Annotated in this window: 59 protein-coding genes and 2 tRNA genes (1 of these 61 running past the window's edge); 33 read left to right on the top strand and 28 right to left on the bottom strand. The window is 32.9% G+C overall.

Annotated features, from left to right (window positions below):
• Nucleotides 1–87 precede the first annotated feature (87 nt).
• Nucleotides 88–306: a nucleotidyl transferase AbiEii/AbiGii toxin family protein gene (locus tag BUB42_RS16925; RefSeq protein ID WP_073019882.1), complete on the bottom strand. Its 219-nt coding sequence runs from the start codon at nucleotides 304–306 to the stop codon at nucleotides 88–90.
• Complete coding sequence (locus BUB42_RS10300) at nucleotides 296–559, bottom strand: hypothetical protein (protein WP_073019884.1); 264 nt, start codon at nucleotides 557–559, stop codon at nucleotides 296–298. The genes BUB42_RS16925 and BUB42_RS10300 overlap by 11 nt, the downstream gene beginning before the upstream one ends.
• A gap of 172 nt (nucleotides 560–731) precedes the next feature.
• Between BUB42_RS10300 and BUB42_RS10305 the strand changes: the two genes are divergently transcribed.
• Nucleotides 732–1682: an IS1595 family transposase gene (locus BUB42_RS10305; protein WP_073019886.1), complete on the top strand. Its 951-nt coding sequence runs from the start codon at nucleotides 732–734 to the stop codon at nucleotides 1680–1682.
• A 613-nt stretch (nucleotides 1683–2295) separates the two neighbouring features.
• Here BUB42_RS10305 and BUB42_RS10310 read toward each other — a convergent pair.
• The 7 genes from BUB42_RS10310 to alaS all read right to left on the bottom strand — a co-directional run bounded on the left by BUB42_RS10310 (nucleotide 2296) and on the right by alaS (nucleotide 9579).
• The gene (locus BUB42_RS10310) at nucleotides 2296–3339 is read right to left on the bottom strand and encodes a hypothetical protein (RefSeq protein ID WP_073019888.1); all 1044 of its coding nucleotides are present in this window, start codon (nucleotides 3337–3339) and stop codon (nucleotides 2296–2298) included.
• Between the two features lie 270 nt (nucleotides 3340–3609).
• A complete protein-coding gene (locus BUB42_RS10315; protein ID WP_396177828.1) occupies nucleotides 3610–4230 on the bottom strand; it encodes an REP-associated tyrosine transposase in 621 nt (206 codons plus the stop codon).
• A 268-nt stretch (nucleotides 4231–4498) separates the two neighbouring features.
• Complete coding sequence (locus BUB42_RS10320) at nucleotides 4499–4696, bottom strand: GSCFA domain-containing protein (RefSeq protein ID WP_084118324.1); 198 nt, start codon at nucleotides 4694–4696, stop codon at nucleotides 4499–4501.
• Nucleotides 4697–4699: 3 nt separating this feature from the next.
• On the bottom strand, nucleotides 4700–5311 hold the full coding sequence (locus BUB42_RS10325) for a nucleotidyl transferase AbiEii/AbiGii toxin family protein (protein ID WP_073019890.1): 612 nt from the start codon (nucleotides 5309–5311) through the stop codon (nucleotides 4700–4702).
• Nucleotides 5301–5564 (bottom strand): hypothetical protein, encoded by a 264-nt coding sequence (locus BUB42_RS10330; RefSeq protein WP_073019892.1) that lies wholly within the window; start codon nucleotides 5562–5564, stop codon nucleotides 5301–5303. Before BUB42_RS10330 ends, BUB42_RS10325 begins: the two co-directional genes overlap by 11 nt.
• 363 nt (nucleotides 5565–5927) lie before the next feature.
• The gene (locus BUB42_RS10335) at nucleotides 5928–6710 is read right to left on the bottom strand and encodes a hypothetical protein (protein ID WP_073020352.1); all 783 of its coding nucleotides are present in this window, start codon (nucleotides 6708–6710) and stop codon (nucleotides 5928–5930) included.
• Between the two features lie 214 nt (nucleotides 6711–6924).
• Nucleotides 6925–9579: an alanine--tRNA ligase gene (gene alaS / locus BUB42_RS10340; RefSeq protein ID WP_073019894.1), complete on the bottom strand. Its 2655-nt coding sequence runs from the start codon at nucleotides 9577–9579 to the stop codon at nucleotides 6925–6927.
• Nucleotides 9580–9916: 337 nt separating this feature from the next.
• Between alaS and BUB42_RS10345 the strand changes: the two genes are divergently transcribed.
• From BUB42_RS10345 to BUB42_RS10370, 6 genes are all read left to right on the top strand, one after another.
• The gene (locus tag BUB42_RS10345) at nucleotides 9917–10894 is read left to right on the top strand and encodes a M23 family metallopeptidase (RefSeq protein ID WP_073019896.1); all 978 of its coding nucleotides are present in this window, start codon (nucleotides 9917–9919) and stop codon (nucleotides 10892–10894) included.
• 70 nt (nucleotides 10895–10964) lie between these two features.
• The gene (locus BUB42_RS10350) at nucleotides 10965–11297 is read left to right on the top strand and encodes a MerR family transcriptional regulator (RefSeq protein WP_073019898.1); all 333 of its coding nucleotides are present in this window, start codon (nucleotides 10965–10967) and stop codon (nucleotides 11295–11297) included.
• Between the two features lie 60 nt (nucleotides 11298–11357).
• Nucleotides 11358–11945: a LemA family protein gene (locus BUB42_RS10355; RefSeq protein WP_073019899.1), complete on the top strand. Its 588-nt coding sequence runs from the start codon at nucleotides 11358–11360 to the stop codon at nucleotides 11943–11945.
• Nucleotides 11946–12039: 94 nt separating this feature from the next.
• The gene (locus tag BUB42_RS10360; protein ID WP_073019901.1) at nucleotides 12040–12477 is read left to right on the top strand and encodes a TPM domain-containing protein; all 438 of its coding nucleotides are present in this window, start codon (nucleotides 12040–12042) and stop codon (nucleotides 12475–12477) included.
• Nucleotides 12477–13289 (top strand): TPM domain-containing protein, encoded by an 813-nt coding sequence (locus BUB42_RS10365; RefSeq protein ID WP_073019903.1) that lies wholly within the window; start codon nucleotides 12477–12479, stop codon nucleotides 13287–13289. The genes BUB42_RS10360 and BUB42_RS10365 overlap by 1 nt, the downstream gene beginning before the upstream one ends.
• 76 nt (nucleotides 13290–13365) lie before the next feature.
• Nucleotides 13366–14109, top strand: a complete 744-nt coding sequence (locus BUB42_RS10370; RefSeq protein WP_073019905.1) for a DUF2490 domain-containing protein — start codon at nucleotides 13366–13368, stop codon at nucleotides 14107–14109.
• A 34-nt stretch (nucleotides 14110–14143) separates the two neighbouring features.
• Here the strand turns inward: BUB42_RS10370 and der are convergent, their stop codons facing one another.
• Entirely contained in the window at nucleotides 14144–15454 is a 1311-nt protein-coding gene (der, locus tag BUB42_RS10375; protein ID WP_073019907.1) for a ribosome biogenesis GTPase Der, read from the bottom strand.
• 108 nt (nucleotides 15455–15562) lie between these two features.
• Between der and BUB42_RS10380 the strand changes: the two genes are divergently transcribed.
• The gene (locus tag BUB42_RS10380) at nucleotides 15563–16060 is read left to right on the top strand and encodes a hypothetical protein (RefSeq protein WP_139257349.1); all 498 of its coding nucleotides are present in this window, start codon (nucleotides 15563–15565) and stop codon (nucleotides 16058–16060) included.
• Between the two features lie 263 nt (nucleotides 16061–16323).
• On the opposite strand, the gene era is transcribed toward BUB42_RS10380, so the two are convergent.
• Nucleotides 16324–17205 (bottom strand): GTPase Era, encoded by an 882-nt coding sequence (era, locus tag BUB42_RS10385; RefSeq protein WP_073019908.1) that lies wholly within the window; start codon nucleotides 17203–17205, stop codon nucleotides 16324–16326.
• A gap of 149 nt (nucleotides 17206–17354) precedes the next feature.
• Here era and BUB42_RS10390 point away from each other — a divergent pair.
• Together BUB42_RS10390 and BUB42_RS10395 are read left to right on the top strand one after the other, a co-directional pair.
• Nucleotides 17355–17427 (top strand) — tRNA-Met (locus tag BUB42_RS10390).
• A 34-nt stretch (nucleotides 17428–17461) separates the two neighbouring features.
• Nucleotides 17462–17534: transfer RNA gene (locus tag BUB42_RS10395), tRNA-Met, on the top strand.
• Between the two features lie 703 nt (nucleotides 17535–18237).
• On the opposite strand, the gene BUB42_RS10400 is transcribed toward BUB42_RS10395, so the two are convergent.
• Both BUB42_RS10400 and BUB42_RS10405 read right to left on the bottom strand, forming a co-directional pair.
• Entirely contained in the window at nucleotides 18238–19092 is an 855-nt protein-coding gene (locus BUB42_RS10400; RefSeq protein WP_073020356.1) for a leucine-rich repeat domain-containing protein, read from the bottom strand.
• Between the two features lie 293 nt (nucleotides 19093–19385).
• The gene (locus tag BUB42_RS10405) at nucleotides 19386–19664 is read right to left on the bottom strand and encodes a 4a-hydroxytetrahydrobiopterin dehydratase (RefSeq protein ID WP_073019910.1); all 279 of its coding nucleotides are present in this window, start codon (nucleotides 19662–19664) and stop codon (nucleotides 19386–19388) included.
• An 87-nt stretch (nucleotides 19665–19751) separates the two neighbouring features.
• Between BUB42_RS10405 and BUB42_RS10410 the strand changes: the two genes are divergently transcribed.
• Nucleotides 19752–20900 carry an 8-amino-7-oxononanoate synthase gene (locus tag BUB42_RS10410; protein WP_073020358.1) on the top strand — a complete coding sequence of 383 codons (1149 nt, stop codon included), beginning with the start codon at nucleotides 19752–19754 and terminating at the stop codon, nucleotides 20898–20900.
• Here BUB42_RS10410 and BUB42_RS10415 read toward each other — a convergent pair.
• On the bottom strand, nucleotides 20893–21783 hold the full coding sequence (locus BUB42_RS10415; protein WP_073019912.1) for a diacylglycerol/lipid kinase family protein: 891 nt from the start codon (nucleotides 21781–21783) through the stop codon (nucleotides 20893–20895). The genes BUB42_RS10410 and BUB42_RS10415 overlap by 8 nt on opposite strands.
• A gap of 64 nt (nucleotides 21784–21847) precedes the next feature.
• Here BUB42_RS10415 and BUB42_RS10420 point away from each other — a divergent pair, with 64 nt between their 5' ends.
• Nucleotides 21848–22816 carry an App1 family protein gene (locus tag BUB42_RS10420; protein WP_073019914.1) on the top strand — a complete coding sequence of 323 codons (969 nt, stop codon included), beginning with the start codon at nucleotides 21848–21850 and terminating at the stop codon, nucleotides 22814–22816.
• 31 nt (nucleotides 22817–22847) lie between these two features.
• On the opposite strand, the gene BUB42_RS10425 is transcribed toward BUB42_RS10420, so the two are convergent.
• A complete protein-coding gene (locus BUB42_RS10425; RefSeq protein ID WP_073019916.1) occupies nucleotides 22848–24755 on the bottom strand; it encodes an ABC transporter ATP-binding protein in 1908 nt (635 codons plus the stop codon).
• Between the two features lie 65 nt (nucleotides 24756–24820).
• Between BUB42_RS10425 and BUB42_RS10430 the strand changes: the two genes are divergently transcribed.
• Nucleotides 24821–25204, top strand: a complete 384-nt coding sequence (locus tag BUB42_RS10430) for a DUF983 domain-containing protein (RefSeq protein WP_073019918.1) — start codon at nucleotides 24821–24823, stop codon at nucleotides 25202–25204.
• Nucleotides 25205–25212: 8 nt separating this feature from the next.
• Here the strand turns inward: BUB42_RS10430 and BUB42_RS10435 are convergent, their stop codons facing one another.
• The 7 genes from BUB42_RS10435 to topA form a co-directional block, all read right to left on the bottom strand.
• Nucleotides 25213–26259, bottom strand: coding sequence for an NAD(P)/FAD-dependent oxidoreductase (locus BUB42_RS10435; protein ID WP_073019920.1), 1047 nt, complete (start codon nucleotides 26257–26259; stop codon nucleotides 25213–25215).
• 94 nt (nucleotides 26260–26353) lie between these two features.
• On the bottom strand, nucleotides 26354–27244 hold the full coding sequence (gene porN / locus BUB42_RS10440) for a type IX secretion system ring subunit PorN/GldN (protein ID WP_073019922.1): 891 nt from the start codon (nucleotides 27242–27244) through the stop codon (nucleotides 26354–26356).
• Nucleotides 27245–27288: 44 nt separating this feature from the next.
• Nucleotides 27289–28830, bottom strand: a complete 1542-nt coding sequence (gene porM, locus BUB42_RS10445; protein ID WP_073019924.1) for a type IX secretion system motor protein PorM/GldM — start codon at nucleotides 28828–28830, stop codon at nucleotides 27289–27291.
• Between the two features lie 45 nt (nucleotides 28831–28875).
• On the bottom strand, nucleotides 28876–29523 hold the full coding sequence (porL, locus tag BUB42_RS10450; protein ID WP_073019926.1) for a type IX secretion system motor protein PorL/GldL: 648 nt from the start codon (nucleotides 29521–29523) through the stop codon (nucleotides 28876–28878).
• A gap of 40 nt (nucleotides 29524–29563) precedes the next feature.
• Nucleotides 29564–30964 carry a T9SS ring complex lipoprotein PorK/GldK gene (porK, locus tag BUB42_RS10455; RefSeq protein WP_073019928.1) on the bottom strand — a complete coding sequence of 467 codons (1401 nt, stop codon included), beginning with the start codon at nucleotides 30962–30964 and terminating at the stop codon, nucleotides 29564–29566.
• Between the two features lie 128 nt (nucleotides 30965–31092).
• Nucleotides 31093–32244 (bottom strand): formimidoylglutamase, encoded by a 1152-nt coding sequence (locus tag BUB42_RS10460; RefSeq protein WP_073019930.1) that lies wholly within the window; start codon nucleotides 32242–32244, stop codon nucleotides 31093–31095.
• 102 nt (nucleotides 32245–32346) lie between these two features.
• Nucleotides 32347–34878: a type I DNA topoisomerase gene (topA, locus tag BUB42_RS10465; protein ID WP_073019932.1), complete on the bottom strand. Its 2532-nt coding sequence runs from the start codon at nucleotides 34876–34878 to the stop codon at nucleotides 32347–32349.
• A gap of 576 nt (nucleotides 34879–35454) precedes the next feature.
• Here topA and BUB42_RS16930 point away from each other — a divergent pair.
• The 9 genes from BUB42_RS16930 (at nucleotide 35455) to groL (ending at nucleotide 43367) form a co-directional block, all read left to right on the top strand.
• Nucleotides 35455–35556 carry a hypothetical protein gene (locus BUB42_RS16930; RefSeq protein ID WP_396177836.1) on the top strand — a complete coding sequence of 34 codons (102 nt, stop codon included), beginning with the start codon at nucleotides 35455–35457 and terminating at the stop codon, nucleotides 35554–35556.
• 609 nt (nucleotides 35557–36165) lie between these two features.
• Nucleotides 36166–37611, top strand: a complete 1446-nt coding sequence (miaB, locus tag BUB42_RS10470; protein ID WP_073019934.1) for a tRNA (N6-isopentenyl adenosine(37)-C2)-methylthiotransferase MiaB — start codon at nucleotides 36166–36168, stop codon at nucleotides 37609–37611.
• 57 nt (nucleotides 37612–37668) lie between these two features.
• A complete protein-coding gene (locus BUB42_RS10475) occupies nucleotides 37669–38058 on the top strand; it encodes a GxxExxY protein (protein WP_073019936.1) in 390 nt (129 codons plus the stop codon).
• Nucleotides 38059–38152: 94 nt separating this feature from the next.
• Nucleotides 38153–39409: a sigma 54-interacting transcriptional regulator gene (locus BUB42_RS10480; protein WP_073019938.1), complete on the top strand. Its 1257-nt coding sequence runs from the start codon at nucleotides 38153–38155 to the stop codon at nucleotides 39407–39409.
• 63 nt (nucleotides 39410–39472) lie between these two features.
• Nucleotides 39473–39976, top strand: a complete 504-nt coding sequence (locus tag BUB42_RS10485) for an LptE family protein (protein WP_073019940.1) — start codon at nucleotides 39473–39475, stop codon at nucleotides 39974–39976.
• An 88-nt stretch (nucleotides 39977–40064) separates the two neighbouring features.
• Complete coding sequence (locus BUB42_RS10490; protein ID WP_073019942.1) at nucleotides 40065–40919, top strand: tetratricopeptide repeat protein; 855 nt, start codon at nucleotides 40065–40067, stop codon at nucleotides 40917–40919.
• Between the two features lie 3 nt (nucleotides 40920–40922).
• Nucleotides 40923–41252 (top strand): preprotein translocase subunit SecG, encoded by a 330-nt coding sequence (secG, locus tag BUB42_RS10495; RefSeq protein ID WP_073019943.1) that lies wholly within the window; start codon nucleotides 40923–40925, stop codon nucleotides 41250–41252.
• A gap of 139 nt (nucleotides 41253–41391) precedes the next feature.
• The gene (locus tag BUB42_RS10500; RefSeq protein ID WP_073019945.1) at nucleotides 41392–41667 is read left to right on the top strand and encodes a co-chaperone GroES; all 276 of its coding nucleotides are present in this window, start codon (nucleotides 41392–41394) and stop codon (nucleotides 41665–41667) included.
• A gap of 71 nt (nucleotides 41668–41738) precedes the next feature.
• Nucleotides 41739–43367 carry a chaperonin GroEL gene (gene groL / locus BUB42_RS10505; RefSeq protein WP_073019947.1) on the top strand — a complete coding sequence of 543 codons (1629 nt, stop codon included), beginning with the start codon at nucleotides 41739–41741 and terminating at the stop codon, nucleotides 43365–43367.
• A 136-nt stretch (nucleotides 43368–43503) separates the two neighbouring features.
• Here groL and BUB42_RS10510 read toward each other — a convergent pair whose 3' ends face one another.
• The 6 genes from BUB42_RS10510 to xrtF all read right to left on the bottom strand — a co-directional run bounded on the left by BUB42_RS10510 (nucleotide 43504) and on the right by xrtF (nucleotide 48310).
• Nucleotides 43504–44184, bottom strand: coding sequence for a DedA family protein (locus BUB42_RS10510; RefSeq protein WP_073019949.1), 681 nt, complete (start codon nucleotides 44182–44184; stop codon nucleotides 43504–43506).
• Between the two features lie 139 nt (nucleotides 44185–44323).
• Nucleotides 44324–44665, bottom strand: a complete 342-nt coding sequence (locus BUB42_RS10515; RefSeq protein ID WP_073019951.1) for a heavy-metal-associated domain-containing protein — start codon at nucleotides 44663–44665, stop codon at nucleotides 44324–44326.
• Nucleotides 44666–44690: 25 nt separating this feature from the next.
• Nucleotides 44691–46715 (bottom strand): TonB-dependent receptor plug domain-containing protein, encoded by a 2025-nt coding sequence (locus BUB42_RS10520; protein WP_073019953.1) that lies wholly within the window; start codon nucleotides 46713–46715, stop codon nucleotides 44691–44693.
• A 73-nt stretch (nucleotides 46716–46788) separates the two neighbouring features.
• Nucleotides 46789–47193: an HYC_CC_PP family protein gene (locus BUB42_RS16935; protein ID WP_396177841.1), complete on the bottom strand. Its 405-nt coding sequence runs from the start codon at nucleotides 47191–47193 to the stop codon at nucleotides 46789–46791.
• Between the two features lie 147 nt (nucleotides 47194–47340).
• On the bottom strand, nucleotides 47341–47784 hold the full coding sequence (locus tag BUB42_RS10530) for an exosortase F system-associated membrane protein (RefSeq protein WP_073019957.1): 444 nt from the start codon (nucleotides 47782–47784) through the stop codon (nucleotides 47341–47343).
• Nucleotides 47762–48310, bottom strand: a complete 549-nt coding sequence (gene xrtF, locus BUB42_RS10535) for an exosortase family protein XrtF (protein WP_073019958.1) — start codon at nucleotides 48308–48310, stop codon at nucleotides 47762–47764. Before xrtF ends, BUB42_RS10530 begins: the two co-directional genes overlap by 23 nt.
• A 75-nt stretch (nucleotides 48311–48385) precedes the next feature.
• Between xrtF and BUB42_RS10540 the strand changes: the two genes are divergently transcribed.
• The 11 genes from BUB42_RS10540 to BUB42_RS10595 all read left to right on the top strand — a co-directional run.
• A complete protein-coding gene (locus tag BUB42_RS10540; RefSeq protein WP_073019960.1) occupies nucleotides 48386–48841 on the top strand; it encodes a GAF domain-containing protein in 456 nt (151 codons plus the stop codon).
• Nucleotides 48842–48875: 34 nt separating this feature from the next.
• Nucleotides 48876–49136: a hypothetical protein gene (locus BUB42_RS10545; RefSeq protein WP_073019962.1), complete on the top strand. Its 261-nt coding sequence runs from the start codon at nucleotides 48876–48878 to the stop codon at nucleotides 49134–49136.
• A 477-nt stretch (nucleotides 49137–49613) separates the two neighbouring features.
• Nucleotides 49614–49808, top strand: a complete 195-nt coding sequence (locus tag BUB42_RS16940; protein WP_084118329.1) for an energy transducer TonB — start codon at nucleotides 49614–49616, stop codon at nucleotides 49806–49808.
• A gap of 123 nt (nucleotides 49809–49931) precedes the next feature.
• The gene (rpsO, locus tag BUB42_RS10555) at nucleotides 49932–50198 is read left to right on the top strand and encodes a 30S ribosomal protein S15 (protein WP_066079886.1); all 267 of its coding nucleotides are present in this window, start codon (nucleotides 49932–49934) and stop codon (nucleotides 50196–50198) included.
• A 235-nt stretch (nucleotides 50199–50433) separates the two neighbouring features.
• Complete coding sequence (locus tag BUB42_RS10560; RefSeq protein WP_073019964.1) at nucleotides 50434–52575, top strand: polyribonucleotide nucleotidyltransferase; 2142 nt, start codon at nucleotides 50434–50436, stop codon at nucleotides 52573–52575.
• Nucleotides 52576–52749: 174 nt separating this feature from the next.
• Nucleotides 52750–53376, top strand: a complete 627-nt coding sequence (locus tag BUB42_RS10565) for a hypothetical protein (RefSeq protein ID WP_073019966.1) — start codon at nucleotides 52750–52752, stop codon at nucleotides 53374–53376.
• A gap of 303 nt (nucleotides 53377–53679) precedes the next feature.
• Complete coding sequence (locus BUB42_RS10570; RefSeq protein ID WP_007137700.1) at nucleotides 53680–54543, top strand: sigma-70 family RNA polymerase sigma factor; 864 nt, start codon at nucleotides 53680–53682, stop codon at nucleotides 54541–54543.
• A 460-nt stretch (nucleotides 54544–55003) separates the two neighbouring features.
• Entirely contained in the window at nucleotides 55004–55666 is a 663-nt protein-coding gene (rpe, locus tag BUB42_RS10580) for a ribulose-phosphate 3-epimerase (RefSeq protein ID WP_073019970.1), read from the top strand.
• A 600-nt stretch (nucleotides 55667–56266) separates the two neighbouring features.
• Entirely contained in the window at nucleotides 56267–57166 is a 900-nt protein-coding gene (locus tag BUB42_RS10585; protein ID WP_073019972.1) for a helix-turn-helix transcriptional regulator, read from the top strand.
• Nucleotides 57167–57640 (top strand): 3'-5' exonuclease, encoded by a 474-nt coding sequence (locus tag BUB42_RS10590; RefSeq protein WP_073019973.1) that lies wholly within the window; start codon nucleotides 57167–57169, stop codon nucleotides 57638–57640.
• 5 nt (nucleotides 57641–57645) lie between these two features.
• Nucleotides 57646–57671: the beginning of a PDDEXK-like family protein gene (locus BUB42_RS10595; protein WP_170857217.1), read on the top strand. It continues 1135 nt past the right edge of the window; the window shows 26 of its 1161 coding nt (coding positions 1–26); the start codon lies at nucleotides 57646–57648; its stop codon lies off the right edge, out of view.

Consider the following 57671-nt stretch of genomic DNA (forward strand, 5'->3'; position numbering starts at 1 on the left):
TAGCTTCTCCTCTATAGTAAATTTTCGCTTTTCCATCGTACAAAATTATAGTTTTTGATTTATAATTGTGTCCGATTATTTAAGGGGCTAATACACAAAAGTATAGTTGATTTTTGATTTTGCGATTTTTTTATAAATATCATTTTTTCTTAAATAACTCAGCTTAAATAAATCAAAATCAATTGATTCGCGATGCCCAATATGCAAAGCGATAGCTGTACCTCCGACCAAATAATACTCCCTTTTAAATTGGCTAATAAAGGGCAATAGATCTTTCTGATTTTGATTTAAAATTTCAAGGTGCATACTTCTTTACTATTAATTCTAAATAATTATAAATTTCTGGCATATAATTACCAATTTTCCTGCCAGTTGTGGCATCATAAACAAGTTTTAATTCCTGAAACCCTATAATTTTAATCAACTGCTTTACGTCTTCTAAAGTACCGTAATTAAAAATAAATTCTACCAAAACTTCGTTCCCAATGTCTTGAATTTTATCTTTCTTTATGTACCAAAAAAGATGTTTATTTTTTTCTATAAATTCGGCTCGTGTCATGCTTTAAATATACGAAAATAAGATAATTCTCCACCGAAATTTAGATAAATTTTTAAATTAAAAAAACTGGCTCTAGTCTAAACAATATATTGACTATCTTTACTTTATGAAAAACAGTATTTTAAGCCAGATATCCGAGTTAAACTAGGAAGACAAATCACGATTATACAAAGTGATAGAAGGCTTTCTATATGATAATGAAATAGATATAACTAAAGAACAGAATAAGGAAAAAGGATCTATTGCCAATAATTGTCCCCATTGTGAATCTACAAAGACAAGAAAGAATGGTCATCAATATGGTGTTCAACGTTTTGTTTGCAATGATTGCAAAAAGAATTTCCGAGTAAGTACAGGTTCTGTAACTGCACATTTAAAGAAAAAGGAACTTTTAAAAGTTTACATTCCCAATATGTTGGCAGGCTATAGTCTTGAAAAATGTGCAAAACTAACTGGAATCAGTAAACAAACATCATTTGATTGGAGACATAAAATACTTTCTGCTTTAGGCAAATTCCAAAAGGAACAAATGCTGTCAGGGATATGTGAAAGTGATGATGTTTTTATAGAATTTTCAGAAAAAGGTAGTCAAAACTTGAAGCGTGAGCCGCGAAAAAGGGGCAAAAGCGTTTTTATAAAAAAGAAAAGAGGCATAAATAATGACAAAGTCGCCATCCTAATTAGTTGTGACAGAAAAGGAAATAAACACTTACAAGTAGCAACTAGAGGAAGAATATCAGCAGCAGATATAAACAATATTTTAAAAGACAAATTAGAGCCAAAAACAGTTCTATGTACAGATGGTCATCGGAGCTTTGAAGCCTTTGCTAAAGAAAACAAATTAGAACATCAAACTATAAAAGTATCTGCCAAAGAGTATGTAAAAAAAGGGATTTATCATGTGCAACACGTCAATCAAACAGCACAAGACCTAAAAAAATGGCTGGAAACATTTAATGGTGTGTCAACAAAATATTTGCAAAATTACTTAAACTGGTATGCTTTAAAATCAATTATAAATGAGAATCAAAGTCCAATAAAGAAAACATTAGCAATAATGGTAACTTCTTTTTCCGCTTGGTATGAATTTAAAGGTATCGTTAATTTAGCATATATAAATTAGACTAAAGCCATTGAATTTTATTTTATTGATCTAGCTGTGTTAAGATGTGTGCGAAGAATTAAGTATTTTTATTTTCAAATATATAAACTAATAGCGAAAATACTGACGCTATAAAATTTAGTTTTAAATATTTTCTAAAAATGACCATCGCTCCGCAAAGTCTCCTGACTTTGCGGAGTTGGTTATATTGTAATTTGTTTAATCAAATATGTTAATTAATACCGAAAATAATGGTATGTTAAGTTTTGGTTTTGAATCTTTTATTAAATATAACTACTTTTAATTCAGTGATTTAGTAAATTACCATAAACATTCTTTTGAAACTAAAATGTCTTAGCCCAGTCCGCAAAATCTCCTGACTATGCGTAGCTGGCGGTGGTCTTAAAAAAGTTTATGGAAAAAGTCAGGAGACTTTTATTGTCTTTGCGTTTTTTAAGAAGGTTTAAAAAAAAAACGCAAAGCCGGGAGACTTTGCGGAGCTGGTTACTGATTTATATTGCTTGCTTTACTTTGCGTACACGGATTGCAAATCCGCGCTATCGGGTTTATATAAATTGCATCTTCTTTAAACGATTGTCTTAATAATTTTGAAGAATTTCCAGAGACAAAGTTTCTACGATTTGTATTTAGTCGGAAGGTATTTATTCTTTAAATTCAAATCCATATAATAAGTTAAATTGTCTTCATAAATTCTAACGTAAATTGTTGCCTTACTTCTTCCTTCACTTTCATTGGAATTTAATACTTCTTTTGACGTATAATCGAGCCATCTTATCTTTATTTTAGTTTGAGGCTTAATGATCCATTTTATGTTTGTTACATCGAATACGCCGGTAAATGTAAGGCAATTTGAAGCATTTGCATCTAACCCAAAGCAATCGCCGATACCAGGATAATCTGCTAATTCGCCTTTAATTTTTACCTCACCATTCATATTCATATAAAAACTTTGCTCAAGTAGTTTCTCGCAGGATTTACTATCCTCCGCATTTATGGCAAACCAAAAATCATCTTCAGTACTTGCCATATAGTTCTGGTAAATTTTATCATAAATAAAATCGAAATGTGGCATTGTATTTCCATCCGTATCAATAATACCATATTTTATTGCATTATTTTCTGTCTTTTTTCCGGTTACTCCATAATATTTACCTTTATATTTGAACGGAGAGACGGCAGGAATACCGTTTCCGCGAACATAGGTATTGGAATATTTTAGTAATCTTCCGTGTTCATTTACAGTAAATCCTTTAAAATCATTGTCATTAACAGCAACCGGTTCTTCATAGTCTGTAGATCCTTTGTATTCTGTAATGGTGGGTACTAAATCTGGATTAGGTTCTTCAGGTTTTATGACTGTTATTTCAAATTTTTGGGTAATTATAAAATCGTAACCTTTATAACTGCCTTCCATATTCGGATTAAATAGTTTGCCAATGTACAAATTCTTATTTGCCTCTAGTATTGTCTTATTTGTAGTGGCGTCAAACAAACCTGTTTTGTCTTTAATTTCAAATGATAAAATATTTTGAAGGTTGTTTTTATCTGCTTTTGCAAATAAATTAGTGATTTCCTGTTTTATTTTTTTTGTGTCTTGGCTGAAAGAGTGTAAAGAAATAGATAAAAATAGAATAGTAATGATTTTTAATTTCTGCATGTTTTTTTGGTTATAATAGTATTTGTTTTCGAAGGCTAAATATATAATTTTTTATTTGACCAAATCGATAATAATTTCCCCACGCTCCGCAAAGTCTCCCGACTTTGCGCTTTTTTTAAATATCTTCAAAAAACGTAAACCTAATAAAGTCTCCCGACTTTGCGCTTTTTTTAAATGTCTTCAAAAAACGTAAACCTAATAAAGTCTCCCGACTTTCTCCCTAAATTTTTTAAATCTTCAAAGTATTTATAGGATTGCAAAAAAGGTGATTCAATACAAATTGTATTTAGTAAATGAATTGGGATTTAAAACATCTACGATTGGGTTGTCAGCTTTTTCTATTTTTAGCAATTCTATATCGCTAACATAATTACTTGCACTCGAATAAATATACTGTGATGCTTTTTCAACAATTCCTGCTCGCACAGGATTCAGGTGTATGTAATCTAATTTTGACCACATAAATTTATTGGTATATATTTCTTCGGGATGGTTACCGGACTGCCAAAATTGATAGTTTTTGTTTCTAGTGTGGCTTTCTGTTGCCAATTTAAAACGTTCTAACATCCATTCTCTTCTAGACTCTGGGTCTGTTTGTATTTTTTCTAATATTTTGGTTGCAATAAATTTTTTGAAATCACGAATTAAATCTGACAATTTACCATCGCGAGATTGAAGCACTAAATGAATATGATTACTCATTATCACATAGCCATATAAAACCATCGATTTATTTGCTATGCAATAATCGAAACATTCAATAACGATGTCTCTATATGTTTTCCTTGTAAAAACGTCAATCCAATCAACTACGGTTGCCGTTATAAAATGGGGCAAAGTTTGATCTCTAATTACATAACCTTCTTTGATTGTTACAATTTTTTGACTCATATTGAAAGTGTTTTTTTAATAGTGTAATAAATTTAGTACGCTATGATTCAAATATATAAAAACTAAAAACAGTTAGGTGTTTGCTTTGTAGTTTTTTTACGATGTTATTTAAAGGTAAGTGGTATTGAAAAGGTTTACGGAAAAAGTCGGGAGACTTTTATTGCCTTTACGTTTTTTAAGAAGGTTTAAAAAAAACGCAAAGTCGGGAGACTTTGCGGAGCTGGGTCTTGAAAGGTTTGCGGAAAAAGGCCAGAGACTTTTATTGTCTTTACATTTTTAAAGGATGTTTTAAAAAAAACGCAAAGTCGGGAGACTTTGCGGAGCGGTTACAACTATTTTGAAATTTAAAATAGTCCAGTCTCTCCGCAATATTTACCGCGAAGCAAGAACCTAATGACAGTATTTTGGAGGTATAGTCAATTTGAAATTTACTTTTAGGAATTGGGATTTGAGTTCTGAATTGCATATTTTAAAGTCCTTCTACACTCACATTAATTAAAAAATCTTGAATTTCTTGCTCACTCGGTGGAGTTGGAATTAAATAACTTACTTCCTCATCATAATTGATGCCTTTAAAATAGCCAAGTTGCGCAATAAACTGTTTGGGAATAAATTCCTCTTTAAAAAGTTCTTCCGCTTTTTTACTAATCTCTTTTACTGAAAAATAATCCTTTATTACAAAATACAAATCAACATAATCTTTCCATTTTGCTCGTCGCCCCAATGCAAAAGCTTTCATTGCAGCAAGTGTCAGCAAATCGGGCATTTTTAGATAGTTTTTAACAATACAATCTGTTGGAATATAATATGGAAATGAAAAAAAAGTAATCTTTACTCCTTTTGATATCATATTTACTTGATTATAATCCGCAAACGAAACTTTATAGTTAATCGAATTCAATTTAAAATACAAATCTTTTTTGCGAATATTTTTTTCTTTAAACAAATCAAAATCGATAGACTCCCGATGACCGATATGTAGTGCGATAGCTGTACCACCAACCAAATAATATTCTTTTTTAAAAGAAGATAAAACTGGCAGCAATTCTTTTTGCTCCTTACTTAATATTTCAAGATGCATATTTATATACTATTCGTTCTAAAAGACTATACATTTCTGGCATATAATTACCAATTTTCCTGCCAGTTGTAGCATCATAAACAAGTTTTAATTCCTGAAACCCTATAATTTCAATCAACTGCTTTACGTCTTCCCAAGTACCGTAATTGAAAATAAATTCTACCAAAACTTCGTTCCCAATGTCTTGAATTTTATCTTTCTTTATGTACCAAAAAAGATGTTTATTTTTTTCTATAAATTCGGCTCGTGTCATGCTTTAAATATACGAAAATAAGATAATTCTCCACCGAAATTTAGATAAATTTTTAAATTAATAAAACTTTAAAATGAAGCGTGGATCCCAAAGTGTCTTAATTCCCGTCCCTTATTTATGTCAATGTTTTTTTTGACAAGCTAATTAAATGGTTTTCATACTATTTTAATTTGATGCCTTAAAAAAAATACCTTAAAAATCACAAAGAATATTTAATTTTAAATCGTATTTTTTACTTTCTAATTTCCATTATCAGGAGAATACAAAAACCAACACAACTCTATTATTTATAAAAAAACTCAAATATCATCTGATAAGATATTTGAGTTTTAAATTTTATCTGGGATTCCAGCGCTAGTTATATTAATAGAAATATTCTGTTTTCATATAGCCCATATTCCCGTTTGGCAGCAGAGCTGTTTCCGAAAACTTTTCTATTGGGTAACCATCTGCATCGTATTTAAAATTAGTGCTGCTCATTGTAGCAGAAGATGTCACTTGATCGCTTGGAAGAGTCGTACTATCTATAAAAACAATTGAAAGATTGTTATTAATAGACATGAATACATCGTAACTTATAATCTTGTCAAATCCTAAAATAACTGAAAATGGATTAATTTTTTTATCGTATGCAAAGGTTCTTATACTTTTCATTATTATTCCAAATCCCACATTATCCAAGGTTCTTATGTCATTAGTGTAATTACCATTTTCAAACGTTAAAATACCATGATATTCTCTAATTTTTTGATGATTTGCACCCAATAAAAACCGTTCATAGGAAATTGTTTTATCTATATTATGGTTAAATTTTGGTATATAATTCCCCAAAGATTCAACTTGAACTAGTTTGCCTTTAATATAGGAATAATTGATTGTTTCTACAACCTTGGTGGCTTTATTTAAAACAACAATCCTAGTAATTAGACCATCTTTATATTTAAAATCTGTACTTTTAAGAGCTCCATCAATATTGACTATTTCGCTTCCATAATACGTAAACAATGTCGTTTCTGGCAAACCTTCTTTCGAAGTCTCAACAATTTTCTGTAGTAATTTCACGATCTTGTCATCTACTTTTGAACACGAAAAGAGTGTCAAAATAAAAACCGCTAGTAAACAAACCACTTTTTTTGATATTTTCATTTTAATAATTAAAGCGTTAGAACTTAAATTGATCATGATATTAAACGTTGTAACCTACAGCAATAAAACAAAAGCCACAATATTCGTCGCTGTAATTCCTATATTTCAGCTAAACTACTAAATGCACTAAGCGAAGAACCAAGCGGTCTCGTAAAAAAAACCCCTTAAGAACTAATGTCCAAAAAGGGATTTTACTTTGAAAAATAAATTTGCTTTATCTTACAAAATCTACTGCTTTCTCTAAAGCTTGTAGAATTCCAGCTGTGTTTTTACCTCCAGCTGTTGCAAAAAACGGTTGTCCGCCACCGCCACCTTGAATATATTTACCCAATTCACGAACCACTTGTCCTGCATTCAGATTTTTCTCTACTACTAATTCTTTCGAAATATAGCACGTCAACATTGGTTTTTCTTCATCGGCTGTAGCCAAAACTAGAAATAAGTTTTTGCCTAAATTACCTAATTCATACGCCAAGTCTTTTGCTCCATCTGGAGTCAAATCTACTTGTTTTGCTAGGAATTGAATGCCGTTTATTTCTTGAATTTCTTCAGTCAGACTCGCTTTCAAATTCTTAACTTTATCTTTAACCAAAGCCTCAATTTGCTTAGAAAGTTTGATATTTTCCTCTTGCATCGAATGAACAGCTTTCAAAATATCTTGGGGATTTTTCAAGGCTGTTTTTACCTCATCTAATATGTTCTCATACGAAGCGAAATGGGCTTTTACCGCATCGCTAGTTATGGCTTCGATACGGCGAATTCCCGCAGCAACTGCTCCTTCAGAAATTATTTTGAAATGCCAAATATCGGCAGTATTTTTTACGTGAATTCCTCCACAAAGTTCCATGCTTTCGCCAAATTTTATCGCGCGCACATGATCACCATATTTCTCACCAAATAAAGCCATTGCTCCTTCTCGAACCGCTTGCGCAAAAGGGATGTTCCGTCTTTCAATAAGCGGTAATTGATCCTGAATTCTTGCGTTTACAAAATCTTCTACTTGTTGCAATTCGGTTTCTGTCAATTTAGAAAAATGAGAGAAATCAAATCGCAAATATTTCGGATTTACAAGCGATCCTTTTTGTTCTACATGAGTGCCTAAAATACTTCTTAAAGCCTGGTGCATCAAGTGTGTTGCAGAATGATTGCGGGAGGTCAATTCTAATAAATTTGTATTTACTTTAGCAATAAAACTTGCATTTAAATTTTCAGGTAAATTTTTTGTGAAATGCAAAATCAGGTTGTTTTCTTTTTTCGTATCAATGATTTCAATCGTTTCATTTGCCGAAACCAAAGTTCCCTTATCGCCCACTTGTCCTCCTCCTTCTGGATAGAATGGTGTATTATCTAAAACGATTTGGTATAAAACACCGTCTTTTTTACTATCTATTTTACGGATGCGTGTAATTTTAACTTCATTTTCCTTCTGATCATATCCCACAAATGTCTCTACATTTCCAGCAATTAAAATAGCCCAATCCTCGGTTGAAACTTCTGATGCCGCGCGGGAACGTGATTTTTGAGTTTGCATAGACTCATCAAATTCCGATTCATTGAAAGACATGCCTTTCTCTTTGAGTATTAAAGCCGTCAAATCTTTTGGGAAACCAAAAGTATCGTATAATTCAAAAGCTTTGGCTCCAGATACCTCGGTGCCCCTTGTCTTAGAAACCACATTGTCTAACAACTGCAGTCCTTGGTCTAAAGTTCTCAAAAAAGAAGCCTCTTCTTCCCGAATTACATTGGTTACAAAAGCTTCTTGTAATTTAATTTCTGGAAAATAATCTCCCATTTGGTTTGCTAAAACTGCTACTAATTGATTTACGAAAGGCTCTTTTTTATTTAAAAATGTAAAGCCATAACGAATCGCACGACGCAAAATTCTACGAATAACATAACCAGCGCCCGTATTTGACGGCAATTGACCGTCAGCAATTGCAAAAGCAACTGCTCGTACATGGTCTACAATCACACGAATGGCAATGTTGGTTTTCTCGTCGACTGCGCTCGGAATGACAGAATTGTCAAAATATTTATATCCAGTAATGTGCTCTACTTTATTGATAAGTGGTGTAAAAACATCAGTGTCATAATTAGATGTTTTTCCTTGCAAAGCCATACACAAACGCTCAAATCCCATTCCAGTATCCACATGTTTTGCAGGTAATTTTTCAAGAGATCCATCGGCTTTACGGTTGAATTCCATAAATACGTTATTCCAAATTTCGACCACTTGTGGATGATCATTATTGACTAAACTTTTTCCTGAAACTAATGCTTTTTCTTCAGCAGTACGCAAATCAACATGAATTTCTGAACACGGTCCGCATGGTCCTTGATCACCCATTTCCCAAAAATTATCCTTTTTATTTCCAAGAATAATCCGGTTTTCATCAATTAATTCTTTCCAGATATCCCAAGCTTCTTGATCGAAGGGTACATTTTCTTCGACACTCCCTTCAAAAACAGAAACATATATATTTTCTTTTGGTATTTTATATACCTCGGTCAAAAGTTCCCAAGCCCAGTTTATAGCTTCTTTTTTAAAATACCCGACTTCTGGACGCGCAGGATCTCCAAAAGACCAATTACCTAACATTTCAAACATCGTGTGATGATAAGTATCAAAACCCACATCTTCAAGATCATTGTGCTTTCCTGAAACACGAAGACATTTTTGAGTATCGGCAACTCTATTACTTTTAGGGCTGGCGTTTCCAAGAAAATATTCTTTGAATTGCGCCATTCCTGAATTATTAAACATTAGCGTTGGATCATCTTTCAGCACAATAGGTGCAGAAGGAACAACTAAATGTCCTTTTGATTCGAAAAAATCTAAAAATTGCTTACGTACGTCTTGTGATGTCATATTATTACTTAGAAAATTAGTCAATATGATAAATAGAAAATGTAAAAATCTACGAATTTTCTAATTATCGATTTTATTTTGCCCCAAGTAGCTTTGGAAAGCCTTGAAGTCTCATAATCGTTTTTTCTTAGGCTGGCTGAGCGATGAGAGGAAACTGATAGTCATCTGCAGTGTTGGCTCGTTAGAAAATAAGATTTTAAGACTAGAACTTGCAACGAAAAGCTACAAAAGTCACATAATTTTATTTATTCAAAAAAAAGACTGTAACAAATGAAACATTTATTAAATTTGTTCGCCTTACCTTTTTAGAATGTGCAAAAATAGGGTATTTTAAAATATGTCGAAAGTAAAATATTATTACGATTCTGAAAATCTAGCTTACACAAAAATAAAAACACGAAAGAGAAAAAAAATTGGTTTTTTTATGCTGTTTGCATTGGCTTCAGCTTTATTTGGTTTACTGAGTTTTGTGGTTTTATTAAATACCCCCTATTTTGAAACACCAAAAGATAAGTTACAAGCGCGAGAAATTGAAAATTTGAAATTAAATTATTCTTTACTAGACAAGAAAATGGAACAAGTTAATGGCGTAATGGAAGCTATTGCAGAGCGCGATAATAATTTATATAGAGTTTATTTTAACAAAGCTGTAATTCCAGATTCAGTTCGAAGAGCAGGATTACCTGGAGTGGATCGTTATAAATTATTAGAGGGATATGACAATTCTCAACTTGTAGCTAACACTACAAAAAGGATGGATGTGCTTACAAAAGAACTAGTAGTACAATCAAAATCGTTAGATGAAATTTTGAAATTAGCAGAAGCCAAAAGTGATTTTTTAGCAGCCATTCCTGCCATTCAGCCAGTACGAAATGAAAATTTAAAACGTATGGCCTCTGGTTTTGGATATAGAACTGATCCTTTTACAAAAGTGAAGAAGATGCACAAAGGGATGGATTTTACAGCACAAACAGGCACTCCCATCTATGCAACCGGAGACGGAGTAGTGACAAGAGCGGATAATTCTGCTTCTGGATACGGAAATCATATTGTTATTCGGCATGGATTTGGTTACGAAACTTTATACGCTCATTTGAGCAAATATAAATCGAGAGCAGGACAACGCGTTAAAAGAGGTGACGTTATAGGATATGTTGGAAGCACGGGTCGATCTGAAGCTCCTCATTTACATTATGAAGTTCACAAGGACAGTAAAGTTGTAAATCCATTGAATTTTTATTACGGAAATATTTCAGCAGCAGAATACGTTGCAATCGCCCATTTAGCGAATCAAGAAAATCAATCTTTGGATTAAAAGAGAAAAGATTTAGTTTAGATTTGGAATTAAAAAAAGAAATTGTTCAGCAAAAATAAAAACAAATTAAATGCATATTGAACTTTCAAAAGATAAAAGGTATTACAGCATAGGTGAAGTCGCTCGAGCTTTTGACGTGAATGCGTCGCTAATTCGTTTTTGGGATAGTGAGTTTGACATTTTAAAGCCAAAGAAGAATGCAAAAGGCAACAGAATGTTTACGCCCGAGGATATTACTAATCTACAATTAATTTATCACTTAGTAAAAGAGAGAGGCTTTACACTAGATGGTGCCCGAATACATTTGAAAGAAGGTCAGAAGAAAACCTTAGATAAATTTGATATTATTAGAAAACTAGAGGCAATAAGAACACAATTAACTACTATTAAAAACGAAATGTAATCAGTATTAGTAAAATTAAACATAATAAACACTAAATATTAAACTTAAAATTAAATAAACATGAAAAGATTTTTGCCTTGGATTATTGGAGCAGTAGTGATTTTTGCACTTTATAGCTGGTTTAAAGGAATCAATAATACAGCAGTTGTGCTAAACCAAAATGTGGAACAATCTTGGGGTGACGTCCAAACAGCCTATCAAAGAAGAAATGACCTTATTGGAAATCTGGTAAATACTGTAAAAGGAGCTGCTGAGTTCGAAAAAAGTACATTGACTGCAGTTATTGAAGCGCGATCAAAGGCCACGTCAGTAAAAATTGATCCTGCAAACATTACGCCCGAACAATTAGCTGAATTCAATAAAGCACAAAGTGGTGTTAGTAGCTCATTATCAAGATTGTTAGTTACTGTTGAGGCGTATCCTGAACTTAAAGCCAACCAGAATTTCTTGAAACTTCAAGACGAATTAGCAAGTACTGAAAATCAAATTTTAACGGCTAGAACGCGTTTTAACGAATCTGTTAAGCCGTATAATTCTCATATTAAAACATTCCCAAACAGCTTATTTGCTGGTGTTTTTGGTTTCAAAGAAAAAGCATATTTTAATGCTGTTGAAGGTGCAGATAGACCGGTTGAAGTAAAGTTTTAAAAAACGATTTCAGATTTTCGACTAACGATTTTTGATTGCAGAATAAATAGTTCTAAAATCATAAATCGTTAATCTTCATTTAAAAAATTTTCCCATGTCAAAAGTAACAGATTTTCTATCTAAAGAAGCTGAGCAAGAAATTGTTGAAGCTATTCGTATGGCTGAAAAAAACACTTCTGGAGAGATCAGAGTCCACTTAGAAAAAACAACTTCCATCGATGCGTACGATCGAGCGAGAGAAGTTTTTCACGAACTAAAAATGGATGAAACGGAACTTCAGAATGGAGTTTTAATTTACTTAGCTGTAGAAGACCATTATTTTGTAATTTGTGGAGATAAAGGGATTAATGATGTCGTTCAAGATGATTTTTGGAATTGCACCCGAGATATTATGGTCACCCATTTTAAAAATGGAAATTTTAAACAAGGTCTTATTGATGGAATTACGAGAGCTGGAGAACAATTACAACACTATTTTCCTTATTTAGAGGGTAATACGAATGAATTAACAAACGATATATCTAAAGGATAATGCAAATATATAAAAAGAGTACCCTACTTTCCCTAAAGTTTTTTGCGTGTTTGTTGTTTACACAAATTGGCTTTGCGCAGTTTACAATTCCCGAGAAACCAACATTGCAGACTTCAGTTTATGATTATGCAAATGTTTTAAGCGCGACCGAAAAAGCTCAGTTGGAAGAAAAATTAGTTAAATATTCTGATTCAACTACAACCCAAATTGTAGTCATTACAATAGAAAGCTTACAGAACGAAAACGTTAGTCAATTAGCAACAAAATGGGCGGAAACATGGGGAATTGGCGGAACTGCAAAAGACGACAATGGTGTTATTGTTTTACTGGCTAAGGCCGAAAAAAAAATAGCTATTAATCCAGGCTATGGTTTGGAAGATCGTTTAACTGCAGGCATTGGAGGTGAAATAATTCGAAACATCATTGTTCCTGAATTTAAAGCAGGTAGCTTTTATAATGGTTTGGACAAAGGAACAGATGCTTTATTTGATGTATTCAAAGGAAAATATAAAGGCGAAAGGGTCAAAAAAAATAAAGATAAAGGATTCCCTTTTTTGCCTTTAATCGTTATCGTCATCATTATTTTAGTGCTTATATCGCGAAATAAAGGCGGTGGTGGCAATTCTGGCAACAGAAACGGTGGTGTAGGCTCCACTCTACTTGACGTACTTATACTAAGCAGTCTTGGAAGAAACATGGGTGGTGGCGGTTTTGGCGGCGGTTCATCTGGTGGGGGATTTGGTGGAGGCGGTTTTGGTGGTGGATTCGGCGGCGGAGGTTTCTCTGGCGGTGGATCAAGTGGAGGCTGGTAACTTCATCTTTTTAAAATATCAATACCCTATCATTTTGATAGGGTATTTTTTTTATATTTGGTGCAAATAAAAATCCATGAAATTTTATTATTTTTTACTATTACTTTTTTTAACAAACATATCCGTAATTGCTCAATCAGAAAAAAATATCGATAAGCAAAGTATTCTTTGGACACGTTATTATAATCAATTACTCTTCGACGAAAAATGGTCTTTGCATTCTGAATTTGACAATCGTCTTTTTTTAAAACCTTTACAAGAAAATGTATTTGTTATTCGCGTTCAAGGGCGCTACAAAATAAATGGGCATTTAGAAACTGGAGTTGGCTTTGCTTACTTTTCTGTAGATACACAAATACCAGAGGTTAATCTCGATTTTAATATTCCTGAATATAGAGGACAACAAGACATTACTTGGAAAGAAATTTTAGGGAAATTCACAATTAATCAACGTTTTCAATTAGAAGAACGATTCATTCAAAAGGCTACCAAAGAAAAGTTGCTCTCTGGAAGTACTTTTTCGTGGAGATTTAGATACAGAATTCAAGCGGATTATACTTTTTGGAAAAAAGAAAACCAACTATTAAAGTTCGTATTATCCAATGAAATAATGTTTAATTTCAGCAAAAATAGAATTAAAAATACTTTTGATCAAAACAGAATCTATACTGCAATTCACTATGGAATGAATAAGAATTTGGCGCTCGAATTAGGGTACTTGAATAGTTTTCAACGACGAGCCAGCGGTGTCGATTTCTTTGACAGAGATATTATTAGGCTTAGCATTTTTCATAAGATAAAAAGATTCAAAAAAGTATAAGATAAAAAAAATCCCGATTACTCGGGATTTTGCTTTACTTCTCTCTGATATAAATATCTATTGGCACTCCGGAAAAGTCCCAGTTTTCTCTAATTTTATTTTCAAGATAACGCTTGTAAGGTTCTTTAACATATTGTGGCATGTTGGCAAAAAACACAAACTGTGGAGTTGGTGTGGGTAATTGCATACAATATTTAATTTTAACATATTTCCCTTTTGTTGCTGGTGGTGGGTACGCTTCAATTACTTTCAACATAAATTCATTGAACTTTGACGTAGCGATACGTTGTTGTCTATTTTCATAAACTTTTACCGTTGCTTCTAATGCTTTCAATAAACGCTGTTTTGTCAGCGCAGAAACAAAAAGAATAGGGACATCAGTAAACGGCATTAATTCTTCCCTTATTTTTTCTTCGTAATCACGGGTTGACATAGTTTCTTTTTCAACTAAATCCCATTTGTTTACTAAAATTACAACCCCTTTTCTATTCTTTTCAGCTAACCAGAAAATACTTTGATCTTGACCTTCAAATCCGCGAGTAGCATCAATGATTAAAATACAAATATCAGCGTGTTCAATAGCTCGCACGGAACGCATTACCGAATAAAACTCTAAATCTTCCTTCACTTTAGCCTTACGACGAATACCCGCAGTATCCACTAAGTTAAATTCGAAACCGAAACGGTCAAATTTTGTATCGATTGCATCGCGAGTAGTACCAGCAATATCAGTAACAATATAGCGATCTTTCCCAATCAACGAATTGATAAAACTTGACTTACCAGCATTTGGCCGACCCACAACAGCAAAACGAGGCAATACAATTTCCTCTTGTGTAGGTTCTGGTTTTACCGGAAAAGCGTCAATTAATGCATCTAATAAATCTCCAGTTCCGCTTCCTGAAATACTTGCAAATGTGTAATATTCGCCTAACCCAAGATTATAAAACTCAACCGCGTCTTTCTCACGCATTGAATTATCTACCTTGTTTACAGCAAGTAAAACTGGTTTTGTAACCTTGCGCAATAATTTAGCAACAGCATCATCCATTGGAGTAATTCCTTCTTCAACATCAACTACAAAAATAATAACATCAGCTTCATCAATAGCAAGTTCTACTTGTTTGCGAATTTCGCCTTCAAATACATCATCTGAACCGCGAACATAACCACCGGTATCAATCACTGAAAACTCTTTCCCGTTCCATTCGCTTTTACCATAGTTTCTGTCTCTGGTAACTCCAGATACAGAATCTACAATAGCTTCTCTTCTTTGTATCAGCCTATTAAAAAGGGTTGATTTCCCCACATTAGGTCTTCCTACTATCGCAACAATGTTATTCATAATAATTTATTCAAATATTCGGCAAAGGTAGTGTTAAATAGATTGACTATCAATTTTTTTGATACATTAGCGCAAGCTTATCATTTTAACTACACTCATTTTATTAATATGGATACTAATAAAGAAATAAGACTACGCTTGCGCTTTTATAGAGATGTAGCAATAAGTTTAGATGATCTGAGTAATAAATTCGCAACTTACGCTAAAACAAAGCCAACTGACTATGGGATAAAAACCAGAGGTAATCATATTTACTTAAATATAAAGGGAGCACGCAAATCCTATTATTCTCCTGATTTACATTTAGAGCTAGAAGCTAAAAACGAAAATGAAACACGTATAAGGGGTTTATTTGGTCCCGATCCCACATTGTGGACGCTATTCATGTTTCTTCACTTTGTCATCGCTGGAATTTTTCTGATTTTTTGCGGTATCGCTTACTCCCACTCTGTTTTGAATCAAAGTTTTACATTCGATTTAGGAGTACTTTCAGCAATGGTTATTTGCTGGTTTTTGCTGTATTTCATTGCAAAGCAAATCAGAAATAAAGGAAATGACCAAATGCATGAACTTGAAAAATTATTTTTAGAAATTATAGAATCGTAATCGCTAATAGCAATTCCAGCTCTCCATTGCAACTCCTGGTTCATAAAGCAGCCGTTTCAATGCACTTGCAGTCCCGTATAGCAATCGGGGTCCGATGGTCGCTCTAAAACCAGAGCAATAACAACCTTTTTTCACTGTGAGGTTTCCATTTCTATCTGGGCTAAAAAAAAAATCAGCATTAGAAAGAAATTCCAATACTGATTTTAATAAATTTTATAATTAGCTACTTTTTAACTGTACTCTAAAAAAAACTGATCACTATCTTACTGGTTGTAACCAAAACGCTTCAACATATTAACGTTGCTTCTCCAGTTTTTATTTACTTTCACATATAATTCAATGTGTATTTGTTTTCCAAAGAATTTTTCTAAATCGGCTCTAGCTTCCATCCCTACTTTTTTCAGAGCAGCTCCTTTATGACCTATGATAATTCCCTTTTGCGTGTCTCTTTCTACCATAATTAAGGAACGAATTCTAATAATGTCATCTGTCTCAAAAAACTCCTCAGTAACAATTTCGACAGCATACGGAATTTCTTTGCTGTAATTCAACAAGATTTTCTCCCTAATTGTTTCATTTACAAAGAAACGTTCTGGTTTATCAGTCAGTTGATCTTTTGGATAATAAGCTGGCGATTCTGGCAATAATTCAATTATTCTACCAAAAACCTCAGGAACATTAAAGTTTTGTAAAGCTGATATCGGGAAAATTTCAGCATTTGGTACTTTTGCAGTCCAAAAAGCAACTTGCTCTTCTAACTGTTCTTGGTTAGAATTATCTATTTTATTCAATAATAAAAGGACAGGAATTGTAGCATAAATGATTTTATTGAAAAAAGCTTCATCTTTTAAATCTTGTTCGCCTATTTCAACCATATAAATTAAGATATCTGCATCTTCAAAAGCCGACTTGACAAAATTCATCATTGAAGCTTGCATTTCGTAAGCTGGTTTGATTATTCCCGGTGTATCTGATAATATCAATTGAAAATCTTCTCCATTAACAATACCTAGAATTCTATGTCGAGTTGTTTGTGCCTTAGATGTAATTATAGACAATCTTTCGCCCACGAAAGCGTTCATTAGTGTTGACTTCCCAACGTTTGGATTCCCGATAATATTTACAAAACCTGCTTTATGTGACATTTCAATTATATTTATTTTTACTCCGGACCGTTCGACTTATCGGTCTCGGGTGCAAAGGTAGTTATATCAAATCAATAGAAGAAATAAAACATTTTTTAAAGTTTTCCTTGTTTTTATCTAAATTCGGCTTATCTTTGCACCCGAAACAACGCGGGATAGAGCAGTAGGCAGCTCGTCGGGCTCATAACCCGAAGGTCACAGGTTCGAGTCCTGTTCCCGCTACTAAGTTAATTTTATTGAGATTACAAACACACATCGCGGGATAGAGCAGTAGGCAGCTCGTCGGGCTCATAACCCGAAGGTCACAGGTTCGAGTCCTGTTCCCGCTACTAGAAAAGCTTCACAGGAATGTGAGGCTTTTTTTATTTTAAAATCTTTCTGGTATGGATGAATTTGTCGTTTACATTTTATGTTCTGAAAAATTTAATAAATGCAGCGCTTTTGAGATAAAAACAATAAATTATAATTGCATAAATTAGGAAACAATAATTATTAACAATCAAGTCCTCAACAAATTAAATCTTGTTCAAAAAAATTGTAAATTCCTTTTATATATTATCATTATCATAAATCATTGTGAAGATCAAACAATTGGAAATTTCAAAACTAAAAAAATTAATTAAAACTTTATATGGTATAGAGACAACATAAAACCTTCTTTATTTTATCTGTTTGATAAAAGTTCTCAATCCTTTAATTCCTGAATGTTTGGTTTTACATTGGGTTGCTTAGGTTAATTTGCACATATAACTCGCACTCTTTTAAATGTTGTACGATATAATTTTTTAGATTTATAACTATGTTTAATCATTAGATTGTTTTCCACAATTCGGATTTATTTAAATGTTTTTAATCAAAGACAGTGGATTATGCTAACAAATTACATACTCTCAATATTATTTAATTATAAAAAACCTTAATTCTAAAAAAACCTGCTTAGCAATTGCTAAACAGGTTTTCACTTACAAACTTATTAAAAACTAAACCAACTACAACATATGTAAAAACTACAGTGAATAAATTATCATAAAACTAATCCTCGGAAACGATGGCTGAATTTTTATCAGCTTTAATATTTAGTAACACAGCACCACCTACTTCATTGAACATCGTCATGTTTAAAGTGTCTAGTAACGCTAAATTTTTTGGCACATTCCCATTGAAACTGTTGTACGAAATATTCATTTCTGTTAATTTATTCAATTTTTCTAAAGTTAAAGGAACTATGCCACTCATTTTATTGTCAAATAAACTAAAGTTTTCAAGTGCTACCAACTTATTTATATCGGAACTTAATTCTCCATCAAATTTATTACTATTTAACAACACAACTTTTAAGGACGTTAAATTGAACAAAGATTTTGGCAGTGCTCCTTCTAAATAATTATTAAAAAGTGATAAAATTTCTAAACGAACTAAAGATCCTATTTGGTGCGGCAATGAACCTGAAAGCGTATTCATGTATAATTTTAGATCTTTTAAATTGGACATCTCACAAATAGAAGTTGGAATTGAACCATTAAGCTTGTTAAAAGAAAGGTCCAGTATTTTAATTTCTTTAAGATCACCAATAAGCTCCGGTATTGTGCCTTCGAGATGATTTTTATGCAAATTAAGCACTTGAAGATTAGTTAAATTTGCGATTTCAGTAGGAATCTTTCCAACTAAATTATTATCAGCTAAAATTAAGGAAATAACCTTGTCGTTGTTCACTGTAACTCCGTGCCAAGTGTTTACCGGAGCCGATAAATCCCAAGTTATCTTCCACATTTTACCATTAGTAGTTTCATATAGCTTTAATAAAGCCTCTCTCTCTGTTTGCGATACATTTGCAAATGCCCAACTAGAAACTAAAAGAACAAATAAAAGAGTAAAAATATATTTCATAGCAGAATTTTTAAATTTATTGATGAAATCTAATAACAAAACCGCTGGCTAACAAATAAAATCGACAAAATACATTTATTTTTTACTAAATTAAGAAATAACTTATGGAAAAAAATTTTCAAGCACACTTTCCACAATAAATTGCATGGCACTAGACCCGAGGCTGTTAAGAGGCAAACCTTTTTAGATTATAAAAAAATTATAAAATCGATTTTAAGATCTACAATAATTGACAATTTTTAAATACAATTTACACCCAAATAAAAACGTCAATGAAGCGATAATTTATCGATTTACAAAAGCTTTTCTATGGCTTTTGCCAAATCAATGTCTTTCTCTGTAACGCCATCTGCATCATGGGTTGTTAGTCGAATTGTTACCTTGTTATAGACATTAAATAATTCGGGATGATGATTATTTTTCTCAGCATTAACGCCTACTTGGACAATAAAACCAAGAGCTTCAGTGAAGTTTTTAAATTTAAAATCTTTCTCAATTCCATTATTATTAAATTCCCAGTTGTTAAGTCCTTTCAAGACTTCTTGTACAGACTCTTTTGAATAAGTTTTCATGTTTTTTTTATAAAGTTAGTTAAATTTAGGTCTGTAAAAGATATATTAATTTTATTGATTAATTTTGCCAAAATATCACTTGACAATTTGAATTCAGACTACTCGTTTACCATTTACCAAAATACTACCCAACTTCCCGCAAACTGGGACGATCTGGCAATTTCGACTATTTTTTTAAGTAAAAAATACTTAGAAGTTTTAGAAAAATCTTCCCCTGATAATATGATTTGCCATTTTATTGGAATTTTCGAAAATGAGAATTTAATTGGAATATCTCTTTCTCAGTTTTTGGATCTAAATAAACTTGAATCATTTGGCGGACGCGACAAATGTGTTAAAACCAAAATACGAGATTTAGTATTTAAAAATTTTGCATCGCAGGTTTTAGTCCTTGGTAACAACATGTTAACAGGTCAAAATTCGTATGCACTGGCGAACGGAATTAATCACAAAAAAGCTGTTCAAGTGCTACATAATGCCGCGAACAATCTAAAAGCCATTTTTGCGGTAAAAGGGATAAAGGTGCACATAATTACCTATAAAGATTTTACTAATGAAGAGATTAAAAATTTTGCTGTCCCAGAATTAAAAAACGAATATCAGTTTTCTACTCAACCCAATATGATTTTTTCTATTAATGAAAATTGGAAAACAGAACAAGATTACATTGATTCACTTTCGAAAAAATATCGCGATCAATATAAAAGAGCGCGAAAAAAAGCAGTTTGCATCGAGAAGAGAAAATTATCGTTAGAAGAAATTATTTCACTAGAAAAAGAAATTTATGAATTATATTATCATGTAGCTAAAAATGCTCCTTTTAATACATTCTTTTTACCAAGAGATCATTTCAGAGTTTTTAAAAAAATTTTTAAAGATAAATTTCTTTTTTACGGCTATTTTATTGGCGCTAAGCTTATTGGTTTTAATACCCTTATAAAAAATGGGAAAGTAATGGATACTTATTTTCTTGGCTACGACGATGGTATCCAACGCGAAAATATGTTGTACCTAAATATGTTGTATGACATGATTGCTTATTCTATTAATAAAAATTTTGATGAAATTATATTTGCTCGAACAGCCCTAGAAATTAAAAGTTCTGTAGGTGCAAAACCTGTTAAAATGTATGGACTTATTTCACACAGTAATAAATTAATTAATTCATTTATGCCTAAAATATTTAAGTACTTAGAACCAGAAACCATTTGGCAGCAGCGAAATCCTTTTAAATAATAATTTTCTGTGATTCTGGGACAGCAACTTTCATTTGTTTTGGCAGAATTTTTACCTCTAATCGAGTTTCCATTCCGCAATATTCCCCGTCTATTTGAAAACTAACAGGAATATTTGTCGTTATTATAGCTTTATTAGTAGAAATAATTTCAACATCATTGACATTTAAAGGAATGTTTCCGGCAATAATTTTACCAAGAACAAGAAGGTCCATATTTTTTAAAATAACCAATTCAAACTTTCCATCATCCATTTTCCCATTTGGATTTATAGAAATACCAGTTCCATATTTTTGAGAATTAGCAATAACTATCATTCGAGCTTCAGAAATAACGGTAGGGAAATCTCCAGAGATCGTTGCAACAAAAGGATCGTTTAAATCAGCCAATGTATATAATGTTTGTAATGCATAGCCTAGCTTTCCCCTGATTGCGCTGCCTTCATAATTTTTAATCATTTCAGCATTGACACCTAAGTCGCTAAGATGAATGCTTTTTTTACCATTTATACAAATGATGTCGATTTCCATATAATCATTAAAAAATGCGATTTCTAGGTTTTCAGCTATTGTTTCAGGCAAATTTAAATCCACTGCAAGACCGTTAGCGGAACCCGCAGGTAAAATTCCAATAATAATGTTGTCATTTTGCATTGCTTCAGTAACCATTTTTATGGTGCCATCACCACCAGCAACAAGAATTCGTTCTGGTTTATAACGCTCATATAATGTTTTAATTTCTTCAATATCTGCATTACCCGTGGTGCTATAAATGGTGAGAATATAATTATGTTGACCAGCAAAAGCTTTTACTGCTGCAATAAGTTCTGATTTGTCAAGATCTCCCGATACAGGGTTTACAACTAAGAGAATGTTATTTTTCAAAATTTATTATGTATTATTAATATAAAAACTTTAATTTCATCTTTTATCAAAAGTAACACAATATATGAAACCAATACTAAAATTATACCGTGGTTATGCCAATGAACAGGAATTAATTGTGATGGGACATGTTTTTAGACCAACCTCAATTGAAGAATATAATTTTCAGAAGAAAAATTTAAAAAATGCCACCTCAGTCATTAAAATGTTCCAGATAAAAACTCAAGCTAATGCCGATGTTTACTTGGATTACAACGGTACTAAAATCCATACTAAAACATTAAATGATGGTTATTTTAAGTTTTGCGTTCCGTTAGATCAAAATACAAGTTATGGTTGGATTAATTATCAGGTGAATATCCTCCATAAAGGCGCTAGCATTTTTACTAAAGAAAGTTATATAAGACCACACAAAGGAAATCTTGGAATAATATCTGATATTGATGATACTTTTTTAGTTTCGCACACAATGAATCCTTTTAAAAAATTATATGTTTTACTTTTTAAAAATATCAATAAAAGAAAAATATTTGACGAAGTAGTTTCTCATTATCAAGCTTTGAGCACAGCAGGAAGGGAAAATAATGATGAGAAAAATGCGTTTTTTTATGTTTCCAGTAGTGAATGGAATTTATACCGTTTCATCATTAAGTTTACCGAACTTCATAAACTTCCAAAAGCGGTTTTACTTTTAAAAGACATAAAAACAAGCTTGAAGGATTTCATATTTACTGCGCATGGAAATCATAATCATAAGTTTGATAAAATCAAACACATATTAGAATTTTATCCAAATCTAGAATATGTACTTTTAGGTGATGACTCACAACAAGATGTTTTTTTATACGAATCAATTGCCAAGATTTTTCCGGTGACAGTAAAAGCAGTTTATATTAGACAAACCACAACAAAACAGAAGGAAAAAGTTGTCGCAGTATTAAAAAATTTAGAATCACTTGATGTTGCCACTTGCTATTTTAAGCATAGCGCCGAAGCTATTGCACATTCAAAATCAATAGGAATAATTGAATAAAAAAAAGTCCCTTTTGGGGACTCTCGTTAACTTATGCATTTTCTATTTCTTCCTGAACGAGCTCCCAATCTAAAAGCAACTTATCCAACTCCGCTTTTTTCTTATTGTAGGCTATAAAAAATTTAGCATCTTCAATATGTTTATCATAATTAGAAGCAAGCATTTTGTCATCTTGCTGGATGTCTCTTTCCAACTGTTTAATTTGGCTTTCTACTTTACTAAGTTTATTTTGCAAAGCCTTTCCTTTTTTCTGATCTTCGTATGATGCTTTATTACTCTCTTTAGGTAAACTTGCTTTTTGAGCATCTTTTTTCTCTACTTCACGCATATTTTCCATGTTGCGTTGCTCCAGAAAATAGTTTATATCGCCAAGATATTCTTTGATTTTTTGGTCTTTAAATTCATATACTAAATTTGACATGCCTTGCAAGAAATCACGATCGTGAGAAACCAATAAGAGCGTTCCACCAAACTTTTGCAATGCTGCTTTTAAAACATTTTTTGATTTAATATCTAAGTGATTTGTAGGCTCATCCATTAATAAAACATTAATAGGCTGCAAAAGCAATTTACAAAGCGCTAAACGATTTCTTTCGCCTCCTGAAAGGACTTTTACTTTCTTCTCTACATCATCTCCTCTAAATAAAAATGATCCTAGCATATCACGTACTTTCATACGATTAGTATCTGCAGCTGCATCCTCCATAGTTTGCAGTAAAGTTATTTCTCCATCAAGATATTCCGCTTGATTTTGGGCAAAATAACCTAGCTGTACATTATGACCTAATTTTATATTACCCTGATATTCAAATTCGTCAACTATAGCTTTGATAAAAGTTGATTTTCCTTGCCCATTTTGACCTACAAAAGCAATTTTACTTCCACGTTCAACTAATAAGTTTATATCTTTCAAAATCGTTTTGTCACCGTAACTTTTAGAGACATCCTCTGCCTCTATTACAACTCTTCCTGGCTCTTTAGAAACTGGAAACGTAATATTCATTACTGAATTATCATCTTCATCAACTTCAATACGATCAACTTTATCTAATTTCTTAATTAATGACTGCGCCATTGAAGCTTTAGAAGCTTTCGCGCGAAATTTTTCAATTAATTTCTCGGTCTCTTCGATTTTCTTGGCTTGATTTTTTTGAGTTGCTAATTGCTTCTCACGAATTTCATGACGCAATTCTAAATATTCAGAGTATGGTTTATTAAAATCATAGGCTTTACCAAGGGAAATTTCAATTGTTCTATTAGTAACATTGTCTAGAAACATTTTATCATGTGATACTATTACAACAACACCAGCGTAATTGCGAAGAAAGCTTTCTAACCAAATGATACTTTCAATATCCAAGTGATTCGTTGGTTCATCAAGTAGTAGAATATCATTAGCTTGTAACAATAATTTAGCTAATTCAATACGCATTCTCCAACCGCCCGAAAAAGTCTCAGTTTGATTATCAAATACTTCTCTTTTAAATCCTAAACCGAGCAAAATTTTCTCTGTATCTCCCACATAATTATAACCACCAAGCAATTCAAAACGATGCGTATAATCAGAGAGATCTTCTATGATTTGGCTATATTCATCACTTTCGTAATCCGTGCGGGTAACTAATAAATGATTGATATCCGCCAATTTTTTTTCGACGATTTTTATATCAGTAAAAGCTTCATACGCTTCTTCAAGAACAGTTCTTCCTTGCTCAAAATCGATGTCTTGGCGGAGGAATCCCATCCTAACTTCCTTTTCGGTGGCAATTTGACCAGAATCTGGCTTAAAATCTCCTGCCAGAATTTTAAGCATGGTTGATTTACCAGCACCATTTTTGCCAACAAGTCCTACTCGGTCTCCAGCTCCAAGGCGAAAAGTAACTTCTTCAAATAAATATGTTCCACCGAATGAAACGGATAAATTGTGTATATTAAGCATAGTTTGTGACTAATGTTACATTGGTACTTTTCGAAAATATGTACCTTTGTTAAAAATTTTTGCAAATGTTAAAAAAAGGATCCAAACTAAATAGTATTTTAACAGGAACTTGTCCAAAATGTCAGAATGAGAGTATGTATTTGGATAAAAATCCGCTCCATCTAAATAATATATTAAAAATGAATGAGAATTGTAGTCATTGTGGTCTGCATTATCAACTTGAGCCTTCTTTCTTTTTTGGAGCGATGTATGTCAGTTATGGATTAAATGTTGCCATCGGCGTTGCCGCTTTCATTACTTCATTTTTTATTTTTCATTCTGGTCTAAAAGTCGCATTTATTGTTATTATCGCAGCCCTAATTATTTCTTTCCCATTTGTTTTGCGATGGTCTCGAAATATATACATTAATATGTTTGTAACCTATGATCCAAAAACGAATAAAAAGTAGTGTAGTTTTTACGCTTTGCGTCTGAATCTTTTAATATCAATTTCATCCTGTAAAGGAACGTGATATTCAATAAATTCAAAGAGAGCTTTTGCCATTGCAGGTCCGAGCATTACACCTCGTGTTCCTAATCCGTTTAAAATGTGCAATTGATTGTGATCATGATGTGTTCCTACTAGAGGTCGTCTGTCTTTTACCGTTGGACGAACTCCCGCAAAATGGGAGATGATCTTAAAATCACAAGTTATAATTTCGCGAATTCTTTCTATTAGCTCTGCTTTTCCTTCGTCTGTAGGTAAATTCGTTTTATCTTTCCAATTGTAAGTTGCACCTACTTTAAACAAATTTTTACCTAAAGGCAGAATAAAAACGCTCGTATTAACTATAATATCTAAATCTAATTCAGGTGCGCTAATTATAAAAAGCTCACCTTTAGTGCCATCTAAAGGTAAATCGTTGAAATAAGGATTAGAATGCATACCGAAACCTTCAGCAAATATTATATTTCTTGCCTCGATATTTTTGTAATTTACACCTCGATTAGTAAATTGTAGTATTTCATATTCAAAATTTTCTTCTTCGAACCAATTATTGTCTTTTAGATATATTTTGTACTTAGTTAAAAGCAAAGCTGTATCCACATAACCAGTTTGCAAAACTTCCCCATATCCAAAAGGGGAATTAATACCAGCAAATTTTTTTGATATTAAAGTAGTTGATAAAAATGGCGCTAATGCAATCTTATCAGAGGCGGCAAACCAATTGTTTTGCTCTTCAATAGAGAAAAACTTTCTTAAAATTGGAATTTTAAAATCAACTTTGACAGATAGTTTAGATTCTAACGTAGCGTAAAAATCAGTTAATAAGTTAATTTGTTCCTTTGCTCTCCACACTTCACTAAAACGTTTTAAAATAACTGGATTGTAAAGTCCACCAGCTATTGCTGATGAATTTTGCGAATTATTATCCAAAATGTATATCGACTTACCATTTCGCAATGCTGTTTCAGCAAAAGAAATTCCAGCTAAACCAGAACCAACTATTAAATAATCAATCATTCTTAACAATATTGTGATGTGTAAATAAAATGGCCATAAATTAAAAAAACTCCTACTATTACAGTAGGAGTTTTAATATATAATCTAGCGTCGTTTAGTAATTCCACATATCTGATTCAAAATTCCTAATCTTATCTTTCACTCGCTCAGACTCAAGTAATTGATTTTGAGCATTATCTTTCATGTACTCGTCAATACCTCTATCTCCGTACACGTTTTCTTCTTTGTAAATTACACTGTTAAAACGTCTTGAATTCAAAATTTGATCAAATGAAATAGGCATAGCTGAATTCTTTTCATTGAAAGCTTTTGCATCATGTAACACATCTCGAGCGGCAGGAAAAAAGATCCAAAATAACTCAATATAATCTTTCTCTTCGCTATTCATTGAATAAACATCTGGAGTTACTGGACATATTCCTAAAAGACGATACTTTAATTCGCTTTGGCGTTTGTCAAAATACCAGTATCCTTTTATTTTGTATTCAGTTACATCTGCAGCAGTTAAATCTTGTCTTAAAATATATTCATCTGAAATTTTATTTCCAGCATTGATCTGTTCTCTACCAGCATCAGTGGTATCTATGCGCGTTAGAGAACCTTGAATGTCTTGCAAAGATCTTTTAGTGTTGAAATAACCATCAGTATAAACCTCAGTGATTTCACCGCTTTTCATCGCTCTTGTCAAAACATCATATAAAGACCTTCTATCTGAACCTATGTTTGCCGTATCGATTGGAAAATATAAAGCGAAATTAATTCTTTCACTTAAATCAATTATTTCCCAAGTTGTTTTACCCATCAAAACATCTCTATCGTGCACATAACCATAAGACAACGGTTTGTCATTATCAGAGTCTAATTGTGCAATAGTTTTAAGTCCTATTTCGTCAGGCGTCTTTGCGTTAAGCAGATTAGATTGAGCGACGGAAGCAAAACTTCCTGAAATAGCAAGTACAGCGATTAAAATTTTTTTTACATTCATCATTTTATGCTTTTAAGATATTTTAGCACTTTAAAAAGCGCTTATTATTGTAGTTCAAAAATTACAGGTGCCGTTCTTGGCAACATATAATTACCAGCTCCAACGAGTTTTGTTTGAATTTCAGAAATAGTAACTTGATCCCCTCGTCCTGCTCTAGCAAGTACCGCTTTACATTTAGCATCTAACCTATTCCCCTGCACAACCACTGTAGGCTGTCCAGCGATTTTAAGATTGAATCCCTCAACTGTTAAGCCAACTTCAAAGTCAAAATCTAATAATTTAGCTCCTATAGTCGCTATCTCTAAATTTGATTTAGGTCCCTTAACAACACCCATTTCACCTCTAATAGTTCCTGTTGGACTCGGAATTCCTTTAATTCTAAATGATCTTCTATCAGATACTTTCGAGCCGTCATTAAGAGTAGCGCTAACATTTATTACAACTTCGTTACCTGAACCTGGACTCATCTTATATTTACCACCACCTGCAGAACTTAATCCTGGAGCAGATGCACTAATTTTATCACTAGCAACACCAGCAAACGAAATAGTCATAGGATTAACAACGCCTCTATAAACTACATTCATTTTGTCAGCAGAAATAGTTGCCGAATTAGGTCTAGGTACAACTACGTAATTACCACTAAATTTAAGAGGGATGTTTTTGCCATCTTCTAAGAACGTAAATTGACCATTAATATCTTGCTCACCCACACCTCCAGCAGTCATTTCGATGACAGCTTGCCCATTAACAATTTTACCTGGTCCGTTAAATGATGTTGGTTTTGTATTTTCATCATATCGTCCTAAAACAACTTTTCCTTTTACAGTTTCTCCAGGAAAATAAGCATTCTTTTCTAAAACTACAATAGCTTGATAATTACTATACGAGGCAGCAGCTACTGCGGCTTTACCTAATAAAGTATTGTAAACGTCAGTTTCTGATTTTTTCACATCATTTTGCCAAGCGGACAATTTTGCTAGCGTAGCAACAGCCGGAAATCCTTTAAAATGATAATCTAAATAATCAATTGCGATTCCATCCTTATTTTTAACCTTGGATAAGTCAAATTTACTTTCAACTTCACCAATTATAGAAGCTAATTTTTTATTGTCACCCAAAGCCAACTTCATGTCAGTCTTGTACTTTTCAACCGTAGCAATAACTTCTTTTCCCTTAGCGGAATAACCTGCGGGGCTAAACCATAAATTATCTATGTTATCGCCTTTATCCATTTCCTCATAAGGCAATTTACCGGTTTCAGCATCTACCTCAGTTCCAATTAGCACATCCGTTTTTATCTTTGCGATGTATTCATAAAAGTTTTTCGTGATGGTTTCTACCTTGTGAGCTGTTATTGATGCTGTTGCAAATTCTCCACCAGCTTCTGATGCTTTCATGTCTAAACTACTCAGCATTTGAGCATTAGACATTTGCGCCGCATTATTCGAATTCTCAAATTTTTCGTTCATTAATCCAAAAGCAGATAATACTTCTTTGGACATATTTAGTGCTAACATTGCAATGAAAACCAGGTACATTAGGTTAATCATCTTCTGTCTAGGGGTTAGTTTTCCTCCTGCCATAATTTCTAAATAATTAGTTTGTTATATATACTAGTTCGAAACTAATTATCCTTTGTTATTCATTGCAGAAAGCATTCCGCCATATACATTATTCAATGACGACAAATTAACAGTCAATGATTGCATCTGATCTTTTAACTTTAGATTATTTTCAGCAACTTCTTCATTAATCTGAGCATTTCTAGAAGCGCTTTGTAATTGTATTTTGTATAAACTATTTAAAGACTCCATCTGGGCTGCCGCCAAAATCAATTCCTCACTATATTTTTTTGTAGAGGCGATAGAATCTACCGTAGGTGCGATATCTTTAGCCGCTGATTCAAAATTTCTGATGCTATTTCCTAAACTTGCCATTAATTCTCCATCAATTTTAGCATCTTTCAACATTGCATCTAATTTTTGCGATAACAAACCTTGAGAATCATCCGAAGCTTCAACCTTTCTTAGCGTTGGTTTAAGATCAGCGTTTGCTAATTCTGGATAAACTAATGTCCAATCTAAATCTTTGTCAACAGGTTCAAATGCTGACAGTGCAAAAATAGCTGCTTCAACCACTAAACCAATCGTTAGCATGAGATTTCCAGTTAAAACGCCAAATTCAATGTGAGTAATTTTAAATAATGCCCCTATGATTACAACTGCCGCTCCCATACCATACGCGAAATTCATCGCTTTTTTGCTCAATAATGCCATAATAATGTAAATTTAAATTTAATAGATTTGGTTTTTTTGTTTATTTCTTCTTTTTTACGTTACCCGTAGTTTGCGTTCCCATATAATCTTGCACCGTTCTAAAACCGATGTAGCTTCTAGCAGAGTCTGCGTATTCATAGTCTCTTGTACTTACTTGTAGGAAATAAGCAACGTCTTTCCATGAACCACCACGAAGTATTTTACGTTTATTGGAACCATCCTGAACATTAGGGTTCATTGATGAAACGTATTCATAGGCATTTGAATCATAAGACGAATCCGTCCACTCTGAAACATTTCCTGCCATGTTGTATAAGTTATATCCGTTTGGATCATACGATTTTGCTTCAACTGTGTACAATGCTTCGTCGGCAGCGTAATCCCCTCTGTTTGGCTTAAAATTAGCTAAGAAACATCCTCTGTCATTCTTAGTATATGGACCTCCCCAAGGATAAGTAGCCGACTGTAAACCACCTCTTGCAGCATACTCCCATTCGGCCTCAGTTGGTAATCTGAAACTATTTATCAAATCACGGCCCTTCTTTTTTGACTTAATATAAGTATTTTTGTTTAATGTTCTCCATGCGCAAAACGCTTTAGCTTGTGTCCATTTTACACCTACTACAGGATATTCTCCATAAGCTTTATGCCAAAAATAGTCGTTATGCATTGGTTCGTTGTAAGAATAGGCGAAATCCTTAATCCACACAGTAGTATCTGGATAAATCTTAACCTCCTCAGTTTTGATAAAGTCTTTTCTCTTACCTACTTTTGCTTTAGCGGCAGCTTGAATATCCATCCAAGAGTAGCGGAACTTTAGTTTATCAACATCTATTGTCCGAAGTCCGTTGTATGATTCTTCTATCGGAATGTACATTGAATCCATTACCTCGGTATAATATTCATCAGGATATAATTTAGTATCCTTGATTAATTTTACTTTTTTATTGAGTTTCCGACCTGCATATTCATCATCGGCGGTACCAACGCTGTAATAATTATCAGTCATGTATTTGTCGTAAGCAGTCATTTTGGTAGGATCCGAATCGTCAAATGCAAAATCAGCGATACTTGTAGCATTTTTTCCTTTTCCAGTAGCAGCTGTTTGCCCGCTCATATCGGCAAGAATAGCTAAACGAACTCTAATCGTAGAATCTTTAACCCATTCAACAAACTGGCGGTATTCGCTATTAGTAATTTCAGTTTCATCCATGTAAAATGCACGAACGGTTACGGTTTTTGTTGGAGCATCTTCCACATTAGCTAAATCAGCGTCTGATTTACCCATTATGAACGCACCACCGGGGATTAATGCCATTCCAAACGGCTTTTCAGGATGCCATTTTCCACCATTAATACCAACTAATTCTCCTTTATCACTTGATCTACCACAGCTGATAATTAGGGATAAAACTGTTACAAAAGCTATAAACTTCTTCATCTAATTTGGGGGTTATCTGTTCATTATATTTAAGGCTGTAAACCTATTTAATTTTTTTTACAAAAACAATTTTTTTATTAAAAACATAAAATTTTTATAAATTATTCTTAAATAAGTACTAAAATGCTCTATATGACTGTTTTGCGCTGCGCTTTCCACCATCTTTCAGGCAGTTCTTGATTGCAAGCCAATAAATATTCGTCATAAGAACAAGGTAATAACGTATTTCTTTTTAATTTATTATTACTACTTGAAATAAAAGGTATTTCTATCCACCAGCGATCCGTTTTATCACTTTTATAAAAAATAAGTTCCACCTCTTCTAGCAACACAGTATATTTCAAATAATTTTCTTTACTTCCAAAAGGATATTCATAGGAGCGATAATGAAAACCTTCTATGAAATACCAAATTATTTGTGCAATTAACACCGATTCCTGAACAGTATTGTTGTGATTAAATATTCCAAAAGATGACACTTTATCACTTATTCCTGCGTAGCGGGACAATGCACAAATTTCTTTACCGTTGAAACCATTTGGTTGGAACGAAATAAAATTACCTGAATCAGCAGATTTTACTGCGCTCATATCGATACTTACCAGATCTGCGTCTCTAAAGACAGGTTCAGCAATAGCAATATTATTAGAAACTTCTCCTAACCTATAGGCATCAAAATAAAGCTTTTCAATAAGATCAATTTCCTCTTGAGAATTATAATAGGTCTGATAACCTATGTTACAGTAATTAAATAGATTATTTGGCTCGTCAACAATAATTTGCGTGAGATAAGAAGTTGCAGACATTACTTCATTTTCTTTTCCAAAATCGAATTTATTGTCAATTGAAACTAAGTTAACCATTTGCTCTAGCTCATCAAAACCCCTATACAATGCATACGTCAAATCTTGAGAACCACCGATTACAATAGGAATAATTTTTTTCTTAATTAAACTGGCAGCTACTTTTTTAAGTGCAAAATAAGTATCTTCGACTGAGTTTCCGGCTAATATATCACCAAGATCAGCAATAGAAGCATCCCAATTTCCCGGGAACAATCTATACAATTCTTTACGGACTGCAATTAAATCAATTTCTAAAATGTCATTATTAAGACCTCGATTTTCACAAATTCCAATAACGGCAATTTGAATTTTATCTAAATCAGGAAAAGCCTGATCTGTATGTAAAACAATTTTACTTCCTAATTGTTGCGAACTCAATTTTAATATATAATCGAGAATTTCGTGTTGTAGAGGTCTAAGAAAATCAAATTCCATTTTTTATTTTTTTTCCTCTCCCCTATTATCCTTGCATTATTAACGACAGCAAACTGACTACGCGAAAGAAAGCGGGACGAGATATTATCAATTATGGCTTTGTTACTTCTTTTTGACAGCTGCTTTTTTTGCAGGTGCTTTCTTTGCAACTGCTTTTTTTGCAGGTGCTTTTTTTGCAACTACCTTTTTCGCCGGTGTTTTCTTAGCGATCATTTCCTGAACTTCTTCCAATGTCAATTTTGTAGCATCCACATCTTTACTTAATTCAATTTTGATCTTGCCTTTGGTAATGACCGAACGTCCCCATCGAGCCTTTTCTACTAAAATACCTTCCTCTTCCCAGTTGTGCAAAACCTTATCAATATTTTTCTGTAGTTTATCTTCAATCAACGCTTCGATGTCTAACTGAGATAAATTATCAAAATCATATTTTTTACTGACATTTATAAACAGACTATCCCATTTTATAAAAGCACCAAAACGACCTACTCCTTTTTGCACACCTTCACCTTTATATATTGCAATAGGTGCATCAGCAAGTGCTTTTTCATCAATTAGTTCTTTTGCTCGATCGAAATCTACATCTAGTGGATTTTCGCCTTTTGGTAAAGACACGAAAGCTGCTCCATGACGAATGTAAGGACCATATCGACCATTACTGACCTCAACTTCTTCCTCCTTATAATTTCCAAGATTTTTTGGTAACAAAAATAAATTCAATGTTTCCTCCAATGTGATGTTTCCAATATTTTGGTCATTCATCAAACTAGCAAACTTCTTCTCTTCATCATCAGCAGCTCCAATTTGTGCCATGGGTCCAAATTTTCCCAAGCGAACTGAAACTGGTTTTCCCGTTTTTGGATCGGTTCCTAAAATTCGCTCTCCACTTTCTCTTTCAGCATTTGCTTCTACATCTTTAACATTTGGATGAAACTGATCGTAGAATTCTTGCATCATTTTTGTCCAGACGATATTTCCTTCAGCAATTTCATCAAAATCTTGTTCCACTTTTGCGGTAAAATTATAGTCGAGAATATTTTCGAAATTCTTCACCAAGAAATCCGTCACAATAGTACCAATATCCGTTGGGACTAATTTCCCTTTATCAGAACCGGTGTTTTCTTTTAGTAACTTCTCTCCTACTTTACCTTTTTGCAAAGTCAGTTGGGTATAATTGCGTTCTTGACCGTCAAGATTTCCTTTCTCTACATAGTTCCGATTAATAATGGTAGAAATTGTAGGTGCGTAGGTAGAAGGACGACCAATGCCCAGTTCCTCAAGTTTTTTAACTAAAGATGCTTCCGTATATCTTGCAGCAGCACGCGAATAACGCTCAGTAGCTGTAATATAATTATTTTGTAATTTCTCGTTGACTTTCATTGCTGGCAACATTCCTTCTTGCTCTTCATCGTCGTCATCATCTCCTTCCAAATAAACCTTTAAAAAACCTTCAAAAAGCAATACTTCGCCGGAGGCCGAAAATATATCGCCGTGATTATTAGCTTCAATTTTCACATTTGTACGTTCTAACAGCGCATCACTCATTTGCGAAGCTAAAGTTCTTTTCCAAATCAAATCATATAAACGTGCTTGATCTCTATCAATATTTACAGTGTGTCTTGACATATCAGTAGGACGAATTGCTTCGTGTGCCTCCTGAGCTCCCTTACTTTTATTGACAAAAGTTCGTGGTTTAGAAAATTCTTTACCGTAAGATTTGATAATTTCTGTCTGAGCTGCTTCCATCGCATCTTTGGACAAGTTCACACTATCAGTTCTCATGTAAGTAATCAATCCCGCTTCGTATAGACGTTGTGCGAGTTGCATGGTAATCCCTACTGGCAGATACAATTTACGAGCGGCTTCTTGTTGCAAAGTCGAAGTGGTAAAAGGACCTGTTGGTGATTTTTTAGTAGGCTTAGTTTCTAAATCCGAAACCTTATATGTAGAACCTATATTTTTATTTAAAAAATCTTCGGCTTCTTTTTTAGTATTGAAATTTTTAGGCAATTTTGCTTTGAATGTCTTTCCGGATTCGTTGGTGAATTCAGCTACAACAGAATAAGTTGCAACAGCGCTAAAGTTTTGAATTTCTCTTTCACGCTCCACAATCAATCGAACTGAAACTGATTGTACACGTCCAGCCGAAAGCCCGCCTTTTATTTTTCTCCAAAGCACAGGCGATAATTCGTAACCAACCAATCTATCTAGAACGCGTCGTGCTTGCTGTGCATTTACCAAATTATAATCAATTTCACGAGGATTTTCAATTGCTTTTAAAATGGCTGTTTTAGTAATCTCGTGAAAAACAATTCGCTTGGTTTTCTTTTTATCCAAATTTAATTCCTCGGCTAAATGCCAAGAAATAGCTTCTCCCTCGCGATCCTCATCACTTGCTAACCAAACCATATCGGCCTTTTTAGCTAGTCCTTTTAATTTTGTAACTAATGCTTTCTTATCAGCAGAAACTTCGTATTTAGGTTTAAAACCATTTTCTACATCTACGCCAATTTCCTTAGAAGGTAAGTCGGCAATATGTCCATAACTGGACTCCACTTGAAAATCGCTTCCTAGAAATTTTTCGATTGTTTTCGCCTTTGCAGGTGACTCCACTATAACTAAATTCTTTGCCATTGCTCTATTTTTCTGGGACAAAAGTAGAAGTTTTTTTTAAATATCGGGCTTTTGGTGATTTTAAAAATGTTTTTAAAGTTGCAATTATCGTTTATTTATATTGAAAAGGAATTAAATTTATGGATATGAAACAAGGTCAAAGCTTAAATTCAAATTGTAATCAATACACTTTGAAAAAGGATATGCAGTCAATTTGTAAATTTTTACTTTACATTTTGAAACGAATTAGTTAACATTTACTTTATCAAAATAATTTTTAAAATCGTAAAAAGAGTTCACTTCGATATAAAGGCACAACGGGAGTTGCTATATAGAAACATCGGCAAGCAACAATTCGAAATTTTTATTGATGAATATCAGTAAGCACTGGGCGCAATTATAAAAGATAATCGAAGGGTGACTACAAATTTGTTTTTTAACATTAAAGGAAACTAGATTTTGAAGTAGTCTTTTTAGAAAGTGTCCCAATTTTTCGTGGCATAAAGCAATTGAAAAAAGACGAAAACTACAAATCAGATTTTTCAAAATTTCTAAGAGTAACATTTAAGCCACTACTTACTAGCAATTGATTGGCAATTGATGAAAATGTTAATCATAAAAAGAATACGAGAATATGGAAATCAGAGAGAACTCGCAGAAATAACTCGCAGAAATAACTCGCTTTTGTGGGGAAAATGAAGTTGATGAAATCTTCTCTAGAATTAAACTGTGATAAAAGAATTACATTAGAAAATTGCCCACACTGTTTAGCCCAGATTGAAGTGGAAATCCCGGAGTAAAAAAAGTAAAAGTTTCCTGTTTTAGAAAAGCGACTAACGGAAGCTCTTTCTAGGACTTTAAAACTTTACTTTTTTTTGCGAGGACTTGTAACGGAAAGCTGGAACTAAGCTCCAAAAGAGAGAATTGGCCAAGAAAATAGCTCTAAATGATTTCAGAATTTTGATTAATGATTTATGATTTCAGATTTACGTCATAACATTCATCGCGTTTAATTCTAAAAGCCATAATTCTGTTTTGAAATTAGTAATGATTAATGATAAACCATATACTTAAATTTTTGATTACCATCGCGCTAGCTCTTAGGGATTGATTTCAGTTTTTTTTGGTAAATAAACACAGGATCTTAATGATTTACTATTGCCATTTGATTGCAACATCCGAAATCATTGTTCCGAAATCATCAATCTAAAATCAGCACTCTTCGATCCCTTAAATTTTTTTAATTCTTAATCTGACATCTTGTCATATTTATTTGAATTCGCTTATCTTTGCATTTTAAATTACGTAATGGAAAAGATTATTGAAGAGAGCAAACAAGGCGAAAGTCTAGTTTTAGAACATAAACCAGAGAATACTAAAAAGCTTTTTATTGAAAGTTACGGCTGTGCGATGAATTTTTCGGATAGCGAAATTGTGGCTGCTATATTATCTAGCAATGGTTATAATACAACAAAAACACTTGAAGAGGCCGACTTGGTTTTAGTAAATACATGTTCGATTCGGGACAAAGCAGAGCAAACAATTCGCAAGCGATTAGAGAAATACAATGCGGTAAAACGCATTAATCCAAAGATGAAAGTGGGCGTTTTAGGTTGTATGGCTGAACGTTTGAAGGAAAAATTTCTAGATGAGGAAAAAATTGTTGACCTTGTTGTAGGTCCTGATGCTTATAAAGATTTACCTAATTTACTTAGTGAAGTCGAAGAAGGTCGTGATGCGATAAATGTGATTTTGTCAAAAGACGAAACCTACGGAGACATATCTCCTGTACGATTGATGAGTAATGGAATCACGGCTTTAGTTTCCATTACGCGTGGTTGTGATAATATGTGTACATTTTGCGTGGTGCCTTTTACACGGGGACGCGAACGCAGTAGAGAACCTCAAAGTATCATGAAGGAAATTCAGGATTTGTGGGACAAAGGTTTTAAGGAAATTACGTTACTAGGTCAAAACGTCGATAGCTATTTGTGGTATGGTGGCGGTTTAAAAAAAGATTTTATCAATGCGAGTGAAATGCAAAAAGCTACAGTAGTAGACTTTGATCAATTACTTGAAATGGTAGCTGTAGGTTTTCCAAAAATGAGAATTCGTTTTTCGACTTCGAATCCACAGGATATGCACGAAAGTATTTTGCACGTGATCGCTAAGTATCCTAATATTTGCAAACACATTCACTTGCCAGTTCAATCAGGAAGCAATAGAATTTTGAAGGAGATGAATCGTTTGCACACGCGGGAAGAATATATGGCTTTGATTGATAAAATAAGAAGTATTATTCCGAATTGTTCTATTTCTCAAGATATGATTTGTGGTTTTCCAACAGAATCGGAACAAGATCATCAAGATACGCTGAGTTTGATGGAGTATGTAAAATATAATTTTGGATATATGTATTCTTACTCCGAACGCCCAGGAACATTGGCAGGCAGAAAAATGGAGGATGATGTGCCAGAGGAAACAAAAGCAAGAAGATTACAAGAAGTTGTCGATTTGCAACAAAAACATGCTTGGTTGCGCTCAGAGGAATTCATTGGTAAAACGGTAGAAGTTTTAGTGGAGAAGATTTCAAAAAAATCTACTGAAGAATTTTCAGGTAGAAATTCACAAAGCATTACCGTTGTTTTTCCAAAAGAGAATTATAGAATTGGGGAATTTGTAAATGTGAAAATTACGAGTTGCACTAGCGGAACTTTAAAAGGGGAAGCGGTGGGGTTATCGGATATGAATTAAAAAATCTAACCACAAATTACACAAATTTCCGCAAATGCTTTCTTAAAAGAATTGAATATGAGCGACACAAATGAATATTACTACAAGAAAAACGAAAACTATGAAATAGTAGGTCTTTGTATGGAAGTACATAGAATACTTGGTCCAGGCTTGTTAGAAATTGTATATAAAGATGCTTTAGAAATAGAGTTTAAAAACAACAATATCCCTTACAAAAGAGAAAAAGAATATAATGTAGAATACAAAGGAATTATTCTACCTCATAAATTTTATGCTGATTTTGTCGTTTATGATGATATAATACTGGAAGTAAAATCAGTAAAAGAAATTAGTAACGATCATCTTGCGCAAACCTTAAATTATATGAAGTTAGCATATACTCCAATTGGAATAATTGCAAACTTCCAAAACAAATCTTTAGTTCACAAAAGACTAATAAACACCTAAAAATATACTTTGTGAAAATTTGTGGAATTTGTGGTTGAAGAAATTAATAATGAGTTTGCTTTGCTTTATGCCTCGCAACTCCTCGCAATAACATATGGAAACAGTTCAAAATATAAAACAACGCTTTGAGATTATTGGGAATGACCAGAAGCTTAATCGTGCGATAGAAAAAGCCATCCAGGTTGCTCCTACTGATATTACAGTGCTAGTTGCAGGAGAAAGTGGTGTGGGAAAAGAAAATATTCCTAAAATTATTCATTCTCTTTCGCACAGAAAACATGGAAAATACATTGCCGTAAACTGCGGTGCAATTCCTGAAGGAACTATTGACAGTGAACTTTTTGGACATGAGAAAGGAGCTTTTACTGGTGCAACAAATACCCGTGAAGGCTATTTTGAAGTGGCCGATGGAGGAACTATTTTCTTAGATGAAGTAGGAGAATTACCGCTTACAACACAAGTGCGTTTACTTCGAGTTCTTGAAAACGGAGAATTCATTAAAGTGGGTTCGTCTCAAGTTCAAAAAACAAACGTGCGCATTGTAGCTGCTACAAATGTGAATTTATTTGATGCTATCGAAAAAGGAAAATTCCGTGAGGATTTATATTATCGACTAAGCACAGTTGATATTGCTTTGCCACCATTAAGAGATCGAAAAGAAGATATTCATTTGCTGTTTAGAAAATTTGTTGCTGATTTTGCTCACAAATATAAAATGCCCCCATTAAAATTAGACGAAAGTGCCATTCCTTTATTGCAAAAATTTCGTTGGAGTGGTAATATTCGACAATTGCGAAATGTAGCTGAGCAAATCTCTGTTTTAGAAATTAATAGAGATATCTCAGCGGCCACCCTACAATCGTATTTGCCAGAGCAAGGCAGTACTTTGCCTTCTGTAATCAAGAATAAAAAAAGCGAAAGCGATTTTAGCACCGAAAGAGAAATTTTATATAAAGTTCTCTTTGATATGAAAAGTGATTTAAATGATTTGAAAAAACTTACATTGGAACTCATACAAAATGGAAGTTCTAAAGTGCAGGAAACGAATCAAAATTTGATTAAAAAAATATATGGTTCTAAAGAAATTGATAGTGAGATTGATTTTGAAGAAGAGCCAAGGGGAACATTAATTGCATCGCAAAACAATGATAATGATTACCAAGAGAACGATGATAATTATCTTTTTGCAGAGACAATAGAGGAAGAAGAAACTTTGAGATTAGAACAAAAAGAAATTGAGATGATTAAAAAATCATTAGAAAAAAACAAAGGAAAACGAAAAGCGGCAGCAGATGAATTAGGTATTTCGGAACGGACTTTATACCGAAAAATAAAACAATTTGACTTGTAAGATCAAGTAAATATTTTAATGAATAATCATCTTTAAAATTATAAAAAAACGCACATAAAATTCATGAAAAAAATATACTTATTGAGTTTAATAATACTACTCTTCACTATAAATAGCTGTTCCGTTTATAACTTTACAGGAACTGGCAAAATCGACGCAGAAACATTTCAAGTTGGTTTTTTTCAAAATAACGCTGAATTAATTGAACCTGGAATTGATAGAACTTTTACTCTTGAACTTCAAGATTTGATTCAAAATCAAACTAATTTAAATTTAGTCCTCAACGGTGCTGATTTGTCGTATGAGGGAGAGATAACAGATTTTAGAGTAACCCCAATGACTGCAACGGCAGATCAAAGAGCAGCTCAAAACCGACTAACAATTAGAATAAATGTTCGTTTTACTAATAAGAAAAAGGAGACCGATGATTTTGAAAAGTCATTTTCATTCTTTTTTGATTATCCCGCAGATCAACAGCTTACAGGGGCAACCCTAAGCGCTGCCTTGAAAGAAATATTTGAAAGAATAACACAAGATATATTTAATGAATCATTGGCTAAATGGTAAATGAAAAAATTTTCAATTAACCGTTTTAGTGTAAAATAACCGACATTAAAAATTGAATACTGCTTACTAAATTCTCAATACTTTAAAAATGAATATTACTGACTATATTTATTTAATTAACAAACCAGATGTGATCCACCAAGAAAAGCAAACTGAAGCTTTGGAAAAAGTGATGGATGAATTTCCATATTTTCAAAGTGCAAGAGCAATACAATTAAAAGGTCTTTACAACCAAAATAGTTTTAAGTACAATACTGCTTTAAAAATTACGGCAGCTCACTCCACGGATCGATCTGTTTTATTTGATTTTATCACATCAGATACCTTTACTTCTATCGATAAACTTTTATATGAAAGAAAAAATGAAGCTACCCTTGAAATTGAAGTGAAGGATAGCATCATTTTAGGTGATGAAATAATACCAGAAATTAAATTAACCAAATTAGAACAATCAATTCTGACTTCTATTAAAGAATCTACAGTTATCGAAACTGAAAATTCACCAAAAACAATTGAAGAAAAACTATATATTGGTAAGCCGTTAGATTTTTCGAAAAGGGAACAACATTCGTTTCAAGAGTGGCTTCAACTTTCACGTTCGCAACCTATAGAAAGAGCAAAACTTCCCATAAATGATGAGCCTCTAGCTGTAATAGACGAAGAAAAAAGAAAAAAAACGGAGTTGATAGATAAGTTTATTGAAACTAGTCCAAAAATCTCTGCAGTAAAACATGGAACTCCTTCTTCCGTAAGCTTTGACATCAATGCAAACGACAATTCTCATTTGATGACAGAAACTTTGGCTCGAGTTTACTTAGAGCAAAAAAAATATCAAAAAGCGATTCAAGCTTATGAAATATTAATTTTGAAATATCCAGAAAAAAGTAGTTTCTTTGCAGAGCGTATATCGGATATTAAGATTTTACAACATAACAATAATTAAACAATGAGCACATTTTCAATTTTTTTAGTTTTAATAACTATAGTTTGTTTTTTATTAATAGTGGTTATTATGGTTCAAAACCCTAAAGGTGGTGGACTATCCTCTACTTTAGGTGGCTCCCAAATGCTAGGTGGAGTTCAGAAAACAACTGATTTTCTAGACAAGAGTACTTGGATGCTTGCAACAATATTAATTGCGCTGATATTACTTTCGAGCTTAAGTTTTACTGGATCTCTAAGTGATACCGATTCAAAATTAATTGACAATACAACTACCACCGCGCCGTTAGCGCCAGTTCAAAATACGCCAGCTGTACCTACTCCAGCAAAATAAATATAAATTACAATTTTAAAAAATGCCAGCTTGTCAAAGCTGGCATTTTTTTTAAGAAAATGTGGCAGTAATAGTAGGGTGGCATAATTTCTGAAATTCAGTTAGTACTTATAAAAATAATTTAATTAAACATAAAATCATGGCTTTAAACATCAAACCACTTTCAGACAGAGTTCTTATTGAACCAATTGCTGCTGAAACCAAAACGGCCTCAGGAATTTTTATTCCAGACACAGCTAAAGAAAAACCACAAAAAGGAACTGTAGTTGCAGTTGGAAACGGCACAAAAGAGCACACCATGACTGTAAAAATAGGAGATTCAGTACTTTACGGTAAATACGCTGGAACAGAATTGAAATTAGAGGGAAAGGATTATTTGATAATGAGAGAAGATGATATTCTTGCGATAATCTAAATCCTCGTTACCCCCGAATGGGGAATTATTAAGTTTATTATAAACTCAGAACAAAATTAAAAAACATAGAAATGGCAAAAGATATAAAATTTGATATTGAAGCACGTGACGGTTTGAAGCGTGGTGTTGATGCATTAGCAAATGCAGTAAAAGTAACTCTTGGACCAAAAGGTCGTAATGTAATTATAGGAAAATCTTTTGGTGGACCAACTGTTACCAAAGATGGAGTTACTGTTGCAAAGGAAATTGAATTAAAAGATCCTTTGGAAAATATGGGTGCTCAAATGGTTAAAGAAGTTGCATCTAAAACTAATGATTTAGCTGGAGACGGAACTACAACGGCAACAGTTTTAGCGCAAGCAATCGTAAAAGAAGGTTTGAAAAACGTTGCTGCTGGAGCAAATCCTATGGATTTAAAAAGGGGTATTGATAAAGCCGTTGAGGCGATTGTTGCTGATTTAGCTAAGCAAGCCAAAGTAGTAGGAAGTGATTCAGAGAAAATTAAGCAAATTGCCTCAATTTCTGCAAATAACGACGAAGTAATTGGTGAACTAATCGCCACCGCTTTCGGAAAAGTTGGAAAAGAGGGTGTTATTACTGTTGAAGAAGCAAAAGGAACTGAAACTTACGTTGATGTTGTTGAAGGAATGCAATTTGATAGAGGATATTTATCTCCATACTTTGTTACAAATTCTGAAAAAATGGAAGTAGAGTTGGAAAACCCTTACATCCTTTTATACGATAAAAAAGTTTCTTCTTTAAAAGAATTATTACCAGTACTTGAGCCAGTTGCGCAGTCTGGAAAACCATTATTAATTATTGCTGAAGACGTAGATGGAGAAGCTTTATCAACGTTAGTTGTAAATAAATTACGTGGTGCTTTGAAAATTGCTGCTGTTAAAGCTCCTGGTTTTGGAGACAGAAGAAAAGCAATGTTGGAAGACATCGCTATTTTGACTGGTGGTACAGTAATCTCAGAAGAAAGAGGTTATACTTTAGAAAACACAACTATCGAAATGTTAGGAACTGCTAAAAAAGTTACTATCGACAAAGACAATACTACAATTGTAAGTGGTGCTGGAGAAGCGGACATGATTAAAAATCGTGTGAACCAAATTAAAGGTCAAATGGAAGCTACTACTTCTGATTATGACAAAGAAAAATTACAGGAGCGTTTAGCTAAATTAGCTGGTGGAGTTGCTGTTCTTTATGTTGGTGCTGCTTCTGAGGTAGAAATGAAAGAGAAAAAAGATAGAGTTGACGATGCACTTCACGCAACTCGTGCTGCTGTTGAAGAAGGAATTGTTGCTGGCGGTGGAGTTGCATTATTGAGAGCTAAAAACGCGCTTAGCAACATAAAACCTGATAATGCTGATGAAGCAACTGGTATTCAAATTGTTTCACGCGCTGTTGAATCACCGTTGAGAACAATAGTTGAAAACGCAGGTTTAGAAGGTTCAGTTGTGGTGGCAAAAGTTGCTGAAGGAACTGGTGATTTTGGATATAACGCTAAAACAGACGAGTATGTTGATATGCTTAAAGCAGGAATTATTGATCCTAAAAAGGTAACGAGAGTGGCACTTGAAAACGCAGCTTCGGTTGCTGGAATGATTTTAACTACTGAATGTGCTTTGATTGACATCAAAGAAGATAATGGCGGTGGAAACCAAATGGGTGGCGGTATGCCAGGAATGATGTAATATTGATAACTGATCTCCCAAAATTATTTGGGAGATTTGTTTTTACTCTTTAATCTGTAGTAATAAAATATTGCATTCCAAATAAAAAAAACCGTCATATTTTGAATATGACGGTTTTTTTATGGATTTATTTTTTCTACTCTTGCTCTTTAGTTTTTTTGCTAAATTTATAAATTACAGGAAGTATTGTAAGGGCTACCAAAGTCAATACTATAAGTTCAATGTGCTCTTTTAAATCTATTTGGTAACTATTTAGTAAAAAACCGTAAAGATAATGTCCGGCAAAAATTAAAGTATAAGACCAGATAAAGGAACTTAATATGTTATAAAACATAAATCTCTTTTTATCCATAGAAACAATTCCTGCAACTATGGGTGCAAAAGTTCTAAATATGGGAAGAAATCTAGCAAAAATTATTGCTTTTCCTCCATATTTTTCAAAAAAATCTTTTGATTGAACCAAATATTTTCTTTTAAACCAAAAACTATCTTTCTTGTTATATAGGTAATAACCACTTTTTGAGCCGAACCAATATCCAACTATATTACCCAAAGTACCTGATACAGCAACTAACAAAGCCAAAAGAAAGACGTTTAAAAAATCATTATCAATAACCAAAATATTTTCTATTAATTCCCGACTGTAAATTCCAGCTAAAAACAATAAACTATCTCCCGGTAAAAAGAAACCGGCGAAGAGACCAGTTTCTGCAAATACAATAAATAAAACGATGTAAATTCCTAATTTTATTCCATTAATATCAAAATGGATGTAAAAAAGAGGATCTATTAAATTTTTCCAATCAAAACTGTTCATTCTTTATGATTTTTATGCTAAAATTATTTGCGTGTGAAAGTACTGAAAAAAAACATAAACAGCTATATATTGGATCTTTTTACAGTTTAATTAACTATTATTTTATCGATAAAATAAGTACTTCACCTGTCATTAATTATTAATTTCTTTCATACAAACAACAGTGATGTAAATTATTATAATCTTCGGCTGTCGCTTTTACCTCATCAGTATCGTGTCCTACTTTTGCGATTGCCTTTTTTACCAATAAAGTAGACGTCTTTTCTTCGTTAATAATTAGGTTTAACTGATGCGTTTCTAAATTCCACGAGGCCGACTTTACTCCAGCAACTGAATAAGCCGCTTTTTGAATTCTTTTTTGACATTGTTCACAATTACCATTTACGATAGTAACATATTTGGCATTTTTATTCTTTTTTTCTTGCGCTTGAACTGAAAATCCTGTAAAAATGACTACGATTATTAAAATTATATTTTTCATGTTTCCTCTTTCTTTTTTAAATTGATTATTTTATTTTAAAACGCAGTCCTGCATAATACATTTGTCCAAAAACTGGTGCAAAAACTATAGATGCATCAAAGGTAGGCCCAAAAGGATTATCATTACCTAAAATAACATTGTCTTGCTTATAATTTCCAATATTTTCTCCACCAAAGTAAACTTCAAATACAGAAGAAAATGTTCTGGTAACCTGTGCATTCATCAACGAATATGAAGGTGAAAAGGAAGCTAATCGATCTTTATCTGGATTAGACATTGTATTTGGTAATCGTTGTTGACCAATCCAGTTAAAAGTAAAATCGAATTTCCATTGCTGTCCTTTTTCTTTTATATGCGTTTCATACTCTAGGTTACTAAAAAAACGATGTTTGGCTTGCAGAGGATTTTGGAAAGTGCCAGAAATATAATCTGTTCTTACATCATAAAATTTATACGCTGATCGCAAATTAAAATGTTTTTTTAGTTCATAATTAAATTCCACTTGCATTGTATTAGCAATAGATTTTCCTCTCAAATTGTAAAATAATACTTGTTGCGAACCTACAGTGGCTGGCAATGTAAATAAATCTATTACAGCTTGATTTTGAAAATCAGTTTTGTAGAGATCAATACCTATGTCAGCATTACGACCAAAAATTGAAAATTTTTGGTTAAAACTTAATCCATAATTCCATGCAATTTCTGGATTTAAACCGTAAAATTTCCCAGCTGTATCTAAAATTGTTAGTACTCTCGAGCTAGCCAATAGAGACTGATTTTCGGCAAAAATATTGGCTGCTCGTTTCCCTCTTCCTGCAGAAAATCGTAAAACTCCTCTTTCCCACGGATTATATCGAGCATGAAGTCTTGGTGTAACAAAAATCCCTAACCGATTGTGGTTGTCGATCCGTCCACCAAGAATAACACTAAAATCATCTGTATTGTCGAAGGTATATTCGAAAAAAGCACCTACCGAATTATCAATCCTGCTGAAGTCATTTATATTAACGAATTCTCGATATTGATCAAAAGTGAAATTCAAACCAGTTGAAAATTTATTCATCGTATTATTAATTATCGAATTGAAGATTAAATTCGAATAATAGCTACTTTGCCTGATGTTGTATTGGTTTAAACCAAAATAAGAACGCTGATCATGGACATTAAATGCGTTTTGAAAACCAATACTTTGATAAGGCATATCTTTAAAAACGTACCCAACTTTAGTAGCAATATCTAGTCGATCTGTTTTTATTTCTGAACCCCAAAAGTTAGTTGTTCCTTTATCTCTTCTTGGATCAAAATTTAAATCTCCAGTTTGTTTAACATCATTCATATATCTAAAATTGATGAAACTTACCCACCCTTTTTCAGTATTAAGATACTGCCAACGATTTAATACATTAATTTGTTTTGCTAATGGATTATCTAAAAATCCATCATCATTCATATCATTTTTAGTAACTCTCGTATTGCCGTGAAGAAATAAACTACTACTCCATTTATCAGATATTTTAGTATTAAAATGAGTGTTTAACTCAAAACGAGAATCGGTGGATCCGTAAGCATTCAAGAAAAATGGAATATCACTTACCGGCTTAATTAACTCGGTATTTATTTGGCCAGATATACTTTCAAAACCATTCACCACACTGCCTGCACCTTTTGTAACTTGAATGCTTTCAACCCAGGTTCCTGGTGTAAATGATAAACCATAAGCTTGTGAAGCGCCTCGCACAGAAGGAACATTTTCTTCAGTTATCATCAAATACGGACTTGCTAAACCTAGCATTTTTATTTGTTTTGTTCCCGTCAACGCATCAGAAAAGTTGACATCAATTGATGGATTTGTCTCAAAACTTTCTGCAAGATTACAGCATGCAACTTTAAGAAATTCTTTGCTAGTAATTATCGATGTATTGGCGGTTACGCTATACGATTTTAGAATTCCTTTTTGCTTTTTTACAATTTTAACTTCCTCTAACTTTTCCTGCGCAAAGAGAGGAACAAAAGAAAAAATCGCAAAGAATAATATTGCTATTTTGCTCACTATAAAGTTGTTTAATGTTTATAAATAGTTGACTTAAACCACAAGAAGTGATCTAACTTTTAAAACATTAAAATCAGGCATAAAAGATATATTGATTACACAGTTTAAAGAATGGTGGCGCATTAGAATCGCAAAAATAAGAAGTGCTTTGAAATAGTATATAATTTTGAAGTGATGAAAACACAAAATTTTGTTTTTCATTAATCAAAAAGTGAAAGGGAAAGTTAGTCGCAAATACTTTTAGAATTGTATTATCTGATTTTTTTTGAAAATTCACTACTTTATCCTTACAGCAATCTTCTTTTTTTGTTTCGTTTTTAAGACAACAGTCTTCCAGTTGTTTATTGGAGATCACTGGATTTATTGTAATTGAAGCTAATTTGTCTCCACAATAATGCACATTAAAAGCTAATCCTATATTGGAAATCAATAATAGAAAAGCTAAAAAAAAGCTTATGGATTTTTTAATTTTCATCATACAAAATTAATTAAATTACAATTTTGGTACGCATAAATATTGTTAAAAAATAATTTTAAAAAACCACAATTGTATCTAGAATTAGTTTGTGGTATTATTCATAAATTAATTTATCAAATAGAAAAATAGCTTTCTTAGCTACAAAAATCAATAGTTAATTCTTTGATAATAAAATCCGGCAATAAATAACATTAAAAAAATAGGTTGAATCAAGAATCGACGGACATAAAACAGAAGCCAATTGTGGTTTTCTTCCGTAAAATAAATAATGAAGAACAACAAAAATATCAAAATTAAAAAGAAGAAACAGTATAATATAAAAGCAAATTTTATCATCTTTATTTCCCTAAAAAGAACATAAATAATCGATAGAGAGATAGAGGTATTTAAAGTGTATCTTAGAAGTAAACCTAAAAACAATTTTAACGAGCTAACATCCGGCAATGGCAACACAGTAAAATCCTGCTTAAAAAAATCTAAAAATGGATCATAAAACAATTGATTTTCAAAAGCGCGCACAAGCACTAATAATAAAATTAGAAAGAATAATTGAATAATCCGGATTTTGTTATTTAGTATTTTTTGAAGCATATTTAGAGAATTTTTGGATCCAAAATAACCATAAAATAAAAACTACTCCATATAGTGATAACGGAAAAATAACTTTGTGAAGCATGGATTCTTGATTTGGAAAATGAAATATTAGCATGCTTAAAGCCGCTATTCTAAATACGTTCAGTATATAAATAATTAAGCTTCCGCCAAAAACAAAAAGCACAGTTGGTGTAAATTTACCCGAGAAAGCGATAACGAAAGAGACAAACAAAATTATCACACTTACAGCGTTGCAGCCCTCAATAATTCGAGCTACATATTTATTATTATAAAACAACTTCATATACGGATTAGAACTACTTTCTTGAACGGATGCGTCTGCATCAAAAACGAGCAAGACTTGTTCAGTATTGATACCAACTATTTTTGTAATAGAATCAGTTTTATTAACACCAAATGTACTGAGGAATTTTTGGTATGAAAAACTAAGTACAATGTAAGTCAAAAAAAAGCTTGCAATAAAAATTAGAAAAGGTCGATATAAAACAAAATATTTTTTCAATGTCGGTTATTTTAGACAAATTTACTTATTTATTGAAATTACTTTAAATACTTTTACGCAATAAAAAAGAAAACAATGACATTTCAAGAATTACAGCCAAAAGTAACTCAAATAACTTTGAACACAAGCCTTTCACGAGACGAAAAGCTTTTAACTATTTGTCAATTATTAAGTGACTCTGTTTCGTATTATAATTGGGTAGGATTTTACTTTGCCAATCACGAAAGTAAAACTTTGCATTTAGGTCCTTATGTAGGCGCAGAAACTGATCACACTGTAATTCCTTTTGGAAAAGGAATTTGCGGACAAGTTGCTGAAAGCAATGCTAATTTTGTAGTTCCCGATGTCGCAGCCCAAGACAATTATATTGCTTGTAGTTTTACAGTAAAATCTGAGATTGTAGTTCCACTTTTTGTGGATGGAAAAAACATAGGACAAATAGATATTGACAGCCACGTAATTAATCCGTTTACTGCGGATGATGAGCGATTTTTAGAATTTGTTTGTGCAGAAATAGCGAATTTGTTTTAATGACATTTCTTTAACAACCAATTAAAAACATTTTATGAAATTCATTTTTTTTATTCTTTTTTTAATTCCATTTTCTGCATTTTCACAAAGTCCAATTAAAAAAATCTATCTTGACTCGTTATGGAGTGAAACAAACGAAACAAACCACAAATATCACAGAATTATTGAATCATTTGACGCAATGAATGAGTCATATTACATCAAAGATGACTATAAATTTGGCGTTTTACAAATGGAAGGAAATTCCAAAACCGAAGATGGATCAAGTAAAAACAGGATAGTTTATGTATTATGATGAAAACGAGAATAAAAAACATGAAACAAACTACTATAAATAGCGATTACTGGGAAAGGATGAAAGCTGGTACGAAAATGGATTAAAAAAAATACAAGAGGAATATTTTGAACCAAAAAATGGTTTTTCATCGATTTACAAAATAAAAAATTTTTAAAATTCAGAAGGTATTCAAACTGCCGTTGATGAAAATGTCTATTTTGAAGCCAAAACTGAAGATGGGTTTGAATCAGGAAATAAAAAAAATGGCTGCAAAGACGTAACTTGGAAAGGAGAATATAACAAGAAACTTAAATACACCGCAGAATACGAAAAAGAGGAATTTATTTCTGGAGTGAGTGCAGATAGCGCAGGTAAAAAATGCAAATATAATCACATCGAAATTAAACCAACACCTTTCAGTGGTATTGCAAGTTTTTATAATCATGTTGACAAAATTTTACTGTTCCAAAAGAGTTGTAAAACTTAAAAGGAACTATTGCAATTAGATTTGTTGTTGGTAGAGACGGAGAAATCATAGAACCAAAAATTATAAAATCAACAAATAAAATTTTTGATCGAGAGGCAATTAGAGTAATTACTAGTTATGGCAAATGGAAACCCGGTAGACAAAGAGGTCAACAAGTAAGAGTACTTTATACAATCCCGCTCACATTATCTGGACGTCAATAAAAAGAATCTGGTTTCAAAATAATTATCATCAGATAACTTCTATTTCAAAAAATAAACACTACTTTTGCAACCGTCTTACAATAGCTGTTTGACATACATAAAAATCATTAAACAAATATTGGAATGTATTTAACTAAAGAGATTAAAGAAGAAATCTTCGCTAAACACGGAGAAAAAACAAACACTGGAAAATCAGAAGCTCAAATTGCTTTGTTCACTTTCAGAATTAGCCACTTAACTGAGCACTTGAAAAAAAATCGTCACGATTATAATACAGAGCGTTCATTAGTATTGCTAGTAGGTAAAAGAAGATCATTGTTAGATTACTTGAAAAAGACAGAAATCAACAGATATCGTGAAATTATCAAAGTATTGAATATCAGAAAATAATCAATATAAAAAGAGGTGCGCAAGTGCCTCTTTTTTATTTTACAGTTTTGAGTCACTTATTCTATTTCAATCCTGACACAAAAGGGATTACAATCAAGACTCTGCTACAAAGTCATTACATTATGTTATTGACATATAAAAAAAGTTCGGTTTTTCATTGGGTTTTAGGCATTAACTACGCAAAACAACAACTACAACACAACTAGAACCCATGTTTAACTAAAAAATTAAATTTATGATTCCACAATTATTTGTAGAAAGTATCGATTTAGGTGATGGCAGAAACATCACAATCGAGACAGGTCGTTTAGCTAAACAAGCGGACGGATCTGTGGTAGTAAGAATTGGTAAAACTGTAATCTTAGGAACAGTTGTATCATCAAGAAAAGCAAGTCCAGGTATCGATTTTCTTCCACTTACGGTAGATTACCGAGAAAAATTTGCAGCAGCAGGTCGTTTCCCAGGAGGTTTCTTTAAAAGAGAAGCACGTCCAAGTGACAACGAAGTATTAACAATGCGTTTAGTTGACCGTGTATTGCGTCCGCTTTTCCCAGATGACTATCATGCAGAAGTGCAAGTTATGATTCAGTTAATGTCTCATGACGAAGATGTAATGCCAGATGCATTAGCAGGATTAGCAGCTTCGGCGGCTTTAGCACTATCTGACATTCCTTTTGAAACTTTAATTTCTGAAGCTAGAGTAGGTCGTATTGATGGAAAATTCATCATCAACCCATCTCGTGCTCAATTAGCATTATCAGATATTGATATGATGATTGGAGCTTCTATGGATTCTATCGCAATGGTGGAAGGCGAAATGAAAGAAATCTCAGAAGCTGATATGTTAGAAGCAATTAAATTTGCACATGAACATATCAAAAACCAAATTTCAGCTCAATTGCGTTTGCAGGCTGCCTTTGGCAAAAAAGAAGTTCGTACTTACGAAGGAGAAAGAGAAGATGAAGCTATCTACGCTAAAGTAAAAGCAGCAGCTTACGATAAAATTTACGCTATTGCTAGCAAAGGTTCTGCTAAACAAGAACGTTCTGCAGCATTTGATGCGGTAAAAGAAGAAGTTAAAGCTTTATTTACTGAAGAAGAATTGGCAGTAGACGGAGAATTAGTTTCTAAATATTTCAAAAAAACAAACAAGGAAGCAGTTCGTAACGTAACCTTAGATTTAGGAACACGTTTAGACGGAAGAAAAACTACAGAAATCAGAGATATCTGGTGTGAAGTAGATTATTTACCATCGGTACACGGATCTGCATTATTTACCCGTGGAGAAACTCAAGCATTGGCAACAGCCACTTTAGGAACTTCTAGAGAAGCAAACCAAATTGATTCACCATCACAACAAGGAGAAGAAAAATTCTACTTGCACTATAACTTCCCTCCTTTCTCAACTGGAGAAGCTCGTCCCTTAAGAGGAACTTCAAGAAGAGAAGTAGGTCACGGAAACTTGGCGCAAAGAGCATTGAAAAATATGATTCCTGCTGATTGCCCTTACACAATACGTGTAGTTTCTGAAGTATTAGAATCGAATGGTTCATCATCCATGGCAACAGTTTGTGCTGGAACATTATCATTGATGGATGCTGGTATTCAAATGATTCGTCCCGTTTCTGGAATTGCAATGGGATTAATTACAGATGGAGAACGCTATGCAGTATTGTCCGATATTCTTGGTGATGAAGATCACTTAGGAGATATGGACTTTAAAGTTACTGGAACTTCCGAAGGAATTACAGCTTGTCAAATGGACATCAAGATTGACGGATTGAAATACGAGATTATGGAAGCAGCATTGGCTCAAGCCCGTGATGGTCGTTTGCATATCCTTGGAAAATTAATCGAAACTTTAGCAGCTCCAAAAGAGGATGTTAAAGCTTACGCTCCAAAAATTATTACTAGAAGAATTCCTAACGCGTTCATTGGTGCGTTAATTGGTCCTGGTGGAAAAGTAATTCAAGAATTACAGAAAACCACTGGAACAACAATTGTTATCAATGAAGACCCAATTACGGAAGAAGGAGTTATTGAAATTTTAGGTACTGATCCAGCTGGAATCGAAGCGGTATTGGCTAAAATCAAGTCAATCACTTTCAAACCTCAAATGAATGAGTCTTATGAAGTGAAAGTAATTAAAATGTTAGATTTTGGTGCAGTTGTAGAATATACGTCAGCTCCAGGAAACGAAGTTTTGCTACATGTATCTGAATTAGCTTGGGAACGCACAGAAAATGTTGCTGATGTTGTAAACATGGGCGATGTTTTCCAAGTGAAATACTTAGGTATGGATCCTAAAACCAGAAAAGAAAAAGTGTCCAGAAAAGCACTTATGCCAAGACCTCCTCGTGAGGAAAGAAAAGAGTAATCAGATCTTAAGTTTACTAAAGGTTTATTTATAGAAAATCCCAATTCATTTAGTTGAATTGGGATTTTCGTTTTTTATAAAACATCCGCTTAATGAAGATCAAACTTTATAAATTAAATTATAATTTTTCATTAAATCACAAATTATTATATTTACAACTCTAATTTGTAAAATATGTTTACCCAAGAATTTAAAAAAGCGATACAAGAGTTACCAAGTGCTGAGAAAGACAAGTTAATTTTTAGGCTTTTAAAAAAAGATCGAGATCTCACCAACAGACTGCATTTTGAACTAGTGGATACAGAAACGGTCGAGGACAAGAGGATGGCCTTTGAAAAAGTCATGATAAAAAAAATTGATCATTTTACAGAGCAGTTTTATTCGGTTGGATATTTACTTCAAGACACTCGTTATGTAAGCGGTGATATAAGTGCACACGTAAAAATTACCAAAGACAAGTTTGGCGAAATAAGTTTGAATATAAAAATGCTGAATCATCTCCTATTGCTGAATAATGAAAGAATTCAAAGTCAAAGTTATGGAAAGGCCTATACGATGTGCATCTATGTAATTGCGAGAGCTTTTAAAATTTTGATTTTGATAAAAGCAATTGACGATGATTATTTTTTAGATTTCAAAGAGGATTTGCAAAAGCTTGGAATATTAATCGGCAAAAATTCTTTATTAATGAAAACTGCTATACACAATGGCTTAGACGTAAACTGGCTAATAAATGGTGAAATTCCCCAAGATATTGTTGCTTATCATAAAAATATTAGGCAACAAGGATATTTGAAATAAATTTCTGTTGACGGCTAATATTTACGCACTTCTAGAGTTTCAAAATTTTATAAAAAATGAAATTAAAACCTAAACATCATTTAAGCCATAGATCGCATTAGGGATAGAAGCAATTGTTTAAGCTCTTATTGTGATACGCAGCGAAATAATAAAGCGAGTGCGGATTGCCCGATTCGCCGTGGCGAAAATGCCCTCATTTAAATGAAAGCAATAATAATTATAAAAACTTTTTGAAATAATGTAACTTTTTTGCAACTCCACACGTATAATTACTTGTACACTTAAAATGGAGGACACAAAAACATGAGACAACTTAAAATCACCAAGCAGGTAACGAATCGTGAAACTGCATCATTAGACAAATATTTACAAGAAATAGGTAAAGTTGATCTTATTACAGCTGACGAAGAAGTAGAATTAGCTCAAAAAATTAAAGCTGGTGACCAAAAAGCCTTAGAAAAATTGACAAAAGCGAATTTACGTTTTGTTGTTTCGGTGGCTAAACAATATCAAAATCAAGGACTTACTCTACCCGATTTAATTAATGAAGGAAACTTAGGATTGATTAAAGCAGCACAACGTTTTGATGAAACTCGTGGTTTCAAATTCATCTCGTATGCAGTTTGGTGGATTCGTCAATCGATTCTTCAAGCCTTAGCTGAACAATCTCGTATCGTTCGTTTACCATTAAACAAGATTGGTTCTATCAATAAAATCAACAAAATGTACGCTTTATTAGAGCAATCTAACGAGCGTCCACCATCTGCTGAAGAAATTGCAAAAGAGCTTGACATGACTGTAAATGACGTAAAAGAGTCAATGAAAAATTCTGGTCGTCACTTATCAATGGATGCTCCTCTTGTAGAAGGTGAAGATTCTAACTTATATGACGTTTTGCGTTCTGGTGAATCTCCAAATCCAGACAGAGAATTAATCCACGAATCATTACGTACTGAAATTGAGCGTTCATTAGAAACATTAACTCCTAGAGAAGCTGATGTTGTTCGTTTATACTTTGGTTTAGGTGATCAACACCCAATGACTTTAGAGGAAATTGGAGAAACTTTCGACCTAACTCGTGAGCGCGTTCGTCAAATTAAGGAAAAAGCAATCCGCAGATTAAAACATACTTCTAGAAGTAAAATCCTAAAGACTTACTTAGGATAAAAATATAAGTTCCAAATTTTTAAATTCCAAATTCCGATAATTAGAATTTGGAATTTTTTTGAAAATGGAATTTTTACAACAAACAACAGTTTGATTGACTGTTCGTTTTTTGATTGATGATTGAAACCTCGGCTGATTACCGAGGTTTTATTTTTTTTTAGTAAAACCTTAGTCACTTCAACCAAAGCGCTTGGGTATTCAAGGTTTAATTTTTTGTGCATCTGAATTCTTTTCACTTTTCACTAATATGGGCGTAACCCTTCGTAAAAACTTCGGGTCGGGCTTTCGGCTTTATCTCTCCGTTGCTCTACGAGGATACCGCCTCTATCCCTTACGCAAAAAGTAGTATACACCACGAATTGACTCTAAAAAAACTTTCGCCATTTGTTTCAAAAAAACTACTTTTGCAAAAACTACAACCTAATAATCTGCTTCAACTACAGATTAAACAACAACACAAATGAAAAATACACTTATTGCTCCTTCAGTTCTTGCTGCTGATTTTGGAAACTTACAACGTGACATCGAAATGATCAATAATTCAGAAGCCGATTGGTTTCATATTGACATCATGGATGGCGTTTTTGTTCCGAACATCTCCTACGGAATGCCCGTTCTAGAAGCAATTAATAAACATGCAAAAAAAACAATCGACGTTCACTTAATGATTGTAGATCCCGATCGCTACATCAAAACATTTGCTGATTTAGGAGCAAATATATTAAGTGTACATTACGAGGCTTGCACACATCTTCACAGAACCTTACAAGCTATCAAAGCCGAAGGGATGAAAGCTGGTGTAGCAATAAATCCGCATACTAATATAGATTTATTAGAAGATGTAATCAATGACATTGATTTAGTTTGCATAATGAGCGTAAATCCAGGTTTTGGAGGTCAATCTTTTATAGAAAATGCCTACGCCAAAATTAAAAAATTAAAAGATTTGATCAGTAGAAAAGGGGCAGCTACGCTTATTGAAGTAGATGGCGGCGTAACTAATAAAAATGCAAAACAACTCGTTGAAGCTGGAGCTGATGTTTTAGTAGCCGGTAATTTTGTTTTCAAAGCCGAAAATCCCACACAAACAATACACGATTTAAAAAAACTAACTTGTTTCTAATAAATGGCGCCTAAAGCGCCATTTATTGTTTTAAATAGTGTTTTGACTTTACACTACATTGCCTATTTCAATCTAAATATTATCGAAATTGAAATGGGCTTTTACTTTTGACATGCTTTCCATAATTACGTTTAAAATAATTTTTCTATTTCTTTCAAGTCCTCGTTAATCTTAAATATTGCAACAAGATTATCTACCGATCAAAAAGATGCGCTAATTTCATTAATGACTCTAATAAAATTTGGTCTGTTTGTTCAAAACGTTAGATACATCCTAACGAAACACCTGCTCTATTAGCCAGTTCCGATTGCTCAATTTTTTACTTTTTCTTAATTTCTTGGATCGTTCAACAAGTTCGTTTTGTACCTGGCCAGAAGTTTTGCTAATGGAGTAACTTTCATTTTAGATAACATATTAGCCTCATAAAGTGATTTTTAGCATAAATAGCTATTATGTTAGCTAGTAATAATATAATTCGAAATAAACATGCTCCCTTGTTTCTTAGAAATTAATGAGAATAATGATCATTAAATTAGATTATTTACAACGCCATATATTGGCAGACAAATCATTTATCTTTGAGAAATAAATCTCATAATTATGTCAAAATTAATCTATTTTAAAAGATATTTATACATCATAGACCGCTTGAGGAGTTATCCCTGTGATTTTAAAATATTACAAGAATACGTAATGCGTAAACTTAAAAAGGAAGACATTGAAACCGACTTTGAATATTCGGTGCGCACTTTTGAACGAGACAAAAAAGATATTTTTGACCTTTTCGGAATCACTATTCAGTATAATCGCAAAGACAAAACCTATTGCATGAACGAAGACGAAATAGAAGACCAGTCGGTAACTCGCATGATTGATGCTTTCTCCATCCATCATGCGTTGCAGGAAGGAAACAAATTGTCGCCAAGTGTTTTTCTCGAAAAGCGAAAATCATTGGGAACAGAAAATATTCACGCTATTATTCACGCTATTCAAAATTTATTTATTTTAAAATTTACACATAAAAAACATTGGGAAGACTTCACAACCCACCGCGAAGTAAAACCCATTGCTATAAAAGAATCGCAGCAAAGATGGTATTTAATTGCATTTGACAAAAAAGATGAAAAAATAAAAACCTTTGGCTTGGATCGGATTTCAAATATGAGGATTACTGATGTAAATTTCAAACCCGTTCCCTGTAATGTAAACCAAGAATACATACACGCATTTGGAATAGAAACGTACAAACCCGCAGAGAGAATAGTTTTGGAATTTACATGGCAACAGGGTAATTACGTAAAGAGTTTTCCGCTACACGAATCCCAAGTTATTATCGAAGAAAATAAGAATAGGGTTTTAATTGCTTTATTTATGTGTCCCACAAATGACATTATATTGGAGCTTTTAAAACAAGGGCCAGAAGTAAAAGTAATTTCGCCAATTTCGCTACAACAGGAAATAAAAAATAGAATATCAAAAATGAATAAATTGTATAATTAAATGGAATCGTTCACAGCAATAGATTTTGAAACCGCTCAAGGTTATCGTCACAGCATTTGCCAAGTCGGCCTCGTAAGAATAGAAAAAGGAATTATAACTGCAGAAATGAATATACTAATCCAACCACCTGACAATTATTATTGGAGCCGGTTTACAGATATACACGGAATTTCACCAGAAGACACAATCGCTGCACCAACTTTTGACAAAGTTTGGAATCAAATTGCACCTTTTATCGAAAACCAAAATGTTGTTGCCCATAATGGTTTTGCGTTTGATTTCCCTGTTTTAAGCAAAACCCTAGAATACTATGGATTGCCTACACCTGACTACAACAAATTTTGTACATATAGGATTTTTAAGTCAAATTTAGCTAACTTGTGCAGCGAATTTGAGATAAAATTAAATCATCATGATGCATTGAGCGATGCGAAAGCTTGTGGGCAACTTTTCAAAATGCATTTAAACAAATAATGAATATGGATAAAATCGAGAATTTATTACA

This window comes from Flavobacterium micromati, from assembly GCF_900129585.1.
In the GTDB taxonomy this organism is placed as follows: domain Bacteria; phylum Bacteroidota; class Bacteroidia; order Flavobacteriales; family Flavobacteriaceae; genus Flavobacterium; species Flavobacterium micromati.

Bases quoted from the DNA above. Each gene is read 5' to 3' on its own strand.
- alaS (WP_073019894.1), bottom strand. From the start codon at position 9,579: ATGACATCACAAGACGTACGTAAGCAATTTTTAGATTTTTTCGAATCA.
- BUB42_RS10570 (WP_007137700.1), top strand. From the start codon at position 53,680: ATGAGACAACTTAAAATCACCAAGCAGGTAACGAATCGTGAAACTGCA.
- BUB42_RS16925 (WP_073019882.1), bottom strand. From the start codon at position 306: ATGCACCTTGAAATTTTAAATCAAAATCAGAAAGATCTATTGCCCTTT.
- BUB42_RS10510 (WP_073019949.1), bottom strand. From the start codon at position 44,184: ATGAACAGTTTTGATTGGAAAAATTTAATAGATCCTCTTTTTTACATC.
- BUB42_RS10310 (WP_073019888.1), bottom strand. From the start codon at position 3,339: ATGCAGAAATTAAAAATCATTACTATTCTATTTTTATCTATTTCTTTA.
- BUB42_RS10380 (WP_139257349.1), top strand. From the start codon at position 15,563: ATGGATACTAATAAAGAAATAAGACTACGCTTGCGCTTTTATAGAGAT.
- BUB42_RS10475 (WP_073019936.1), top strand. From the start codon at position 37,669: ATGAGCGACACAAATGAATATTACTACAAGAAAAACGAAAACTATGAA.
- BUB42_RS10460 (WP_073019930.1), bottom strand. From the start codon at position 32,244: ATGGAATTTGATTTTCTTAGACCTCTACAACACGAAATTCTCGATTAT.
- BUB42_RS10565 (WP_073019966.1), top strand. From the start codon at position 52,750: ATGTTTACCCAAGAATTTAAAAAAGCGATACAAGAGTTACCAAGTGCT.
- BUB42_RS10490 (WP_073019942.1), top strand. From the start codon at position 40,065: ATGAATATTACTGACTATATTTATTTAATTAACAAACCAGATGTGATC.
- BUB42_RS10300 (WP_073019884.1), bottom strand. From the start codon at position 559: ATGACACGAGCCGAATTTATAGAAAAAAATAAACATCTTTTTTGGTAC.
- BUB42_RS10545 (WP_073019962.1), top strand. From the start codon at position 48,876: ATGAAATTCATTTTTTTTATTCTTTTTTTAATTCCATTTTCTGCATTT.
- BUB42_RS16935 (WP_396177841.1), bottom strand. From the start codon at position 47,193: ATGATGAAAATTAAAAAATCCATAAGCTTTTTTTTAGCTTTTCTATTA.
- BUB42_RS10485 (WP_073019940.1), top strand. From the start codon at position 39,473: ATGAAAAAAATATACTTATTGAGTTTAATAATACTACTCTTCACTATA.
- BUB42_RS10480 (WP_073019938.1), top strand. From the start codon at position 38,153: ATGGAAACAGTTCAAAATATAAAACAACGCTTTGAGATTATTGGGAAT.
- BUB42_RS10355 (WP_073019899.1), top strand. From the start codon at position 11,358: ATGAAAAGATTTTTGCCTTGGATTATTGGAGCAGTAGTGATTTTTGCA.
- BUB42_RS10400 (WP_073020356.1), bottom strand. From the start codon at position 19,092: ATGAAATATATTTTTACTCTTTTATTTGTTCTTTTAGTTTCTAGTTGG.
- BUB42_RS10325 (WP_073019890.1), bottom strand. From the start codon at position 5,311: ATGCATCTTGAAATATTAAGTAAGGAGCAAAAAGAATTGCTGCCAGTT.
- porM (WP_073019924.1), bottom strand. From the start codon at position 28,830: ATGGCAGGAGGAAAACTAACCCCTAGACAGAAGATGATTAACCTAATG.
- BUB42_RS10590 (WP_073019973.1), top strand. From the start codon at position 57,167: ATGGAATCGTTCACAGCAATAGATTTTGAAACCGCTCAAGGTTATCGT.
- BUB42_RS10330 (WP_073019892.1), bottom strand. From the start codon at position 5,564: ATGACACGAGCCGAATTTATAGAAAAAAATAAACATCTTTTTTGGTAC.
- BUB42_RS10405 (WP_073019910.1), bottom strand. From the start codon at position 19,664: ATGAAAACTTATTCAAAAGAGTCTGTACAAGAAGTCTTGAAAGGACTT.
- BUB42_RS10500 (WP_073019945.1), top strand. From the start codon at position 41,392: ATGGCTTTAAACATCAAACCACTTTCAGACAGAGTTCTTATTGAACCA.
- secG (WP_073019943.1), top strand. From the start codon at position 40,923: ATGAGCACATTTTCAATTTTTTTAGTTTTAATAACTATAGTTTGTTTT.
- topA (WP_073019932.1), bottom strand. From the start codon at position 34,878: ATGGCAAAGAATTTAGTTATAGTGGAGTCACCTGCAAAGGCGAAAACA.
- miaB (WP_073019934.1), top strand. From the start codon at position 36,166: ATGGAAAAGATTATTGAAGAGAGCAAACAAGGCGAAAGTCTAGTTTTA.
- BUB42_RS10585 (WP_073019972.1), top strand. From the start codon at position 56,267: ATGTCAAAATTAATCTATTTTAAAAGATATTTATACATCATAGACCGC.
- BUB42_RS10350 (WP_073019898.1), top strand. From the start codon at position 10,965: ATGCATATTGAACTTTCAAAAGATAAAAGGTATTACAGCATAGGTGAA.
- porN (WP_073019922.1), bottom strand. From the start codon at position 27,244: ATGAATGTAAAAAAAATTTTAATCGCTGTACTTGCTATTTCAGGAAGT.
- era (WP_073019908.1), bottom strand. From the start codon at position 17,205: ATGTCACATAAAGCAGGTTTTGTAAATATTATCGGGAATCCAAACGTT.
- BUB42_RS10370 (WP_073019905.1), top strand. From the start codon at position 13,366: ATGAAATTTTATTATTTTTTACTATTACTTTTTTTAACAAACATATCC.
- der (WP_073019907.1), bottom strand. From the start codon at position 15,454: ATGAATAACATTGTTGCGATAGTAGGAAGACCTAATGTGGGGAAATCA.
- porK (WP_073019928.1), bottom strand. From the start codon at position 30,964: ATGAAGAAGTTTATAGCTTTTGTAACAGTTTTATCCCTAATTATCAGC.
- BUB42_RS10320 (WP_084118324.1), bottom strand. From the start codon at position 4,696: ATGCAATTCAGAACTCAAATCCCAATTCCTAAAAGTAAATTTCAAATT.
- BUB42_RS10435 (WP_073019920.1), bottom strand. From the start codon at position 26,259: ATGATTGATTATTTAATAGTTGGTTCTGGTTTAGCTGGAATTTCTTTT.
- BUB42_RS10430 (WP_073019918.1), top strand. From the start codon at position 24,821: ATGTTAAAAAAAGGATCCAAACTAAATAGTATTTTAACAGGAACTTGT.
- BUB42_RS10345 (WP_073019896.1), top strand. From the start codon at position 9,917: ATGTCGAAAGTAAAATATTATTACGATTCTGAAAATCTAGCTTACACA.
- BUB42_RS10425 (WP_073019916.1), bottom strand. From the start codon at position 24,755: ATGCTTAATATACACAATTTATCCGTTTCATTCGGTGGAACATATTTA.
- BUB42_RS10560 (WP_073019964.1), top strand. From the start codon at position 50,434: ATGATTCCACAATTATTTGTAGAAAGTATCGATTTAGGTGATGGCAGA.
- BUB42_RS10540 (WP_073019960.1), top strand. From the start codon at position 48,386: ATGACATTTCAAGAATTACAGCCAAAAGTAACTCAAATAACTTTGAAC.
- BUB42_RS10365 (WP_073019903.1), top strand. From the start codon at position 12,477: ATGCAAATATATAAAAAGAGTACCCTACTTTCCCTAAAGTTTTTTGCG.
- BUB42_RS10315 (WP_396177828.1), bottom strand. From the start codon at position 4,230: ATGAGTCAAAAAATTGTAACAATCAAAGAAGGTTATGTAATTAGAGAT.
- BUB42_RS10360 (WP_073019901.1), top strand. From the start codon at position 12,040: ATGTCAAAAGTAACAGATTTTCTATCTAAAGAAGCTGAGCAAGAAATT.
- BUB42_RS10515 (WP_073019951.1), bottom strand. From the start codon at position 44,665: ATGAAAAATATAATTTTAATAATCGTAGTCATTTTTACAGGATTTTCA.
- BUB42_RS10335 (WP_073020352.1), bottom strand. From the start codon at position 6,710: ATGAAAATATCAAAAAAAGTGGTTTGTTTACTAGCGGTTTTTATTTTG.
- BUB42_RS10420 (WP_073019914.1), top strand. From the start codon at position 21,848: ATGAAACCAATACTAAAATTATACCGTGGTTATGCCAATGAACAGGAA.
- rpe (WP_073019970.1), top strand. From the start codon at position 55,004: ATGAAAAATACACTTATTGCTCCTTCAGTTCTTGCTGCTGATTTTGGA.
- rpsO (WP_066079886.1), top strand. From the start codon at position 49,932: ATGTATTTAACTAAAGAGATTAAAGAAGAAATCTTCGCTAAACACGGA.
- groL (WP_073019947.1), top strand. From the start codon at position 41,739: ATGGCAAAAGATATAAAATTTGATATTGAAGCACGTGACGGTTTGAAG.
- porL (WP_073019926.1), bottom strand. From the start codon at position 29,523: ATGGCATTATTGAGCAAAAAAGCGATGAATTTCGCGTATGGTATGGGA.
- BUB42_RS10530 (WP_073019957.1), bottom strand. From the start codon at position 47,784: ATGCTTCAAAAAATACTAAATAACAAAATCCGGATTATTCAATTATTC.